Source organism: Cytobacillus eiseniae, from assembly GCF_017874625.1.
GTDB classification, from domain to species: Bacteria; Bacillota; Bacilli; order Bacillales; family Cytobacillaceae; genus Cytobacillus; species Cytobacillus eiseniae.
Window position 1 is genome coordinate 57672 of record NZ_JAGIKZ010000008.1, and the last position, 57671, is coordinate 115342.

At 36.6% G+C, this 57671-nt stretch carries 60 protein-coding genes, 1 other RNA gene and 1 riboswitch (2 of these 62 cut by a window edge); of the genes, 21 read left to right on the top strand and 40 right to left on the bottom strand.

Annotated elements, in window-relative coordinates:
* The 4 genes from J2Z40_RS09010 to J2Z40_RS09025 all read right to left on the bottom strand — a co-directional run.
* Nucleotides 1–10, bottom strand: partial view of an HD domain-containing protein gene (locus J2Z40_RS09010; RefSeq protein WP_066395230.1) — the 5' end (the start) only. It extends 638 nt beyond the left edge of the window; the window shows 10 of its 648 coding nt (coding positions 1–10); it begins with the start codon at nt 8–10; its stop codon lies beyond the left edge, outside the window.
* A 437-nt stretch (nt 11–447) separates the two neighbouring features.
* Nucleotides 448–1296 carry a DegV family protein gene (locus J2Z40_RS09015; protein WP_066395231.1) on the bottom strand — a complete coding sequence of 283 codons (849 nt, stop codon included), beginning with the start codon at nt 1294–1296 and terminating at the stop codon, nt 448–450.
* Nucleotides 1297–1562: 266 nt separating this feature from the next.
* On the bottom strand, nt 1563–2084 hold the full coding sequence (locus tag J2Z40_RS09020; RefSeq protein WP_066395232.1) for a hypothetical protein: 522 nt from the start codon (nt 2082–2084) through the stop codon (nt 1563–1565).
* 14 nt (nt 2085–2098) lie between these two features.
* Nucleotides 2099–3787, bottom strand: coding sequence for a formate--tetrahydrofolate ligase (locus J2Z40_RS09025; protein ID WP_066395234.1), 1689 nt, complete (start codon nt 3785–3787; stop codon nt 2099–2101).
* A gap of 184 nt (nt 3788–3971) precedes the next feature.
* Here J2Z40_RS09025 and metA point away from each other — a divergent pair, with 184 nt between their 5' ends.
* Entirely contained in the window at nt 3972–4877 is a 906-nt protein-coding gene (metA, locus tag J2Z40_RS09030; protein ID WP_066395237.1) for a homoserine O-acetyltransferase MetA, read from the top strand.
* Between the two features lie 49 nt (nt 4878–4926).
* On the opposite strand, the gene J2Z40_RS09035 is transcribed toward metA, so the two are convergent.
* Nucleotides 4927–5619, bottom strand: a complete 693-nt coding sequence (locus tag J2Z40_RS09035) for an AIM24 family protein (protein ID WP_066399363.1) — start codon at nt 5617–5619, stop codon at nt 4927–4929.
* 151 nt (nt 5620–5770) lie between these two features.
* Complete coding sequence (locus J2Z40_RS09040; protein WP_066395244.1) at nt 5771–6463, bottom strand: class I SAM-dependent methyltransferase; 693 nt, start codon at nt 6461–6463, stop codon at nt 5771–5773.
* Nucleotides 6464–6629: 166 nt separating this feature from the next.
* On the opposite strand from J2Z40_RS09040, the gene J2Z40_RS09045 reads away from it, so the two are divergent.
* Nucleotides 6630–6848: a DUF3892 domain-containing protein gene (locus J2Z40_RS09045; protein WP_066395246.1), complete on the top strand. Its 219-nt coding sequence runs from the start codon at nt 6630–6632 to the stop codon at nt 6846–6848.
* 28 nt (nt 6849–6876) lie between these two features.
* Here the strand turns inward: J2Z40_RS09045 and mntR are convergent, their stop codons facing one another.
* The 7 genes from mntR to J2Z40_RS09080 all read right to left on the bottom strand — a co-directional run bounded on the left by mntR (nt 6877) and on the right by J2Z40_RS09080 (nt 13986).
* Nucleotides 6877–7293 carry a transcriptional regulator MntR gene (gene mntR / locus J2Z40_RS09050; protein WP_066395248.1) on the bottom strand — a complete coding sequence of 139 codons (417 nt, stop codon included), beginning with the start codon at nt 7291–7293 and terminating at the stop codon, nt 6877–6879.
* A 221-nt stretch (nt 7294–7514) separates the two neighbouring features.
* Nucleotides 7515–9668, bottom strand: a complete 2154-nt coding sequence (locus J2Z40_RS09055; protein ID WP_066399364.1) for a DNA topoisomerase III — start codon at nt 9666–9668, stop codon at nt 7515–7517.
* Between the two features lie 343 nt (nt 9669–10011).
* Entirely contained in the window at nt 10012–10890 is an 879-nt protein-coding gene (locus tag J2Z40_RS09060) for a metal ABC transporter permease (protein WP_066395250.1), read from the bottom strand.
* Complete coding sequence (locus J2Z40_RS09065; protein WP_066395252.1) at nt 10880–11821, bottom strand: metal ABC transporter permease; 942 nt, start codon at nt 11819–11821, stop codon at nt 10880–10882. The genes J2Z40_RS09060 and J2Z40_RS09065 overlap by 11 nt, the downstream gene beginning before the upstream one ends.
* A gap of 10 nt (nt 11822–11831) precedes the next feature.
* The gene (locus J2Z40_RS09070; RefSeq protein WP_066395253.1) at nt 11832–12581 is read right to left on the bottom strand and encodes a metal ABC transporter ATP-binding protein; all 750 of its coding nucleotides are present in this window, start codon (nt 12579–12581) and stop codon (nt 11832–11834) included.
* 11 nt (nt 12582–12592) lie between these two features.
* Entirely contained in the window at nt 12593–13519 is a 927-nt protein-coding gene (locus J2Z40_RS09075) for a metal ABC transporter solute-binding protein, Zn/Mn family (protein WP_066395255.1), read from the bottom strand.
* A 179-nt stretch (nt 13520–13698) separates the two neighbouring features.
* Nucleotides 13699–13986 carry a hypothetical protein gene (locus J2Z40_RS09080; protein WP_066395256.1) on the bottom strand — a complete coding sequence of 96 codons (288 nt, stop codon included), beginning with the start codon at nt 13984–13986 and terminating at the stop codon, nt 13699–13701.
* A 307-nt stretch (nt 13987–14293) separates the two neighbouring features.
* On the opposite strand from J2Z40_RS09080, the gene cspD reads away from it, so the two are divergent.
* Nucleotides 14294–14494 carry a cold-shock protein CspD gene (gene cspD / locus J2Z40_RS09085; RefSeq protein ID WP_053476725.1) on the top strand — a complete coding sequence of 67 codons (201 nt, stop codon included), beginning with the start codon at nt 14294–14296 and terminating at the stop codon, nt 14492–14494.
* Between the two features lie 52 nt (nt 14495–14546).
* Here the strand turns inward: cspD and J2Z40_RS09090 are convergent, their stop codons facing one another.
* Together J2Z40_RS09090 and J2Z40_RS09095 are read right to left on the bottom strand one after the other, a co-directional pair.
* A complete protein-coding gene (locus tag J2Z40_RS09090) occupies nt 14547–14723 on the bottom strand; it encodes a zinc-finger domain-containing protein (protein ID WP_083953916.1) in 177 nt (58 codons plus the stop codon).
* A gap of 32 nt (nt 14724–14755) precedes the next feature.
* Complete coding sequence (locus tag J2Z40_RS09095) at nt 14756–15412, bottom strand: reverse transcriptase-like protein (protein ID WP_066399366.1); 657 nt, start codon at nt 15410–15412, stop codon at nt 14756–14758.
* A gap of 100 nt (nt 15413–15512) precedes the next feature.
* On the opposite strand from J2Z40_RS09095, the gene J2Z40_RS09100 reads away from it, so the two are divergent.
* Complete coding sequence (locus J2Z40_RS09100; protein ID WP_066395259.1) at nt 15513–15902, top strand: reverse transcriptase-like protein; 390 nt, start codon at nt 15513–15515, stop codon at nt 15900–15902.
* Between the two features lie 18 nt (nt 15903–15920).
* Entirely contained in the window at nt 15921–16829 is a 909-nt protein-coding gene (locus tag J2Z40_RS09105) for a DMT family transporter (RefSeq protein WP_066395262.1), read from the top strand.
* Between the two features lie 42 nt (nt 16830–16871).
* Here the strand turns inward: J2Z40_RS09105 and J2Z40_RS09110 are convergent, their stop codons facing one another.
* On the bottom strand, nt 16872–17147 hold the full coding sequence (locus J2Z40_RS09110) for a DUF6123 family protein (protein ID WP_066395263.1): 276 nt from the start codon (nt 17145–17147) through the stop codon (nt 16872–16874).
* 56 nt (nt 17148–17203) lie between these two features.
* Nucleotides 17204–17668: a divergent PAP2 family protein gene (locus J2Z40_RS09115; RefSeq protein WP_066395266.1), complete on the bottom strand. Its 465-nt coding sequence runs from the start codon at nt 17666–17668 to the stop codon at nt 17204–17206.
* 100 nt (nt 17669–17768) lie between these two features.
* Between J2Z40_RS09115 and sspL the strand changes: the two genes are divergently transcribed.
* On the top strand, nt 17769–17906 hold the full coding sequence (sspL, locus tag J2Z40_RS09120) for a small, acid-soluble spore protein L (protein ID WP_066395269.1): 138 nt from the start codon (nt 17769–17771) through the stop codon (nt 17904–17906).
* A 41-nt stretch (nt 17907–17947) separates the two neighbouring features.
* On the opposite strand, the gene J2Z40_RS09125 is transcribed toward sspL, so the two are convergent.
* From J2Z40_RS09125 to J2Z40_RS09150, 6 genes are all read right to left on the bottom strand, one after another.
* Nucleotides 17948–18811, bottom strand: a complete 864-nt coding sequence (locus J2Z40_RS09125; RefSeq protein ID WP_209795150.1) for a 5'-3' exonuclease — start codon at nt 18809–18811, stop codon at nt 17948–17950.
* Nucleotides 18812–18914: 103 nt separating this feature from the next.
* Nucleotides 18915–19772: a sulfurtransferase gene (locus tag J2Z40_RS09130; RefSeq protein ID WP_066395282.1), complete on the bottom strand. Its 858-nt coding sequence runs from the start codon at nt 19770–19772 to the stop codon at nt 18915–18917.
* A complete protein-coding gene (locus tag J2Z40_RS09135) occupies nt 19756–19959 on the bottom strand; it encodes a hypothetical protein (RefSeq protein WP_066399369.1) in 204 nt (67 codons plus the stop codon). Before J2Z40_RS09135 ends, J2Z40_RS09130 begins: the two co-directional genes overlap by 17 nt.
* 19 nt (nt 19960–19978) lie before the next feature.
* On the bottom strand, nt 19979–23635 hold the full coding sequence (locus J2Z40_RS09140) for a dynamin family protein (RefSeq protein ID WP_066395285.1): 3657 nt from the start codon (nt 23633–23635) through the stop codon (nt 19979–19981).
* A 329-nt stretch (nt 23636–23964) separates the two neighbouring features.
* Nucleotides 23965–24525: an isoprenylcysteine carboxyl methyltransferase family protein gene (locus J2Z40_RS09145; RefSeq protein WP_066395287.1), complete on the bottom strand. Its 561-nt coding sequence runs from the start codon at nt 24523–24525 to the stop codon at nt 23965–23967.
* 3 nt (nt 24526–24528) lie between these two features.
* Nucleotides 24529–25617 (bottom strand): type III polyketide synthase, encoded by a 1089-nt coding sequence (locus tag J2Z40_RS09150; RefSeq protein ID WP_066395289.1) that lies wholly within the window; start codon nt 25615–25617, stop codon nt 24529–24531.
* A gap of 243 nt (nt 25618–25860) precedes the next feature.
* Between J2Z40_RS09150 and J2Z40_RS09155 the strand changes: the two genes are divergently transcribed.
* Nucleotides 25861–26319 (top strand): chemotaxis protein CheX, encoded by a 459-nt coding sequence (locus tag J2Z40_RS09155; RefSeq protein WP_083953917.1) that lies wholly within the window; start codon nt 25861–25863, stop codon nt 26317–26319.
* A 296-nt stretch (nt 26320–26615) separates the two neighbouring features.
* On the opposite strand, the gene J2Z40_RS09160 is transcribed toward J2Z40_RS09155, so the two are convergent.
* Both J2Z40_RS09160 and J2Z40_RS09165 read right to left on the bottom strand, forming a co-directional pair.
* A complete protein-coding gene (locus tag J2Z40_RS09160; protein WP_425351385.1) occupies nt 26616–27923 on the bottom strand; it encodes a nucleobase:cation symporter-2 family protein in 1308 nt (435 codons plus the stop codon).
* The gene (locus J2Z40_RS09165; protein ID WP_066395300.1) at nt 27920–28510 is read right to left on the bottom strand and encodes a xanthine phosphoribosyltransferase; all 591 of its coding nucleotides are present in this window, start codon (nt 28508–28510) and stop codon (nt 27920–27922) included. The genes J2Z40_RS09160 and J2Z40_RS09165 overlap by 4 nt, the downstream gene beginning before the upstream one ends.
* Before the next feature lie 202 nt (nt 28511–28712).
* Nucleotides 28713–28814, bottom strand: a riboswitch (purine riboswitch).
* A 382-nt stretch (nt 28815–29196) separates the two neighbouring features.
* Between J2Z40_RS09165 and J2Z40_RS09170 the strand changes: the two genes are divergently transcribed.
* Genes J2Z40_RS09170 through J2Z40_RS09180 form a run of 3 tightly spaced genes read left to right on the top strand, consistent with a single transcriptional unit; the run spans nt 29197 to nt 31511 of the window.
* Nucleotides 29197–29355: a subunit I/II of b(o/a)3-type cytochrome C oxidase gene (locus tag J2Z40_RS09170; RefSeq protein ID WP_066395303.1), complete on the top strand. Its 159-nt coding sequence runs from the start codon at nt 29197–29199 to the stop codon at nt 29353–29355.
* 24 nt (nt 29356–29379) lie between these two features.
* Entirely contained in the window at nt 29380–29859 is a 480-nt protein-coding gene (locus tag J2Z40_RS09175) for a cytochrome c oxidase subunit II (RefSeq protein WP_066395306.1), read from the top strand.
* Nucleotides 29859–31511 (top strand): b(o/a)3-type cytochrome-c oxidase subunit 1, encoded by a 1653-nt coding sequence (locus J2Z40_RS09180; RefSeq protein WP_066395308.1) that lies wholly within the window; start codon nt 29859–29861, stop codon nt 31509–31511. The genes J2Z40_RS09175 and J2Z40_RS09180 overlap by 1 nt, the downstream gene beginning before the upstream one ends.
* Nucleotides 31512–31732: 221 nt before the next feature.
* Here J2Z40_RS09180 and J2Z40_RS09185 read toward each other — a convergent pair whose 3' ends face one another.
* Together J2Z40_RS09185 and J2Z40_RS09190 are read right to left on the bottom strand one after the other, a co-directional pair.
* Entirely contained in the window at nt 31733–32638 is a 906-nt protein-coding gene (locus tag J2Z40_RS09185; protein ID WP_342590327.1) for a DMT family transporter, read from the bottom strand.
* 68 nt (nt 32639–32706) lie between these two features.
* Nucleotides 32707–34221, bottom strand: coding sequence for a carboxypeptidase M32 (locus tag J2Z40_RS09190; RefSeq protein WP_066395315.1), 1515 nt, complete (start codon nt 34219–34221; stop codon nt 32707–32709).
* Nucleotides 34222–34540: 319 nt separating this feature from the next.
* Here J2Z40_RS09190 and J2Z40_RS09195 point away from each other — a divergent pair, with 319 nt between their 5' ends.
* Entirely contained in the window at nt 34541–34933 is a 393-nt protein-coding gene (locus tag J2Z40_RS09195) for an ASCH domain-containing protein (RefSeq protein ID WP_066399375.1), read from the top strand.
* 174 nt (nt 34934–35107) lie between these two features.
* On the opposite strand, the gene J2Z40_RS09200 is transcribed toward J2Z40_RS09195, so the two are convergent.
* The gene (locus J2Z40_RS09200) at nt 35108–35341 is read right to left on the bottom strand and encodes a DUF2249 domain-containing protein (RefSeq protein ID WP_066395318.1); all 234 of its coding nucleotides are present in this window, start codon (nt 35339–35341) and stop codon (nt 35108–35110) included.
* A gap of 215 nt (nt 35342–35556) precedes the next feature.
* On the opposite strand from J2Z40_RS09200, the gene J2Z40_RS09205 reads away from it, so the two are divergent.
* The 7 genes from J2Z40_RS09205 (at nt 35557) to J2Z40_RS09235 (ending at nt 39779) form a co-directional block, all read left to right on the top strand.
* Entirely contained in the window at nt 35557–36726 is a 1170-nt protein-coding gene (locus J2Z40_RS09205) for an MFS transporter (protein WP_066395319.1), read from the top strand.
* A complete protein-coding gene (locus tag J2Z40_RS09210; RefSeq protein WP_162840488.1) occupies nt 36719–36859 on the top strand; it encodes a hypothetical protein in 141 nt (46 codons plus the stop codon). The genes J2Z40_RS09205 and J2Z40_RS09210 overlap by 8 nt, the downstream gene beginning before the upstream one ends.
* A 180-nt stretch (nt 36860–37039) precedes the next feature.
* The gene (locus J2Z40_RS09215) at nt 37040–37729 is read left to right on the top strand and encodes a Crp/Fnr family transcriptional regulator (protein WP_066395322.1); all 690 of its coding nucleotides are present in this window, start codon (nt 37040–37042) and stop codon (nt 37727–37729) included.
* A gap of 34 nt (nt 37730–37763) precedes the next feature.
* On the top strand, nt 37764–37997 hold the full coding sequence (locus tag J2Z40_RS09220) for a DUF2249 domain-containing protein (RefSeq protein WP_066395324.1): 234 nt from the start codon (nt 37764–37766) through the stop codon (nt 37995–37997).
* A gap of 5 nt (nt 37998–38002) precedes the next feature.
* Entirely contained in the window at nt 38003–38209 is a 207-nt protein-coding gene (locus tag J2Z40_RS09225) for a DUF2249 domain-containing protein (protein WP_066399377.1), read from the top strand.
* A gap of 17 nt (nt 38210–38226) precedes the next feature.
* Nucleotides 38227–39468 carry a hypothetical protein gene (locus tag J2Z40_RS09230; protein WP_066395327.1) on the top strand — a complete coding sequence of 414 codons (1242 nt, stop codon included), beginning with the start codon at nt 38227–38229 and terminating at the stop codon, nt 39466–39468.
* Nucleotides 39469–39479: 11 nt separating this feature from the next.
* Nucleotides 39480–39779: a metal-sulfur cluster assembly factor gene (locus tag J2Z40_RS09235; protein WP_066395329.1), complete on the top strand. Its 300-nt coding sequence runs from the start codon at nt 39480–39482 to the stop codon at nt 39777–39779.
* Between the two features lie 78 nt (nt 39780–39857).
* On the opposite strand, the gene J2Z40_RS09240 is transcribed toward J2Z40_RS09235, so the two are convergent.
* Entirely contained in the window at nt 39858–41783 is a 1926-nt protein-coding gene (locus J2Z40_RS09240) for an ATP-dependent DNA helicase (protein WP_066395330.1), read from the bottom strand.
* Nucleotides 41784–42270: 487 nt separating this feature from the next.
* On the opposite strand from J2Z40_RS09240, the gene J2Z40_RS09245 reads away from it, so the two are divergent.
* Nucleotides 42271–43482, top strand: coding sequence for an MFS transporter (locus tag J2Z40_RS09245; protein WP_066395333.1), 1212 nt, complete (start codon nt 42271–42273; stop codon nt 43480–43482).
* 86 nt (nt 43483–43568) lie between these two features.
* Here J2Z40_RS09245 and J2Z40_RS09250 read toward each other — a convergent pair whose 3' ends face one another.
* From J2Z40_RS09250 to J2Z40_RS09290, 9 genes are all read right to left on the bottom strand, one after another.
* Nucleotides 43569–43739: a hypothetical protein gene (locus J2Z40_RS09250; protein WP_162840489.1), complete on the bottom strand. Its 171-nt coding sequence runs from the start codon at nt 43737–43739 to the stop codon at nt 43569–43571.
* Between the two features lie 144 nt (nt 43740–43883).
* Entirely contained in the window at nt 43884–45017 is a 1134-nt protein-coding gene (locus J2Z40_RS09255) for a THUMP domain-containing class I SAM-dependent RNA methyltransferase (protein WP_066395336.1), read from the bottom strand.
* A gap of 10 nt (nt 45018–45027) precedes the next feature.
* Nucleotides 45028–46743: a putative bifunctional diguanylate cyclase/phosphodiesterase gene (locus J2Z40_RS09260; protein WP_066395338.1), complete on the bottom strand. Its 1716-nt coding sequence runs from the start codon at nt 46741–46743 to the stop codon at nt 45028–45030.
* Between the two features lie 165 nt (nt 46744–46908).
* An RNA gene (gene rnpB, locus J2Z40_RS09265) (RNase P RNA component class B) lies at nt 46909–47309 on the bottom strand.
* An 80-nt stretch (nt 47310–47389) separates the two neighbouring features.
* Nucleotides 47390–47689 carry a cell division regulator GpsB gene (gene gpsB, locus J2Z40_RS09270; RefSeq protein WP_066395339.1) on the bottom strand — a complete coding sequence of 100 codons (300 nt, stop codon included), beginning with the start codon at nt 47687–47689 and terminating at the stop codon, nt 47390–47392.
* Between the two features lie 383 nt (nt 47690–48072).
* Nucleotides 48073–48639, bottom strand: coding sequence for an SLOG family protein (locus J2Z40_RS09275; protein ID WP_066395341.1), 567 nt, complete (start codon nt 48637–48639; stop codon nt 48073–48075).
* Between the two features lie 164 nt (nt 48640–48803).
* Nucleotides 48804–49121, bottom strand: a complete 318-nt coding sequence (locus J2Z40_RS09280; RefSeq protein WP_066395354.1) for a CotD family spore coat protein — start codon at nt 49119–49121, stop codon at nt 48804–48806.
* Between the two features lie 309 nt (nt 49122–49430).
* Nucleotides 49431–50717 (bottom strand): ribonuclease H-like domain-containing protein, encoded by a 1287-nt coding sequence (locus tag J2Z40_RS09285; RefSeq protein ID WP_066395355.1) that lies wholly within the window; start codon nt 50715–50717, stop codon nt 49431–49433.
* Entirely contained in the window at nt 50707–52992 is a 2286-nt protein-coding gene (locus tag J2Z40_RS09290; protein ID WP_066395357.1) for a DEAD/DEAH box helicase, read from the bottom strand. Before J2Z40_RS09290 ends, J2Z40_RS09285 begins: the two co-directional genes overlap by 11 nt.
* A 240-nt stretch (nt 52993–53232) precedes the next feature.
* Between J2Z40_RS09290 and J2Z40_RS09295 the strand changes: the two genes are divergently transcribed.
* The gene (locus J2Z40_RS09295; protein ID WP_066395360.1) at nt 53233–53925 is read left to right on the top strand and encodes a Crp/Fnr family transcriptional regulator; all 693 of its coding nucleotides are present in this window, start codon (nt 53233–53235) and stop codon (nt 53923–53925) included.
* Nucleotides 53926–54110: 185 nt separating this feature from the next.
* Nucleotides 54111–54575 (top strand): Hsp20/alpha crystallin family protein, encoded by a 465-nt coding sequence (locus J2Z40_RS09300; RefSeq protein WP_066395362.1) that lies wholly within the window; start codon nt 54111–54113, stop codon nt 54573–54575.
* Nucleotides 54576–54609: 34 nt separating this feature from the next.
* Here J2Z40_RS09300 and J2Z40_RS09305 read toward each other — a convergent pair whose 3' ends face one another.
* Nucleotides 54610–57003, bottom strand: a complete 2394-nt coding sequence (locus tag J2Z40_RS09305; RefSeq protein ID WP_066395371.1) for an ABC transporter permease subunit — start codon at nt 57001–57003, stop codon at nt 54610–54612.
* A protein-coding gene (locus J2Z40_RS09310; protein WP_066395373.1) for an ABC transporter permease subunit crosses the window boundary here: on the bottom strand, nt 56996–57671 show its 3' portion. Its footprint extends 188 nt past the window's final position; the window shows 676 of its 864 coding nt (coding positions 189–864); the start codon falls outside the window, past its right edge — the gene reads right to left on this strand; its stop codon occupies nt 56996–56998. Before J2Z40_RS09310 ends, J2Z40_RS09305 begins: the two co-directional genes overlap by 8 nt.

A 57671-nucleotide genomic window follows, 5' to 3' on the forward strand; every position in this document is an offset into this window, starting at 1 on the left:
CATCTTTCATTAAAAACACCTTCTTTCATCATTCCTAATTTATTCTACCATGAAGCGCCCGTTAGGAAGAAAAATAAGCAAGAAAAGTGCAAGCGACAAATGAGTCACCGTAATAACTATTCATATTAGAGCATGCTTTATTTTTAATGGCTGTTTTCGACATAATTTGGCAAAGGTTGATTTCCACTCCAGGTTGCTCCCTTTCCGCGGGGTAGGCGCTGAGCCTCCTCGTCGCTACGCTCCTGTGGGGTCTCAGCTGTCCTACACATCCCGCAGGAGTCTCGCACCTTCCGCTCCAATCAACCGACCTAGTTGGTAAACTATATACATTCAAACATTTAATTCAAAAGCAACAATCCTTTGAAAAGAACCTCTTAATTTTTAAAAAGTAAAATAGAAAAAAGTGCTTATTACAGCACTCTTATAAAATCACTCTATTTAATTTTATTAATCTAAGCCATTAAACCAATTAATCCCTAATGTATTTTCACCAGCATGGAGGCCGATTGCTGCACCAAGTGGATAGTGGGAAAATTCAATCGTTGGGAACTCCTGGATCAGTTCTTCTCTCCAATTCAACGCTTCCTCTTCATGAAGACCATATAGAATATATGCTTCCTTTATTGGTTTAATTTCATGAGCATTATGTAGGAGCTGAATGATTTTATCCTTCGCTTTACGCTCACTTCTTGCTTTTTCCTTTACATCTAAGCTCCCGTCAACTATTGCAATAATAGGCTTAATATTAAGCATGCTCCCTAGCAGGAATTGCACACCAGACATTCTGCCACTGCGATGAAGCTGTTCTAAACTACCAATTAAAACATAGGTTTCACTCGTATTGCTTAATTCTTCTAACTTTCCTTTTATTTCTTCTGGAGCAAAACCTTCATCCGCTAATTCGATACCTCTTTTTAATATGCGCGCTAGTGGATAGGTTAATATTTTCGAATCTATCGTTATGACTGGAAGATCAACAAGTTGTGCTGCTTGCTCACTCGACGAGAATGTTCCACTTAGTTTGCTTGAAAGTAAGACGGCAATCACCATATCGTATTTGCCTTTTAAGCTTTCATATAATTTTTGAAAGGCTCCAATTGAAGGCTGAGATGTTTTTGGAGGTGATTTCAACGTTTTTAGACGCTCATAAAGCTCAGCAGCTGTGATATCGACACCTTCAGTATATTCCTTATCATCAAGCAAGATGGTGATTGGGATTGTGTATAGATCCGGGTGGTTGCTTAATTCCTCATCGATAAATGCTGTACTATCTATAACCCATGCAATTTTCGTCAAAGCTTTGACCCCTTTTCACTTTATTATGTACTTTCAATTCATACTCATCGGCATTTACTTTTTCTCTAATTTTAGGGAAATATCACTAAAATGTACACCTTTTTTCAAAAATTATGTTAATAACCCCTTATTTTGCTTTAGTACCAATCGAATGGTCTAGTTGGTAAACGCTTCATTCTACCAATTGTTATAAAAACAACACTCTTTTCGAAATAAGCCTATTAAAAAAATCTGCCTCATTAATATGCAGGCAGATTCTTTCCAACCTAGATGATCCCTCTAAGTTTTTCTATGCTAATCATCATGTAATCAATCATTAGAAGGATATCGTCTATTTGATCTTCATAGACGATTCGGTTAAATGAAATGATTGTCTCATTTTTAATGATATTTGTATCCTTAAATGGAAATAAGGTAGCTGTCTGAGTAATTGTCCGGTCAGAGCCCCATATTTCTTTAAGGATTTGATTAATTTTTTGAAAAGTAAAAACTTCATTCGGATGATCAAAGCTAAATTTCACAAATAGGTGACAGCCTGCTAAGCGATTTGTTTGAGCTATAGGCAAAAGCTCTGCCGCTAAATTCTCCAATCCTGCCTCCATCATAAATGTGCAATGAATCTTTTTCTCTATTGAATCTGTAAAGGTGATTTCATATTTACGGGAAAGCTTCGCTATATTCAATAGATCATTTCTATCAATGATTTGTACTTTCCCGCTTATATCCTCATCGTATATGGCACCATCAAGCACAACTTTCATATTTTCAAAAGCAGTTGGATCAAACATTTCTCTGAACCAATTTAGAATAATCCAATGGCATTTCCTTGATCATCCACATCCATTTTCAATGCGGCAGGTGCCTTTGGCAAGCCAGGCATTGTCATCACATCTCCAGTTAAAGCGACAATGAATCCTGCTCCAATGGATGGTTTAAACTCACGGATCGTAATAGTAAAGCCTGTAGGACGCCCAAGCTTTGTTGGATCATCAGATAATGAATACTGTGTTTTTGCCATACAGATTGGTAAATGACTCCAGCCAAAGCGGTCAAAGTCCATTAGCTGTTTTTTCGCTTTCGATGAGAATTCAACTTTATCTGCTCCATATACCTTTTGAGCAATCGTTAAAATTTTATTTTCAAGTGTATCTGAAAGATCATATAGCGGCTGGAAATTTGATTCTTGCTTTTCAATTACTTCAACTAGCTTATTAGCAAGATCAACTCCACCTTCCCCACCTTTTTCCCACACTTCAGTTAGGGATACAGTTATGCCTTCTTTTGCACATAGATCGATTAATGTGCGAACCTCTTGATCCGTATCTGAGATAAATCGATTAACTGCAACAACGAAAGGCAAACCAAAGCTTTTTATTGTTTCGATATGCTTCTGTAAATTAGCAAAGCCAATTGTAAGTGCTTGTACGTCTTCACCGCTAAGGTCGTTTTTCGGTACACCGCCATGCATTTTCAGGGCTCGAATCGTTGCCACAATGACTACTGCTTCAGGCTTAATTCCTGCACTACGTGCCTTAATATGAAGAAATTTCTCCGCTCCTAGGTCTGCACCAAATCCACCTTCAGTAATGACATAATCCGCTAAGGCTGAAGCTGCCTTTGTTGCAATGACACTATTACATCCATGTGCAATATTGGCAAATGGACCGCCATGAATAAAGGCCGGTGTATGTTCAATTGTTTGGACGAGATTTGGTTTAACTGCTTCTTTTAAGAGCATTGTAAGTGCACCTTGAACGCCTAAGTCGGCTACCGTTACTGGCTCCTTATTATAATTGTAAGCAATCACCATCTCACCTAAGCGCTTCTTCAAATCTTGAAGGCTAGTTGATAAACAAAGGACAGCCATAATTTCTGAAGCAACAGTAATGTCAAATCCGTCCTCACGTGGAATACCTTGCATCGGTCCACCGAGTCCAATGACTACTTTTCTTAAGGCGCGGTCATTCATATCTAAGGCACGCTTCCATACAATTCGACGCTGATCAATTTGAAGCACATTGCCCTGTTGAAGATGATTATCGATAAATGCTGCTAATGCATTATTAGCAGTTGTTATTGCATGTAAATCACCAGTGAAATGTAAATTTATATCTTCCATTGGAAGTACTTGGGAGTACCCTCCACCTGTTGCCCCACCTTTTACACCCATTGTTGGCCCTAGAGAAGGCTCACGCATCGCAATAATTGCCTTCTTGCCAATTTTAGTGAAAGCATCACCTAGCCCAACAGTTACTGTTGATTTTCCTTCTCCTGCTGGAGTTGGGTTAATTGACGTAACGAGAATTACTTTCCCAGAATTCTTTGTTTCAAGTTTTTTTAATGCTGCGGTTGATAATTTCGCCTTATATTTTCCAAATAGTTCAAGGTCATCCTCATGAAGGCCAATTTTTTCAGCAATTTCTACAATTGGTTTCATAAATGATTGTTGAGCAATTTCTATGTCTGATTTTACAACAGGCTTCACATTCATACATATCCCCCTATGCATCCATTTATTGAAAACGTTTTCTTGCCATTCTATTGTACCACTCAATCGCTTATAAGTTGATAGACAATTTAGTGATTTTTTAAAACTAATTGCTGCCGGAAGGAAACGTCTTTATAATAAGGGAAAATGACTATTTGCTTGAATTTTCTAAAAAGGGGATGAGCAATTGCCAATTAAAATTCCAAAGCTCTTGCCAGCAAGAGCAATTCTTGAAGAAGAAAAAATATTTGTGATGGATGAGGATCGGGCTATAACCCAAGATATACGTCCGCTAAATATCTTGATTCTTAATTTAATGCCGAACAAGGAGAAAACAGAAGGCCATTTGCTGCGTTTATTAGGCAACACCGCCTTACAAGTAAATATCTCCTTTTTGAAAATGGCTTCGCATGAATCAAAAAATACGAGTGCCATGCATTTAGATCAATTTTATACGACCTTCCCCGAAATTAAGCATCGAAAATTTGATGGGATGATCATTACTGGTGCCCCTATTGAGCTGCTGCGATTTGAAGAAGTAGATTATTGGGAAGAGTTAACGGCGATTATGGATTGGACAAAGAATAATGTTACATCAACGATTCATATTTGCTGGGGAGCACAGGCGGCATTGTACTACCACTTTGGCATAAAAAAATATGAGCTCCCACATAAATGCACAGGTGTATTTTGGCATCATATCGATGATTATTCTGAGAAATTGCTTCGAGGGTTTGATGATATCTATTTAGCGCCACATTCTAGAAATACAAATATTGTAATAGAGCAACTGAATAATCACCCTGAAGTGAAATTACTGTCCTCTTCTGAAGAGGCTGGACCTTTTATTATGAGTTCTAATCACGGCAAACAAATTATGATAACTGGACATTTAGAATACGATGCTGAAACCTTGGCTGAGGAATATAGACGAGATATGGACAAAGGACAGATCAATCTCCCCTTGCATTATTTTCCAAATGATGATCCGAATCGTCAGCCTATCAATAAATGGCGTTCACATGCACATTTATTATTTTCAAATTGGTTGAATTACTATGTATATCAAGAGACCCCGTATGATTGGGACTAAAGTGGAAAGATTGAAAGCCCAGTTCATGAATGAACTGGGCTTCCTTATCTTATGATTGCTCTGAATAATATACTTCCTCAAATGGCTGGACAACTACAAAACCATTGCCAGAAAACTTCATTTGAACTGATTCTCCACTTCCTCTGCCAATAAACGTTTTGAAGGAAATATCTGTTACAAATTCTGGTTGAAGATTACCTGACCAGGCAACAGTCGCATTTGGATCAGTAAAAACTGGATTATCAGGTGTAACGAGCAGGGTTAATGGTTCATAATGCGATGTAATTGCAACCATCCCCTTACCTTCAAGACGAACATTGAAAAGTCCACCTGAAAGCATCCCTGCAACCTTTCTCATTAATTTAATATCCCAATTAATTGTAGGTTCGAAAGCAAGTAAATCATTGCCATTGACGAAAATAGAATCCCCTTGTAAATGCAAGATGGAGATTTTCTTTCCTTGATCAGCCACATATAGCTTGCCATTCCCTGTTGCTTTCATCAAAGATGTGCCCTCACCAGTTAAAGCTTTTTTGAATAGCTTCCCTAGGCCATGTTCTAGGATTCCTTCTCGTTCAAATTTTATTTTTCCACGATAGGAAATCATTGCTCCCGCTTTTGTCCATATTTGGTTCGTTAAATTAATTTCAAGAATACGCGGAGATTCTAGTTCAAATAATCCTTCTCCCTTATCTTCCTGCTTTGTTTTATTCACAAATTCATCAATTGAATAACGACTCATCATGCATCGTCCCTTTACTTTTTATTATTGGCTGTTTTCGCAAACATTGTTGCTTATTAAGATAAAGTTGGTAAAGGTTGATTTCCGCTCCAATCAACCGACCCATTTGATAAACCATTCATTCTAACATTTAATTTAAAAACAACAATCTTTAGAAATGAGCCTTATTATTTTTCAACATAAATACCCACATAAATGAGAGGGATTGTCTTAATTCAAATGAAAGGGATCCAATAGGGATTTGATTCACTCCTTGCTTATACACGCCGAAGCTATCCACCTTTTCCCAACCATTCTCTATAGCAAGAATTTCTAATTCCCAAGGCATCATCGTATTACAAATTACCTTTTCATTATATAGACGGCGAAAACTGTTTATTCGCGGACCAGCAGTCGGACCTAATATTCCGATACAAGCATTTCCTCCTGGCTTGACAATTCTTTGAATTTCCTTCATCACATGGAGAGGATGTTCTGTCCATTCAAGCGAATTAATAGCTAAGATCGCATCAAAGGAATCGTTCTCAAATGGCAAGGACGAAATATCACCTTTAAGAAATTGTGCTGTATTCCCTGAATTGATTTGTTTTGCTTTATCAATCATTTCCTCTGAAACATCAATTCCTACTACTGAATAGCCCAGTTCAGTCAGTTTGAGGGATCCAACTCCATCCCCACAGCCAAGATCACATACGGTTCTATTGGCTTTCACATATTTCGCGAAGAATGGCGCAATATCCTTTCTGCTTCCAGAATTCCACATCTCCATACTCTTTGAGTTCCATCCAGATGATCGTTCATTCCATTGCTTTTCCGCTTCTTCATTCCATTTATATTGGCTCATGTATTTCCTCTCTCTATCTTTTATTGTCACTTATTTACGTTCACCATTATATTAAAGTTTCGGTTAGTTATAACTTCTACAAAAGAATATAAATTCCTTTGAGTAAAAATCTGAAAACATGAAACAATGATAGTAGGGAAAGAAACCGATAAAGGAGGCGTACTTTATGTATGAAGAACAGCTAGTTGCTGTCCACCGAAACAATCATGGGGAGATCATAAGTTTTCAAACATCATCAAATAGAGTGATTTCTTATAGAAAGGCTATACTGGAGGCCGAAGAAGGAATTATTACAGGTGTGCATATTAAAGAGGACCGGGAAGGAAATTCACTGATTACACCGAATGACGTATCATCCTTTGATCATTTTCCAAGTATATTTTAAAAAGGCCCTAAAGTTGGGCCTATTATTATTATTCGTTATTCTTTTGAATCTCTCTTAAGTCAGCAATTCGTTTTTCATCTTCTTCAAAATATTGTACTAGATCGCCAATTCGATCAATGGCGTCCCAGCTTAAATGATGTTCAATGCCTTCCACATCCACATATATATTTTCTTCCTTTACTCCGATCAAATGAAGAAGTCGTTCAAGTAAATCATGACGATAAACAAGGCGCTCCCCGATTTTCTTCCCTTTAGAAGTCAATATTAACCCTCTATATTTTTCATAGACAAGATATTCATCTTTATCTAGCTTTTGAACCATTTTTGTTACAGAGGAGGGATGTACGGAAAGGTTCTCAGCAATATCTGAAACTCTTGCATACCCTTTCTCATCAATCAATATATAAATTTGTTCAATATAATCCTCCATACTAGGTGTTGGCATCCCAAACCCTCCCTAAAAACTATGCTTACCTATCTTCTCCAACGATAGTTGATTATTACAACATATGCGAGTGGATTTTATCGTGTCAACTTGTAATTGACATATCGTTCATTTGATAAAAGACTAAATGTAACCTTTAAAAAGTTTACTATATTAAACAATAAGAGACAAGAAAAGCTACAAAGCGATCCATAAGCGATGAAATCTTATGGAATCGCCAATTACGAATGGGGAAAAACGAACTTAATCTTGCGCTCTTGTTCATCCCAGGATAATTTAGCAGAAAAGGTTTTATCTTTATTTGAAAAACCTTCGATTATGTCCGTTATATTATCCTTTAATAGCTGCTTCACGACTTTTTGGGTGATTGCATGCCCTAGGATTTTTTTTGAAATATTGAAATTACATTTATTTTTGCTGTAATTAGAACAGCCGTAGAAGTTCCCCTTATCAACTACTTGTCCATCACAATACTTGCATTGTCCTAATTGTGTTGGGCGCCGAAACTTAGACTTTGCTGGTATAAAGTTGTTTTTATCCTCTTCTTCAAAAATCCATTCACCTGCATTTTTCACAGAAACATCGATCAAGTGAAAAACCATTTTATTCGTTTGCTCCATAAATTGTTTTGGTGAAGCCGTTCCTTCAGAAATATCTTTTAATCGTTGCTCCCATTTTGCTGTCATTTCTGGAGAGGCGAGGATTTCTGAACCAATTGCACAAATTAATATTTTCGCTTTCGGTGTGGCATAAACAAGGTTTTTCTTAATATCAATATATTTTCTGTCACTTAACATCGTTATAATACCAGCTCTCGTTGCTTCCGTACCCAATCCTTCTGTACTCATCAATACCTTTTCTAATTCTTTATCTTCAATATGCTTTCCTGCCGTTTTCATTAGCGTAATTAGTTGACCTTCTGTATACCTTTTTGGCGGTTGTGTTTTGCTTTCTTTCACTTCCGACTTTTGGACCGTTCCTTTTTCTCCCACTTGTAACGAAGGGAGGGTAGGCTCTTTATCCTTATCAAAAGGAGGAATCACTTTACGCCACCCTTCTTCAAGTTGAACCTTCCCTTTCGATTGGAATGATGCTCTCCCATCTACAAGCGTTATTACTGAAGTATATTCAGTTACCGCCTTCTCGTAATGGGCGGCAATTAAACTTTTGACAATTAGGTCATAAAGGATGTACTCATCTGGAGATAGCTTATTTGGATTAGGCACTTGTTCTGTTGGAATAATTGCATAATGATCCGATACTTTCTTATCATCTACATATCGTTTATTATTCAAAAGCGAGCTGTTTGGCAGTGGAAAAAATGCCTTATATTCATCAAGCCCTGCAATTTTATTTAATATAACAGGAAACATTTCTCCTTCCCCTTTGGTCACATGCCTTGAATCAGAACGAGGATAAGAAACGATCCCTTTTTGATATAATTTTTGCAATACGTCTAACGTTTTCTTCGGTGGAAACTTGAACCGTCGATTCGTCTCTGCTTGAAGGGCCGATAAATTATAAAACATGGGCGGATGGAATTCCTTTTTCTCCGCCTGTACATCTACAACCTCCGCAGCTTTTTTCTCGCAAAAAGCTGCAATCTTTTCAGCTAGCTCCTTCGTCTTAATTCTTGATTCCCCATCCTTTTCCCATTTTCCTACATATTTTTTTCCATCGATCGAAAATTTTGCTTGCACCTCCCAAAAGGGTTCAGAAACAAAGCCTTGTATTTCCAATTCTCGTTTGACAATTAGTGCCAGTGTCGGCGTCTGCACTCTCCCTACTGAAAAAACATCAGAAAAACCTTGCTGCTGAAGAAGGAGCGTATATAAGCGCGAGGCATTCATTCCGACAACCCAATCTGCACAAGCCCTCGTGTATGCTTCGTAATAGAGGTTTCTCGTATCTGATTCATTTAATAGCGAGAGGAAGCCTTCCTTAATTGCTTTCGGTGTCAAGGATGAGATCCATAGCCTTTTCATTGGCAGTCCTGATTTTGTTAAACGGAGGATATTGCGGATAATTAGCTCCCCTTCTCTCCCGGCATCCCCTGCATGTATGACTTCAGTAAGAGAAGGATTGGCTAGAAGCTTTTTAATGACATTAAACTGCTTTGCTTTATCTCTTGTCACTTCATATTCAAATTGGGAAGGAATAATTGGCAATGTAGACAATGACCATTTTTTCCACTGGCTATCATATTTTTCTGGTGCAGAAAGCTGACAAAGATGTCCAACTGCCCATGTCACATATGCCCCTTTAGGAAAAACCTCATTTGGGAAGATTTCAATATACCCTTGATGCTTCTTCATTTTAAAAATAGAGGCAAGGGTCACTCCTTGATCAGGCTTTTCTGCAATAATAAGTTTCATCGTTTTGCTCACTTCCAGTTTCCTTTATTAAATACTTATATTTATTCTACCGAATACTTTCAAAACGGACTAGTAAGAAATACAGATGCCCTTGTAGAACAAATGTGCAGACACATTGATCATCGCCGTATAAACTGGATAACTGCCCCTTTCGATAAAGGAAACACGGTGAGCAATAGGTAACCACTTTTGACGCAATCGTTGCGGAGCAGTACTGAAGTTTGATAGACGATAGACGCCGGAACTGGACGTAGACAAAACTACTCATAAAGTTATCCACAACATCCGAATTTATAATATCGACAATAAAAAAACTCCTCGAGCAATTATCGAGGAGTTTCTATCATTCTATTTTTATTTTTTTCATTGAGAAGTTTTTCGATATCAGTCCTTTTGTCGGCGAGAACAAAAATACGAGAGCAAAGATTACTCCATTTACTGAAGCCATGCAGCCTGATATCGATACATCAAAATAGGAGGCAACATAATAGCCAACAACAGCTGCAAGTACACCAAATCCAGCACTTAATAGCAGCATCACACTCAATTTTTCTGTTAATAAATAGGCAGCTGCCCCTGGAGCGATGAGCATAGCTACAACTAATATGGCTCCAACACTATCAAAGGAGGCAACAGTTGTCATTGATACCATCCCCATTAATAGATAATGTATCAATAGAACAGGTATACCAATAGCAGCTGCCATTTGCGGATCAAATGAAGTAATCTTCAATTCTTTATAAAATAGGCCTATAATGATTAAATTTATTACGAGAACCATTGAAAGCATCAAGAATGCTTTTGGCATTTCTGGGAGTATACCCAATTGTACAAGATCCCAAGGCACGAAGGTAATTTCACCCATTAATGCATGGTCCACATCTAAATGAACATCCTTTGCAAATAAGGAAATCAATATGACACCGACCGCAAACAGAAATGTAAACACAACTCCGATCGAGGCATCTTCCTGTATACCTGAACTATGAAGTAGTTGTACGAAGAAGGCAGTCAATAGGCCAGCAATCGTTGCACCAATAAGCATATAAAAACCATTCATGCTTTGGCTTATTAAAAATGCAAGGACAATTCCAAGGAGTACAGTATGACTGATCGCATCAGCAAGCATTGATAGCTTACGCAAAATAAGAAAGCAGCCGGTTATTCCGCATGAAATACCTGCAAGAGAGCCTATTACTAATATCCACATCTCATAGCTCATGATAACCGCCCTTTCTATTCTTTTGTAATACAAGCTCCTCTTTAATCTTCTTATTAAACTGGATTCTTTTCACCCTTTTCATCACTAATCCTCTTTCAGGAGCAAAAAGCATTGAGATAACGAAGAAAAAAGTGGCAGTAACAACGATAAACGGTCCTGTTGCTAAACCTACACTAAGAGTACTTATTAGTGTCCCTATCATTCCTGATAGAGCACCAAATACGCCAGAAATGAGAATCATTTTACTAAGCGAATTCGTCCAGTATCGAGCAGCAATGGCCGGGGTTATTAGCATGGCAGCCATGAGAATGACACCAACTGCTTGAATGCCAATGACAACAGCTGCCACTAATAAGGAAAGAAAAAGAAAGTTAAGAAAACTAGCTGGAAGACCAAGACCTTTCGCAAATTCCGGATCAAAGGTTAAAACCTTTAATTCCTTATATAATAGGAATGTAATAAGAATCAAGCAAGCGGCAGCACCTGCCATTAATTTCACGTCATTTCCAACAATCGAAGCAGCTTGCCCGAAGATAAAATCATCTAACCCACTTTTATTCCCTGCAGAAGATTGGGAAACTTTCGTAAGCAAAACAATCCCAAAACCGAAAAAAACAGATAAGATGAGGCAAATGGCTGTATCCTCTTTTATGATCGAATTGGAAACGATGAATTGGATACAATAGGCTGCTAGGAGACCGGTAATCGTTGCACCAATTAATAATACAATTAATGATTTTTCACCTAAGAATAAAAAGGCAATACAGATTCCTGGCAAAGCTGCATGGGCAACAGCATCACCAATCAAGCTCTGTTTTCTGAGCAAGGCTATACTGCCAAGAACGCCACTTGCAACTCCCAAAAGCATCGTTCCTAGTAATACCCACTGTGTATTCGCATCGTGAAAAATCATTGTTAGTAGATCCTTCATTTAAACCACCTCATTTTTGTTCGACCATCACCTGACTCTTATTCAAAAATGCAAGTTTTCCTCCATACGTATGATGGAGATTTTCCATTGTGAAGGCTTCCTCCGTTGGACCCGCAGCAATCATATTCACGTTCAATAAGATGACATGGTCAAAATACTCTCGAACGGTTTGAAGATCATGATGTACAACGAGTACGGTCTTCCCTTGCTCCTTTAATTCATTTAACAACACAATAATTGCTCGCTCTGTTGCTGCATCTACACCCACAAATGGTTCATCCATAAAGTAAACCAAGGCATCCTGAGCAAGTGCCCTAGCAAGAAAAACCCTCTGCTGCTGGCCGCCTGATAATTGACTGATTTGACGGTTCGCATATTCCTCCATTCCGACTTTTCTTAAAGATTCTAGCGCAATTTCCGTATCCCTTTTTCCTGGTCTCTTAAACCATCCTACATGCCCATATCTTCCCATTAGTACGACATCAAGCGCATTCGTTGGGAAATCCCAATCAACAGATCCACGTTGTGGTACATAACCAACGATTTTGTCTTTTGCACGATATGTCTTTCCGTATATTTTTATCTCGCCGCAGGCCTTAGGAATTAGCCCTAATATCGCTTTGATTAAAGTTGATTTACCTGCTCCGTTCGGACCGATAATTCCAATTAATTTGCCTTCAGGAACTGTAAAATTGACATTTGTTAAGACAGGCTTTTTCTGATAGGCAACCGTTAGATTTTCAACTTCTACCGTATGCATTCTTATCACTCCTATTTCAAAGCTTCTGTAATTGTTTGGACATTATGTTTGTACATCCCAATGTATGTTCCTTCATTCGTGCCCTCTTCTCCCATCGCATCGGAATAGAGTTCGCCACCAATTATTACTTCATGCCCTTTTTTCTTTGCTCCCTCAATCACTGCATTGATGGATCGTTCTGAAATACTTGACTCAACAAATACAGCCTTAATATTTCTATCAACCAATGTATCTATTAATTTCTGGACATCCCCAAGTCCATATTCAGATTCTGTGCTTAATCCTTGTAGTCCCATTACTTCCATGCCATAGGCTGCACCAAAATAACCAAATGCATCATGTGCGGTGACAAGCACCTTTTGTTCTGCAGGAATCTTTGCCAATTCTTCCTCTGCATATATTTTTAATTCATCAAGTTCCTTAAAATATGCCAAAGTATTTTCCTTATAATAATTTGCATTAGCTGGATCAATTTCAATTAATCCCTGTTTAACCTTTTCAAGAGCTTGCTTCCATATATCTATGTCAAACCATACATGCGGATCAATAGCATTAGAATCTGTTGCATCGGCTAATAGCTCATCTGATTGAATGAACTCAGAAATAGCATATGTTGGCTTTTTATCATTTATCTTCTTAAGAACCTCCAGTATTTTTCCTTCTAAGTAAAGTCCATTATAGAAGATGACATCTGCCTTTTCTAATTTAGCCATATCTCCCTGTGTTGCTTTATAAAGATGTGGATCAGTTCCTGGCCCCATTAGACTGAGCACCTCCACCTTTTCGCCACCAATATGGGAGACAGCATCAGCAATTTGTCCAATAGTAGTTGTAACGATAATTCTCTCATTCTCATTATTTTCGTTAGACGTTTGATTTGTACATGCACTAATAAAAAGTAGGGACATGATTACAAATAACGCAACCATTTTTCTCATTCGATTCACAACCTCCTATAATCATTAATTTCTCTTTTACTGAGTATATGCACGAATTTGAACCTAGTGCATATATTTTTAACCTAATCATATATTTTATATTAAACCACAAAAGTTTACCAAGGGCAACTTTTTCTTATAAAAAAAAACAACCAGCAGATGCCGGCTATCTTTTTTAGTTATTTCTTATACTTTACTATTGTTAACTTATTCTGAATGTACCAATTCTGTTCGTCAACGATTGCCGTTACAGTTAAAATTAATGAAGGAACCTTTTCAACGTGAAATACAATCATACCTAAAAATTCATTCATAATAATAAAGGATTCTCCGTGTGAATAGAATGGAAGTTCTGAATCTAGTTGAAGAATTGTACTAACAATAGCTTGTTTGATTTCAGCTTCAACTTCGATGTGAGGAGAGAATCTCAAGATCCACTCCTCACTTCCAATTACGAATCGGTACATTTTTTCACCTCTTATAATAAGAGCTTAATTAATAATAGATATGATAAAATAGCAAAATTATGAATTCAAAAACAATCAACCTAACAATATCGCATTTCTCATTTGAATTTTTCGAATATTTAATAGTTTTTTATGAAAATCCTGTGAAACTCCTTGACTGATGTTTCGGAATCATGTATATTAAAATCATCATTTAACAGAATATATTTCCGCTATTTCTAAAAAATATCTGCTTTATACACTGTTGATTGATAATATTTATCTAAGACATTTATGATGTCTTGAAAGGCTTAGGAGGAATATTTACATGCAAAACGGCAAAGTAAAATGGTTCAATAACGAAAAAGGTTTTGGATTTATCGAAGTTGAAGGCGGAGACGATGTATTCGTACACTTCACAGCTATCACTGGCGAAGGCTTTAAATCATTAGAAGAAGGTCAAGAAGTTTCTTTCGAAATCGTCGAAGGCAACCGTGGACCACAAGCAGCAAACGTTGTTAAACTATAATTTATAAATAATCAGGCTGGCACCTTGCCAGCCTTTATTTAATTTATAGGACTTATGATAACTTACTCCCGATCGCCTTTATTTTCTCTCCAACTGTACATTTCGAAATACAAAATTTATGTGCATACAGACGTCCCTTTTCCGCCTTATGATGTTTATATAGAAAACATTCCTCGCAATAATGATTCAATAATTCCTCTACTTCATTAAAAATTTGTTTTCTTTCCATTTAAAGTGACATTCCTTTCGTACAACCAGAGCCTAAATGATTTGCATCTTGCTATTAATTATCTTCCCTTCAAGTGCTTGAGTTGCAAGTTTATCCGCTTCTTTATTCGCTGTTCTTGGAATAGGTGTAAACCTTGAATGGACATGAAGCTTTTTAAGCTTTTCTTCAATTCTGTCAAGCCAACGGTTCAGATTCTCTTCATAGCATGGCCATTCACCTTTCAGTTGCATGAGTACGCCTTGTGCATCCCCCTTAAATTCACAACTCATATTCTGAACATTCATTTCCTCAAGTAATAGGACGGTAAAATACATTGCTGCATATTCCGCTTCGCTATTATTTTCAATTTCATCAAATCGTTCATTTGCACGTATACGAAATTTCTTTTTTCCTTGCTTATAATAAATGACCGCCCCTAGACCAGCTTGCGAACTCTCTTTATCGAAACCTCCATCGAAAAATATCGTTAAATCATGCGGTTCCTCTTCAATTTCCTCAAGAAGCTTTTTCATTTCTTTCAAGTTCCAAGTTGTTCCGCGTTCATCATGAAAAGATAAATCCAGCATCCTGCCGCTTTTCTCAATATCTTCTCCAATAACTAACGCTTGCTCTCCTTCTAACCAATCCGAAGTAAAAACAACACCAGCTGTTCCTTTATATTTATATTTCCATTCAAGTTTATATTTCATTTTTTCACCTTTCCAAATTTGAGCATTATGATACACTTAATTTTATCTTACCCTGTTCGTCCGTATGTCAAAAATCTTTTTTTCTTTGGAGGAGTCGCTGATGATTGAAGTATATATTGATGGTGCAAGTGCCGGCAACCCTGGACCAAGCGGAATCGGTATTTTCATAAAAAAAGACGGAGAAGCAGAGCGTTATTCCATCCCCTTAGGTACTATGGAAAATCATGAGGCGGAATATTATGCGCTAATCAAAGGGCTAGAAATTTGTATTGAAAAGAATTACCAAGTTGTATCTTTTCGGACAGACTCCCAAGCAGTCAATCGCGCAATTGAAAAAGAATATGCAAAAAATAAAAAATATGCCCTATTGCTTGAACAAGCTTTACATTTAAGCAAGCAACTTGATCTGTTTTTTCTAAAATGGATTCCAAGTGACGAAAATAAAACAGCTGACTCATTGGCTAGATCTGCCATACGGTTGAATAAATAAGGAGTTCCTTTAATAAATATGAACAAATTTGCGAATATAAGCCTTCTTTTCATTGCATTTATTTGGGGAGCAACATTCGTGCTCGTTCAAAATGCGATTGCTTTTTTAGAGCCTCATTCTTTTAACAGCATTCGCTTCTTTATTGCAGGATTGATTCTTTTCAGCTGGCTCCTTCTTTTTAATAAGCCACAGCTCAAACTAATCAATTGGAAAATGCTCACTGCTGGTATAATTATTGGTGTGTGGCTCTTTATTGGCTATGCATTTCAAACAATCGGACTTCTTTATACATCATCTTCGAAAGCTGGATTTATAACAGGTCTCAGTGTTGTATTAGTACCTGTATTATCATTCTTTTTCCTAAAGAACAAACCAACTAAAAATGCGATTGCAGGTGTTTCCATCGCTACACTTGGATTATATTTATTAACAATGACTGATACCGTTTCTTTGAATATAGGAGATGGGCTTGTATTTATTTGTGCAATAGGCTTTGCCATGCAGATTCTATTCACTGGAAAATACAGCAATCAATTTCCAGCACTCACATTAACCGTTATCCAAATTATGACTGTTTCTCTCTTGTCGAGTCTATTTGCCTTTTTTACCGAGGATTGGAAACAAGCAGTCAATTTAGATGTACTCTTACAAGGCAAAGTACTCCTTGCATTACTGATTACATCTATTTTCGCAACAGCTCTCGCATTTTTTGCCCAAACAAAGTTCCAGCAATTTATCTCACCAACAAGAGTGGCTCTTATCTTTGCAATGGAACCAGTATTTGCAGCAGGTACCGCTTATCTTTGGGCAAACGAAAGACTTTCATACAGTGCACTTTTTGGCTGCATTCTTATTTTTTCAGGAATGATTTTTGCTGATCTGCCTACAAAAAGAAAACAAAAGAAACTTAATAAGAAAATAGCCTAAAATTCAAAAAAGAAGAAATCGGTGCTTGGCCGATTTCTTCAACTAAATATACAAAAGTTCTTTTTCTTTAATAAATTGAATGGCTCCCATTCGTGTTGTTATTTTGTTGGCGATGAGCATTTCAAGCAATGATACATAGAAACTGCCATCAAAGTTTTTTTGAGCCTTTAAGGTCAATTCAATTGCCGTGTTTGTTAACTCATCTGAAGCATTCGTATAATTCTTCCCAAAGTAAATAAATCCGATTGCATCTTCCTGAAGCTGAAATCCTTTACTTTGTAAAAAGTGTAAATATTCCTCCACTGTCTTTTTAGCCATATCATCCATCCCCCTACTGCATAACCCATTTTAAATCTTACAGCAAAATCTGACAATTATCTATCTTTTTTTGTCAAAAAATGACCGATTGTCCCAGTAACAACGCCTAGCAATGCTCCCCCAATAACCTCCTGAGGCTGATGTCCAAGCATTTCTTTCAATTTTTTTGGCTTCTCTTCTTCAAACTCAAGTGATTCGTCTTTTTTCACCTTTTCAATTAAATCTCCCATGCTATTCACTTTCAACGTAAGCTCTCCTGTCTGTCTTCTAATCCCCTGTGCATCATACATAACGATAAGTCCATAAACAAGGGAAAGAGCAAAATCAATCGTTGGCAACCCTCTTTTTAAAGCAATAAATGTCGTTAAAGAGGCGACCCCAGCAGAATGAGAACTTGGCATACCGCCTGTTTGAACAAATAACTCTGGGCGAAATTCCTTTTCCTTAAAGAAATGGATTGGAATCTTTAACCCTTGAGCCAATCCAATACTTAATAAAGCAACATAAACACCTTTATTCATATCTCACTTCACCTCACCTTTAGTGTGAAGAAAATAGAGTGTAATTATTCTTTTCGGTAATACTACAATTGTAGGAAGTAAATATAGGAGGGATCGCATTGTGAGTAAACGTAAAAATAGAAATCGGGGTACTAAAGCACCAGGTGTAACTCCACAAGGATATGGCCAGGATGCCGAATTCGCAGAAGAACCAAAGAGCAAATTGGAAAATGCCGCAAAGAAAAAGAATACGAAATAAAGAAATAGGGCTGTCTCCATTAGAAACAGCCCTACATTCGATTACGCTAATTCTTTCAAATCAAGAAAGCGCTGAAGTCCGCGAAATTCTACCTCAGCAAACTTGTCCATTACCTTTTCATGATTGAAATTAAGTATCGCATCATTTAAATTATATTCGATTGGCACATCACATTTGATTTCTGCAAGTTGACGACTAAGGTGGAGCATCTCTAAATCTTGTTCAATTTTTGTTCTTTGTCCCTTTGTTAACTGATGCAGATTGTCTAGAACCCCTTCAATATGTTCATATTGCTGGAGAAGCTTTAATGCCGTTTTCTCACCAATTCCCTTAACACCGGGATAGTTATCACTCGTGTCACCCATAAAAGCTTTTAAATCAATCATTTGTCTTGGAAGAATTCCATTTGCTTCAAAGAACGTCTCTTTCGTATGCACAAGATAATTTCCATATCCTTTTTGCAGCAATGCAACTGAAATTTCATCCTCTATTAGCTGTAAAATATCCTTATCACCAGTTAGTATTTTCACATTCGCTTCTTCTTTTGCGCTTTTAGCGATCGTACCAATACAATCATCCGCCTCATAGCCTGCAAGCCCAATATTTGGTACATCAAATGCTTCAACAACTTCCTTCACAAGATCGAATTGTGGAATGAGTTCAACGGGTGCATCCGGACGATTCGCCTTATACCCATCATACATTTCTGTCCGAAAGGTTTTACTGCCCATATCCCAGCAAACAGCTACATGTGTTGGCTTAAAGGAAGATACAGCTGTTAAGAAGTGCTTCACAAAGCCATATACTCCATTTGTAGGAATTCCTTTTGAATTAATCATAAACTGGCCTGTAACAGCCGTTGCAAAATACGCTCTAAATAATAATGCCATTCCATCTACAAGCATGAATGAAGGTTTGTTTTCATTACTCAATTTCTTCTCTCCCATTCAGTTCTATAATATAGCCACTATTATAACATGGGAATCTACTATTTCTTTATGTAATCTTTTACAGATTCCGATCCAAATGATTTTCACCTGTTTCCACTTCGTTCTCATCATATGAGACCCAATCACTGAAGCTTCCTGCATACAGCCTCACATTTTTGAAGCCGGCCTCCTTAAGTGCAAGATAATTAGGTGTAGCAGTCACACCTGATCCGCAATAAACAATAATTTCATTCTCTTTATCAATGTCAGAGAACCGCTCATATTGCTCTTCTTTTGATTTAAAGCGTCCATTCCCGAGCCCTTCTGTCCAAATTTTATTAATAGCTCCAGGAATATGTCCTGCTTTTTTATCAATTGGCTCTTCAATCCCTAAATAGCGCTTACTCTCTCTAGAATCAATAATCACTGTATTTGGGCTTTTTTCCCGAACTTTCTTTTTCACTTCCTCATAAGAAGCGAGTATAGCTGTATTTATTTCTATATCATATATTGTTTCATTAAATACCTGAATCGTCTCTTCAACGGGATAATCCTGTGCTCTCCACTCTTTGTAGCCACCATTTAGAACAAACACGTTTTCGTGACCTACATAATTCAAGATCCACCATAAACGAGCAGCAAAGGCACCTTCTCCTCCATCATAAGCAATAACTGTTGTTTCTGGTGAGATTCCGGCCTTTTGCAAAATAAGCTTAAGTTTATTTACATCTGGCAAAGGATGTCTGCCGCCATGAAGTGTCACAGGTGCGGATAAATCCTTTTCTAAATCAAAATACACCGCTCCAGGAATATGATCAGCTAAATATAATTGATACCCTTCATCCGCATTCCCAAGATTATAACGACAATCTGCCAATCGGATATTGTCATCACCAATATGCGCTAACAACCATTCTTTTTCAACTACATGATTCATCTTTTCTCTCCTCTATTCGTTTTGTCATAAGTTTCTTCACATGATCCTTTGGTGTCCAGCAATTGAACTGATAATTAGGTCTCGTATCAAACCCTAATCGTTGACAACGATACTGCATCCCCTTTTTTGCTTTTTTTGCTTGAAAGTGGATGCAGGTTGCACATGCATGAAATGAATTAGCTTTCATTCGCTCACCTTTTATCTTTTCATTGGAAGGCAACGATTTCCTTTTCCATCACTTGAAGTTCTTCAATTGGAAAATCATCGCTCAGAACTGCTAATAAACCATTATAATATTCGATGATTTGTTCCATATGAACGGCTATTAAACGAGTAAACTCTTCATTCAATCGATCAATATAATATTCCTTCAAACGAATACTTTCTTTTTCTAAATAGATTGCGGAGGGATCCTGCATATTTCTCTCGAGTTCATCAACTAAATATTTACGTTCATTCTTTTCAAAAAATGATTTTGGGTTCTTAAAATGGGCCAGTGCTTTTTTAAATTGTGCTTGCTCCTCATTCAAAAAAGCTGTTTCAAATTCAATCCCTGCCATTTTTTCTACTTCAAATGGACTAAATATAAGTTCAGAATTAATTTCTGAAGTGGCAGCCATTACACTTTCTTGTGCTTGCTTCATTAGCTTTCCAATAAACGCTTCCATTCTTACCGTAGTTGCCCTTAATTCCTGCGCAAAGTCAAAACCAAAGCTTTGAATGAAATCATTTAAAGCCATTTGCAAAGCTTTCTTTAAGTTTCGGCCATCATCCTTTAACAATGCTGGATTAAATGCCTCTTTAGCAAAATCATTGAAACGCAGAAAGACTCGCTGCTTAATATAGTAGGTGAGTTCATCTGCTTCTTGCGTTAATTTTTGTGCGTATATGGATACCTCTTGCTTCTGAATACATGTTTTGATCATTTCTTGCTCTTGTTCTAATTGACTATGTTTTTGATGCTTTAATTCTTTATCTTCCTCAGATGAATGGATAAAGCTTCGCAGCTGATTGAGCGCTCGTTGCCATTCTTGCTCAGCCGTAGTAATTGAAATATCCATCAGTTCATTTGTGATAAATGAATAAAAACTTTTTTCGAATACATCAATATTGGAACGAGGATCGATTGTTTTCTCTTGTTTTTCTGTTAATGCTTGAAGGCTTGATAGTCCAAAAAGAGACGGTCTTCTAATCCCATATGCAGTCAACTGCTCTCCAACATAATTTAAGACAGATTCTTTTTCCTCTTCATCATTTGCAAGATCAACCGCATTCACGATGAAAAACATTTTATCAAGCTCAAATGAATCCTTCACACGGCCAAGCTGAATAAGAAATTCTCGATCAGCTTTCGAGAATGCATGATTATAATACGTAACAAAAAGGATCGCATCCGCGTTTTTTATATAATCAAAGGCTACGCCAGTATGACGAGCATTGATTGAATCTGCTCCAGGTGTATCAACAAGGGTGATTCCTTGCTGAGTGAGCGCACAATCATAATACACTTCAATGATTTCGACAAAGCATGATTTCTCTTCCAATGCGACATAGTCTTTTAATTCATCTAAATTCGTGTGAATCATTGTTCCTAAATTATTACGAAAATCCGTAAATCCATTCAAAAATGCCTGTAAGAATGCAAAATGTGTTTTCTCACTTGCATCAAACTGATTTTTTCCAGTCATTACTTTTTGAATTTTAACAATGGCATCATCAAAATCTGTTGCTTTGAAATCAAAAATTTGAAGCGAACGATTCACATCATCAAATAAAACATCCGACTCCTTCACCTTCACTAAAACGGTTCCATGTGAATATTGTTGATTCACTGGCATAATTTTATTAATTGCTGCAGTTGTTGGATTCGGTGATACCGGGAGCACCTTCTCACCTATTAAAGCATTGGCAAAGGAAGACTTGCCGGCACTGAATGCACCAAATAGGGCAACAGTAAATTGCCGATTTTGCAGGCGTTCTGCTTTTTGCACTAACTCTACAGCTCTCCGTTTAAATCCTGGTACATTTTCAATCTTTTTAGCTGTAAAAATAAGTTTCTCGATGAAAGGAGCAATAGAAGCAGAATCCATGCTTTTCTTATTTATCACTAAATCAGAATGGGTCACTTCATTCGGCTGCTCCAATTGTTGTTGGCTACACTCTTCAGTTGTCTCTTTCACAATCTCGACTTCTTCCATTTCCTCAGCAAGCAACCGCTTTGTTTGCTCTGCAAATGTTTCAAAAGAAAACTGCTCTGATAAAAAGGCTTCCATCTGCTTTTTCGCTTGTAAAAGCTGTTCCTTCATTTGATTTAACCCATGCCAAGCTTTAGCCAATTGATTCACTTGTTCGTATTCGCTCATCATTTTCTTTAACTCTTGCTCATTTTTTACCATTACTGCTTGAAGATATTGCTCTTTGATTTCATTCAGACGGTTCTTTGCTAACCTTTTGACTAATTCAGCTACTTCATTTGTATACTGGAGGACATAATCACCTGAAAGAAGGGCCCCCTCCTTTACTGCATCAATAAGCAGTGATTGTGGTAATTCAAGTTGGAAGCTCTGAATTTTAGTTAAAAGAGTTGGATCATGGATGTCATTTTCCTTGCATGCAGCTACATATTGTTCCTTTAGATGCCAATCTAGCTGAGATTTCACTATTTCAGATAGGTCCTGATGGAATTTTGCTAACCGTTCTGCCCTTTCTTGTTCTGTTTTCTGTCGGGAAAAGAAAAGACCGATTTTAAAATTCTTTTGACACGCTTCGATATAGCTTTCAGCAAGTTCACGTGTTTGAAACGGCATTAAATAGGCATTTTTCAATACTTCATCTACATTTGTATTGATGCTTTGCTCGGCGATCCTACCTGTTGCCTGCAATTTTTGAATCTTTTTTTCAAGGCTTGCCACTTGCTCTTGTAAATCAGCTCTTTCATCCATTGAAAGGAGAGATAGAACGGTCTCAAAACGCTCTCTCTCTTCCCCGTTCTTTTCCTCAAGAAATAGCGCATGTTCAGTTGTCAATTTCATTAATGATTGAAAAACGGATTCAGGAAGGAGACTTGCTCCATTTTCCAGTTTTTCTCCGATAAAATTTTGCAAGGCTACATACTCATTCTCCACATTCAATGGATCTCTTAATGATGTATAAAAAATCCTTGCAGGCTTTACTCCCCATGAGGCAAATGAATCCTCCACACTTGTCTTAAACTCAGCAAAACTCAATTCCTCATCCCGATGCTTATCAATCTGATTAATAATTAAATACACTTGCTTTCCAGCAGCCGTTAATTCTTTTGTGAATAAAAAGTTCAGTTCAGACTGAACATGATTATAATCCATTACATAAAAAACGAGATCAGCAAGATGCAAGGCAGATTCTGTTGCAATTCTGTGTGCATCATCTGTTGAATCAATTCCTGGTGTATCCATTATGACTGCGTTCTTTGGTAGCTTTGTATGATCATAGCTCATTTCAATTGAATGAATTTGGTCACCATCTCTACAATATGATTTCACATGCTCATAATCATATGGTGCAGGGTAGACTCTTGGTTTCCCTTCCTTAAATATGACTTTTGCATATGCCTCACCTGTTTTGATTTTCACTAGATTAGCACTTGTCGGAATCGGACTTGTAGGGAGCAGATTTTCGCCAACAAGCTGATTGATCATGCTCGACTTTCCAGCAGAAAAATGTCCACAAAAGGCAATTGAATATTCTTGTTTATTCAATTTCCAGATTAAATCCCTCGCTCTTTCAGACGTTCTATAATCTTGATTTAATTGAAAAAATTCATATAAAGCCGTTATTTTTCCTAAAACCTCTGTTTTCCCTTGTTGCAAAATGGTTCGTGCCATGAATACGTATCCCCTTGTTTAGCTCATTTACTTTCTATTTTAAATGATTTTTCTCACAATTCCTATGTAAAATTATTTGGCAAAATAAAAAAACCAGGGGGGGCTCCTGGTTTTTTCCAATTTATATTTAATTATCTAGTATGTGATTTTGCAACATTATTTAAGACATGCTTCATAACGAATGCATAGGCTGTTACTGTACATGTAATGAATACCGCTACCATATGTAACAACACCCTTCTACTGGACTTGTATTTGAGAACAATTTTCATCTTCAATTAGAATAATATCACGAACGATAATCATTATCAATGGGTAAAATGCAATTGTCACACTTTATTAAATTTTTTTACAAGAGATGGATTTTCTACAAATTGGTCCTTATAGTCGGTTAGATGTTTAAGCGCTTTTTCTTCTGCTGAAATCCGAATGGCCAAAATCACTGCATTTAGTATCGTAAAAACAATCGCTGTAAAATAAGCTTGGAACAGTAATGGAATAATAATTAATTCAAGCGTGACGATGAGATAATTCGGGTGTTTTATATAGCGATATGGCCCTCGCTTTACTATTTCTGCATTTGGCATCACAATGATCTTCGTATTCCAATACTTTCCTAATGACGAAAGCGCCCATACTCGACCGACCTGTAAAGCTAGAAAAATAGGCAAAAGCACTGGCCAGGTTGGAGAAATCGCTTTCTTAAGGACAATCACTTCAATCATGAATGCGAGAAAAAACAATGAATGAACAGCAACAATAAATGGATAATGTGATTGGCCAAATTCAACGGCGCCAAGTTGTTTCATCTGCTGCTCATTTCTCTTCGCAATGACTAGCTCTGCTAAACGCTGGCAAATCAACAGACTAATAAAGAGTAAAAAAAGCATAAACTATTTCTCCCATCTCAATAATAGTAATTCAGAGCTAAAGCCTGGCCCTAATGCCGTTGCTAGTCCATATTCTCCTTCTTTCCCTTTTTCCATAAATTGTTTTAATACATATAAAATGGTTGATGACGACATATTGCCGAATTGTTTCAATACGTTGAGTGGAATCGTAGTCATCTCCGAATTGATTTCAAGTGACTGCACGTACGCATCAATCACTTTCTTCCCACCTGGATGTGCAATGAAATGATGGAGATCTTTTATTGCAATTTGATGCTCATTTAAAAATGAATTCACATTTGGCTTTAGGGAGCTTTCTATTATTGCCGGAATATCCTTTGAAAAAACAACATACAGCCCGTCATTTTTTACTTCCCACCCCATTACATCTAGTGTGGATGGAAACAGGGTTGATTGTGTAGCAATAATTGCTGGAATGGGTCGCGCTACTTGAAGGGATTCTTTATCCACTTCCTCTCCAATAATAAGCGCACAAGCCACTCCATCCGCAAATAGGGAAGTCCCAATTAAATTACTTTTCGAATGATCATTTCGTTGAAAAGTTAAACTGCATAATTCAATTGTTAGCACCAATACTTTTGCTTTTGGAAAGGCAAGGCAATATTCATATGCCCGTGATAATCCTGCAGCCCCGCCAGCACAGCCTAAACCCCAAATAGGAATTCTTTTTGTATGGGAGGAAAATGGGAGATGATTCATGATTCTCGCTTCAATACTTGGTGTAGCAATGCCCGAACTTGATATACAAAATATGGCATCTATTTCAAGAGTGGCAAGATCACTCTCAAGAAACATTCGATTATGTAAACAATTCTCTATCGCCCTCACACCTAATTCAACTGCTGATTCGATATAGGCATCGTTTCTTTCTTTAAATGTTTTATCCGTTTTAAACCAATCGATTCCTTTAACGAAATGCCGCTTTTCAATATGACCATTTTTAAACACCCTTAATAAACGATCAATGTTTTGAAATGATTCTGAGAATAAATCTCTAGCAAAATCGATCACATCATCCTGAACAATTTTATGAACTGGTATCGCCTCACCGACAGAAACAATTGATGGCATACTCATTCTCCCCTGCTATTTATTACCATTACTTTCCCCCATTTACAGGGAAAAATACAAAAAAGCTTCCCCCGAAAGGAGGAAGCAAACAGTTTTGAAGGAGTTGCTGTGCACCATTATTATAAAATTATTTTACTCAATAAGCATTACCAAATATATTCCATTATTTTTTTTTATTTTCCACATCTTATATTTCGACAATTATGTTAAAATTATTTTAGTTCTTAAGTGGAGGAATGCCGTGTGACAACAATTACAAAAAGTGTAACAGACATTTTGAACGGGACGATTACTGCAGTCAAATCTGTTATTCCGTTAGAAATTGCTGTAGACAAACCATCTTTATTTACACAACCTTTCACGCAGCATTCCATTGGTGTATTAATTGGAATGACCGGTGATGTCAGAGGAAGAATCATTATTGATGGAGACTTTAGTGTTTTTGGCAAAATTGGTGAATCAATGTTCGGTATGGCACTAGAAGGTGAAATGTTAGAATCCTTCTCTGGTGAACTAGGCAATATGATTGCCGGAAGCCTTTCTACATTCATTTCTGAAAAAGGCTTAGAAATGGATATTACACCACCGACAGTTCTTGTTGGAGGAGCGAAGGTTTATGGTTTTTCTAAAGCATTTCGCTTGCCAATCACTATTACTAATGTCGGAAATCTTGTCATTGTATTAATGATCGAAGGAAATTAAAACGGTACTTATCGTGCCGTTTTTTATTTTGCTCTATTGTAATATGTGAAATAAAAAAAACCGGATTACTCCGGCATAGAAGGATTACTTGAATTTTTTTGGACTTCAATCACGATTTTCTTTTCTACCATTGATCCACAAACGGTACAATAATCTTCACAGTTATATAAAATCCTGCAATTGTCACAATAGTATTTCTCCATCATTGTCAAACCACATCCAGTCTAAGGAATTTAAAAGCATTATATTTCTTAACAAAGGTATGTGTGAAACGAAAAATGGATAAAACTTTTTACTTATGAAGCTTTCGATTCCTTCAATATCTGTGTTCCTTTTTGTTTTGGTTTAAACTCATTAAATAAAATATTTAAGAAAATCGCTGTAATACTTCCTGCAACAATTCCGTTTTCAGTTAAAATACGGAGATTTTCTGGCAGCTCTGAGAATAAACCAGGCACAACGGACACACCAAGCCCCATTCCTACAGAACATGCAATAATTAATAAATTTTCCTGTGAGGCAAATTCAACCTTACTTAACATCTTTATACCCGAAGCAACGACCATTCCAAACATCGCCACCATTGCACCACCAAGAACGGAATTTGGGATGACTGTCGTCAATGCACCAATTTTAGGGATAAATCCTAGTAAAATAAGCATGACTGCAGCTGTATAAATCACATTATTCGATCTTACACCTGAAATTTGGATTAATCCGACGTTTTGTGAATAGGTCGTATATGGAAAGGAGTTAAATATCCCCCCGATAATACTAGCTAAGCCTTCCGCACGATATCCTTTGACAAGATCCTTTTCTTCTACTTTCTTTTCACAAATATCCCCTAATGCAAAGTACACACCAGTTGATTCTACTAAACTTACCATTGCAACGAGTATCATTGTGATAATAGGAGTAATTTCAAATGTTGGCATACCAAAGTAAAAAGGCTTTGCCATATGGAACCATGACGCTTCTCCTACCGCACTAAAATCAACTTTGCCCATCATGAAGCCAGCTATTGTCCCGGCAATTAAACCAATTAAAATGGAGATTGAGCGGACAAAGCCCTTTGAAAATTTAAAAAGGAGAATAATGAATACTAATGTACCGAATGCAAGTGCAATATTTGATAAAGAACCAAAATCAGCACTGCCTTCACCACCTGCCATGTTATTCATCGCAACTGGAATAAGGGTGATCCCGATAATAGTAACAACTGACCCAGTAACAACTGGTGGAAAAAAACGTACGAGCTTTCCAAAATATTTTCCAATAACTACAACAAAAACTCCTGAAACAATAATCGCGCCATAAATAGCTGAGATCCCATAAGAATTCCCTATTGCAATAATTGGAGCGACAGCAGTAAATGTACATCCTAATACAATCGGCAGGCCAATGCCAAAATATTTATTTCTCCAAACCTGCAAAATAGTTGCAATCCCGCTCGTCAAAATATCAATTGAAACTAAATAGGTCAGTTGTTCACCTGTTAATCCAAGTGCACCACCGATAATTAATGGGACAATAACGGCTCCAGCATACATTGCTAATACATGTTGAATTCCTAAGGATGTCATTTTAAAAGGATTGTTCATTATATTGCCCCCCTTGCTTCTTCTTTGAATATTATTTCACCATTTTTTAATGAATGAATCGTTGCAAGTGATTCCACTCGATATCCTAGCTCACGCAACTTTGCGCCGCCATTTTGAAACCCTTTTTCTATCACAATTCCAATTCCTGCTATCGAAGCATTTGCTTGCTTGACAATTTCAGCTAATCCAAGTGCTGCCTGACCATTCGCCAGAAAATCGTCAATAATAAGAATATGATCATTTTCATTTAAGAACTTCTTCGCAACAGAAATATCATTTGATTCCTGTTTCGTAAAAGAATACACTTTCGCTGTGAGTAACTCATTTACTAATGTGAGAGATTTCTTCTTTCTAGCAAATATCACCGGAATATCTAATTGCAACCCAGTCATAATAGATGGAGCAATTCCTGATGATTCGAGTGTCACAATCTTTGTTATCCCCTCTTCTTTAAATCGCTTCGCAAATTCTTTCCCCATCTCTAGCATTAGTTGAGGATCAATTTGATGATTTAAAAAGGAATCTACCTTTAATACAGAGTCAGATAGAATGATTCCTTCCTGCTTGATTGTTTCGATAAGTAAGTCCATGCTGCTGTTCCTCCTTAAACTTTCATTAAGAGTGGATTCCTCTTAGAATAGTCTTGCCCTATTACTTGTTGTGTAGATTTCCTCAATAAGAATACAAAAAAGCCTAAAGATCAATGCATTCACACCATAAAAAAATGAGTGAAGCAATGACCTTCAGGCTTTAAATTAAAAGATGACGGTATGAAAGAAACACAAAAAGGGTCTCTTCTCATTGCTCACCCATAGTCAAGTCATTTACGGTAACTCGGTAGAAACTTGCAGGCCATATCCCTGCGATTATATGAGTGAAAGATTATTAAATTGATATAAAGATTATAACATCCTCACTTAATAAATCAATCAATTAATAAAAATAAACACGAATTATTTTTATTAATTCTTAATTAATATTCGTGTTTTTCTTTAATTCACTCTTTTCCCCCTTATTATAAAATTCAAAATAAAATATTCAATTCCTCCGCATTTTGTCAAGGTATCAAATTAATCTTCACAATTCCTTCACATTTATCACACTTTCAATGTGATATTTATCACTGAAATATCAACTTTACACTATTATCATAGTAATTATGTTAGGTATGAACATTTTGTGAACTGCAAATTACTGTCTAGATTCCTAGCGATAGTCTTGTATTATGAAATTGTAATCATTTACTTTTTCCAAATTTCCGAAGGGAGTGAATGTAATGGCGAAAGCGGAACTCAACAGGGAACCCGTAAAAAAAACAGAAGTAGAGGACGATCGTTCTTCCTTAAGGGGAACGGCAGTCTCAGTCGCCATATTGGGAGCGTTCCTAGTTATTACTTGGGTAGCAGCTTACTTTTTATATTTAAACCGTTTTTAAAGAATTTGAAAGGGGAAAAAAGCCATGCATGTTCATAAGTTTGAAAAAATCTGGCTCACCTTTGGTGTAGCAATGCTGCTTGTATTTTTAACCGTAATCGGTGTAAGTGCATTTTATCTTGGCAATAAGCCACCTAGTTGCTTAGCAACAATCGATCCAGAAAAAGTGGATACACAAGCACCATTTAATGAACCTGGATTGAAAAAGGTTGAGGGAAAAGAATGGGATTATGAATTAGTCTATGTCGCTTCAGCATTCGCCTATCAACCTGGTGAAGTTGAAGTACCATTTGGTGCAAAAGTGAAAGTCATTGCGACAACAAAAGATGTGATTCACGGCTTCCAAGTAGCTGGAACAAACATTAATATGATGTTAGAGCCTGGTTACATAAGCGAACATATTGCCACTTTTGATAAAACTGGCGAATATTTAGTCCTATGTAACGAGTATTGCGGTGTTGGACACCATATGATGATGTCAAAAATTAAGGTGGTTGAACAATAATGCTTAAAGACGCACTAAAAATAAAAGTTGACCGCCGTGATGGGAAGTTAGCAATGGCCCACTTTTATGTGGCCTTCATCGCCCTAGCAGTTGGTGGACTTGCAGGATTATTACAAACTTTAGTTCGTTCTGGAAAGTTCGAACTTCCTGCTGGAATTGGCTATTATCAAATCTTAACCGTACACGGTGTTGTTTTAGGACTTGTACTTACTACTTTCTTTATTATGGGTTTTCAAATTTCAGTTGTCAGTAAAACAGCTGGAACACTAACGAATCGTCAGCGTTTAATTGGCTGGATCGGTTTCTGGGTAATGACAACTGGTACCGTATTAGCTGCTATTATGATTCTATTAAATGAAGCTTCTGTACTTTATACTTTCTATGCACCATTACAGGCACATGCTCTCTATTATATCGGGTTAACCCTTGTAATTGTTGGTAGCTGGCTAGATGGTACCGTAATCATCATGAAATACATCGAATGGAGAAAACAAAACCCCGGACAAGCGAGTCCACTCATTACATTTATGGCACTTGTTAATACACTAATGTGGATCGTTGCGACAATCGGGGTTGCTGCTACCGTTCTATTACAATTATTGCCTTGGTCTTTAGGTTTAGTAGACACGGTTAACGTAGCAGTAAGCCGAACATTATTCTGGTATTTTGGTCATCCGCTCGTATATTTCTGGTTATTACCTGCATATATGGCTTGGTATGTAATTATTCCAAAAATAATCGGTGGAAAAATTTTCTCAGATTCATTGGCACGATTATCATTTATTTTGTTCTTATTATTCTCAATTCCAGTTGGGATTCACCATCAATTATTAGAACCAGGTATTGACCCTGCTTGGAAGTTCATACAAGTTATTTTAACTTTCTTAGTTGTTATTCCATCTTTAATGACTGCATTCTCATTATTTGCTACATTTGAAAACTATGGACGTTCTAAAGGAGCAAAAGGTTTATTTGGCTGGTTGAAGAAACTTCCATGGGGTGACGCAAGATTTATCGTACCATTCATTGGAATGCTATCATTTATTCCAGCTGGTGCAGGCGGGATCATTAATGCTTCATTCCAAATGAACCAAGTTGTTCATAACACAATTTGGGTAACTGGACACTTCCATTTAACAGCTGCAACTGCAGTAGTATTAACATTCTTCGGTATTGCTTATTGGTTAATTCCGCACTTAACAGGTCGTGTATTAACTAAGAAAATGAATAAATTAGCTATCATACAAGGGGTTACATGGACAATTGGGATGACATTTATGTCTGGTGCCATGCATGCTGCTGGTTTACTAGGTGCACCTCGTCGTTCTTCATACTCTGAATATGGCGGATCTGCTCAAGCGGCAGAATGGATTCCATATCAAATTGCACAAGCAGTTGGTGGATCAATTCTGTTCATCGCGATTATTCTTATGCTTTATATCTTTGTTAATCTAGCTTTCTTTGCACCAAAAGGAGATCAAGAATTCCCAATTGGTGAGCCGTTATCAAATGAAAAACCACCAATGGTATTTGAAAATTGGAAGCTATGGATCGGAATTACAATCCTACTCATTCTATTTGCTTATACCGTTCCGTTTATTGATCTAATTCAAAATGCACCGCCAGGATCAAAGGGATATAAACTTTGGTAAAACAAACACTCCGATCAAATGATCGGAGTGTTTTCTAATGACTGTTTACGTAGATTTTTTGCTAATTACAATATAAATAGTATTGAGTAGTTTCTGCTCTAATCAACACCCCTATTTATTAAGCCATTGTTACATTTGTTTAGAAAATAGTAAGCTATTTGAAAAAAGTGGCTTATCAATTACCTGATTGTAAGATTCTTCCCTTTCAAAACTCCAACTAATCATTCAATCTTTAATCCATCATGTTGACTCAAACTTCTTTTTCGAAATGTCATATTGACGATAATGACAGATCCTAGAATAAATAAGGCACCAATAATCTGAATAAACGTTAACCTTTCTCCGTATAACAAAACACCAAGCATAGTTGCAACAACCGGTTCAACAGTTGCAATAATGGCTGCTTTGCTCCCCTCAATTTTCTCAAGACCCCATGTATATATAAAATAAGCAAGAACAGTCGGAATTAATCCTAAGCCAATACTATAAAGCAATACATTAACATCTAATAAATTCTCATATTTATTCCAAAGCTGAGTAACAGGTATAAGTGCAATAGCCGCCACTACGAATGTATATAAAGTAATCGTATATGGTTCGTATTTCATAAGTGCAAATTTACTAAAAATTGTATATAATGCATAGCCAAGTCCTGCCCCTAGCCCTGTGATAATGCCAATAAAAGTAATCGTTCCATCACCCATTGTTAACCCTGCAATTAATACACAACCAATAATCGTACCAAATACCGCAATAATTTTATTTAATGTCAGTTTTTCTTTCAGAAAAAGATAAGAAAGAATGGTGACAAATGCAGGTGATGTATATAAGAGAATCACTGCAATTGAAATATTCATCTGACCAATAGTTGTAAAATAGCAGTAATTAAAAAAGACAACACTGAAAATTCCTGTTCCAATAAAAAATCGGATGTCGGTCCATTTTTTCAGCTTCATTTTCTTGCGAAGACGGACTGCCCCGATTATTAATAAAACAAGTGCAGCAACGATTACCCTAATTGCAACAATCTCCATTGGAGTGAATCCATATTCCCCTAGCCCTTTCACAAAAAGGGCAATAATGCCCCAAAGACTAGCTCCAGCTGCTATCATGAGATATGGCATCATATTTTTCAATAATGGTTTCCCCCAGATATGCTGGAAGAGGATGACAACTGTCATCCCCTTCATTCAGCTTATTTTAATTGATACACTTTCGAATATTTATCATATAAATAGTCGATTAAATAATTGGCATTTAACCCCTCACCTGTTACGTCTTTTAAAATTTCAAGGGGCTGTTTCATCTTCCCATATTGGTGAATGTTTTCTGTAAACCATTCTTTAATAGGAATTAAATTTCCTTCTTCAAGCAGTTGATCATAGTTTGGGACATCCTTGATCAACGAATTTTTCAGCTGTGCCGCGTACATATAGCCTAATGCATAGGAAGGAAAATACCCAAAACTTCCACCTGACCAATGGACATCTTGCAACACACCTTGTGCATCATTTTCTGGCTTCACACCTAAATATTGCTCATACATTTCATTCCAAATAATTGGCAAATCACTCACTTTAATTTCATCATTAAATAAACCCTTTTCAATTTCATAGCGAATCATAATATGCAATGGATAGGTTAATTCATCTGCTTCAATTCGGATAAGTGATGGTTTTGATTCATTAATGGCTCGGTAGAAATCCTCTAAGCTAACATCGTTAAACTGACCGGAAGCATACTCTTTTAATAAATCATAGTTCTTTTTCCAAAAAGAAGGATGACGGCCAACAAAATTCTCATAAAATAATGATTGAGATTCATGTATTCCCATCGAAGTTCCATCACATAGCGGGGTACCTACTAACTCTAGAGCAATATTTTGCTCGTATAATGCATGGCCCCCTTCATGAATCGTTCCAAAGACAGCCGTGCGGAAATCAGTTTCATCATATTTTGTTGTGACTCTGACATCCCCAGGATTTAATCCAGTCGCAAATGGGTGAACCGTTTCATCTAAACGTCCTGCATTAAAATCATAGCCCATCTGTTTTAAAATTTCCAAGCTAAATTCACGCTGTTTCTCCTTAGAAAAGTGAGTAAATAAGAAGTTCGTTTCTGGTTTATACTCTGATTTCGAAATGCTTTGAACGAGTGGAACGATTTTTTCGCGCAGATCACCAAATACTTGATCGAGCACCTCTACCGTTACACCAGGTTCATACATATCTAGTAATGTATTATATTTATTTCCTTCATATCCCCAATATTGAATAAATTGCTTTGTTTTTTCTACTAGTTTCTCGAGATAAGGACGGAACATTTCAAAATCAGCTGCTTCTTTAGCTTCTTCCCAAACACTTTCTGATTTTGACTGGAGAATCACATATTCCTTATATTCTTCTGCAGGAATTTTTTTATTGCGATCATATCCTTTTTTGCACTCATGAAGTGTTTTTCTTGTGACTTCAGATAATTCAGCATGATCCTTCGATAATTTCTCTATGTATTGGGCCATTTCTTCTGATGTAGACATTTGAAAAACATCTGAAGATAGCATGCCAATGACTTCAGAACGCTGTTCAATCCCTTTTTTGGGCGCACCCGTGCGTAAGTCCCAAAAAATTAAAGCTAACGCTTCATTATAAGCCTCCATCTTCTTTACATAATCTAAAAAGTCTTTCTCCACATCACTAATTGTCACACTCATCCTGTTCCCCCCTATTATTCTAGCTCCTGATTATTTTATCATATTTTTCTGATAATGAACAAATACAGTATCCTCTCCTCTATTTTTAGGTATTTGTCTAACCGTTCATAAAGGTTTAATGCTCTAATTTTGTTAATATATCACGAGTTATTCTGAGTAAAACAAACAAAATAGGAAATTCATGTTAAACTATACGTTTGTAGTGCCTATTCCATTAGTTAAACAGCTTAATTGAAGAATGGAAAATTTTCATGATAAAGGATGATTATGTTTGATTACGGTACAGCAATTTTGGAATGAATTTTGCCTAGCAAATCATATGGTTGGAAACGAATATAAAGATGCTTTTCAATTCGGAGCTTCTGCTGATTGGTTAGCTGATTTAGTTATTGACGGAAAGAAGACAGCAACTACTTCAGGTTATGTGTTTTATGAGCTAGAAAAAGAAGCGATCCCTCAAGCTAGCGAATATTATATCGTTTTAAATGGTCATGATAAGCCAGTCGCAGTCATTGAAATTCAATCGGTTGAAGTTGTTCCGATGAATGAGGTAACAGAGGAATTTGCTTTAGCAGAAGGTGAAGGAGATTATCAATTTTGGTGGGACGCTCATGAAAAGTTCTTTACCGAGCTATTACAAGAATATCATCTGGAATTTTCTCCAAGTATGTTAGTTGTATGTGAACGATTTAAAAAAGTCTATCCAAAATAAGCAGGAAAAAACCTTTAAAGTCGTCTAGCAGTTTAGGACAGCCCTTCAGCTAACAGAAGGTGTAATTGAGAACCCCAGTTATAAATAAAGCTCAGAGCATATTTCATAGAAACTCTGAGCTTTTGTGCATGAAATGCAGCAAAAAAGTGATTGCCATTTTACTCTATATTTAAATTATTTCTTACCGATTGCTACTTTCCAAGTTTCTGGTCCTTGTTCAAGGTATTCCCAAGTAAACTGATCTTCTCTTTCCATCTTAAATTGATATTGTAATGGTCTTGGATCATGATCATTTACTAATTGCATGAATTCACCAGATTGTAATGAATCGAATGCTTTGAAAATCGTTGGATGTTTTTCTCTTGGCGGATAATCGGGTGCGATAACTGTTTGTGCAAATTCTTTCATTTTTATTTCCCCCTATTCATTTGTTAACATCCTCATTGTATATAATTCACGTGATCTGAATAGTGAGTGGGGTCACATTTGAACTATGATATTTTGCTCTATAAAATGTAAGAACGAGGTCTCCGTTTTTCCATGTATAAGAGAGATTAATCGTTTTATTGTTTAGAAACCGTTATAATACATTTTAGAGAAACTATATAATAGGAAGAGAGTATATGAAACCATTTATTTTAATCATCGTTTTAATTTCTTTTATCGACATGTTTTCACAGCTGCCAATCATGAGTCCATTTGCCAAAAGCTTAGGTGCCTCACCTGCTTTTATTGGATTAATCGTCGGGATGTATTCATTCTCAAATATGTTTGGAAATATAATAGCTGGTTATTGGATTGATAAATATGGAGGAAAAAAGGTATTACTAGCTGGATTTTTCTTAACAGCATCCATGTTAAGTCTTTATATTTTCGTATCCACAGCTGAACAATTAATGGCGATACGATTTCTCCATGGATTATTTAGCGGTTTTCTTGTTCCAGCAGCCTTTACAGTGCTTGCAAATAGAGGTAAAGAGGGGAAGCAAGGGAAATCCATGGCTGTTTCAGGGGTAGCTGTTGGCATTTCTGCAATCATTGGTCCTGCATTTGGCGGTATTGTTGCTTCAAAGTATGATATTAATTGGGTGTTTATTACGATTGCCGTGATGATGATCTTAATTGCAATCTGTTCATTCTTTATTTTGCCGAACAATAATAAAGCAATTACAAGAAAAATGGAGCCACCCATTTTTACACTTGTTTCGATTCTAAAAACACCTATGCTTGCGATTAGCTTTATTGGTGCGTTTTCACTAATGTTTGCTCAAGGCGTGCTCGCATATATGCTTCCTCTACAGGTTGAATCCCTAAATTATGGGACCCAGTATAGCGGAATGCTTCTAAGTACATTTGGAATTACAGCAATATTAATATTTGGTTTGCCAACGAACCGAATATTTGATAAGTATAAGCATCAATCGATCATGATGCTTGGGATGGCAATCATCGGGCTTGCACTTATCCTATTAAGTAATGCTTCCACCCTTCCCTATTTATTTATATGTATGGTGCTTTATGGCTTTGGATTTGCTTTGCTATTTCCTTCCATTACCGCCATGCTTGTTGAACATACAGATGAAATAACGAGAGGCAAGGCATTTGGTTTATTTTATGCATTCTTCTCATTAGGTGTTGTTGTCGGCTCATCATTAACAGGGTTACTCGCTGTTTCATTTAGCACTGGTTTTATTATGGCTGCATGCATATTATTTGTTTATACATTTTTGCTGCTCCTTTATTTTAGAAGAAAAAAAGATCGACAAAACAAATGGAGTGATTCAAATGAATGAATTCGTCGGGCAGTGTCAGCAATGCAAAAAGGATCTGTATTGTATTGATGGATTTTTCAATGGAATTCATACAGATGAGCAACAAATACTATGCTTTGAATGTGATAAGAAGGAAGAAAAACCCGCAAACTAACATGCGGGTTTTTTTCTGTTTAATTTTAGTTCCATAACTTATCCTACTTCCCCCCACTTAAAAAAACATTGAGAATGAGAATCAAAAATGAAGTTATATGATTCACGTCACTTATTCTCATAAATTATAGTGCTAAACTTGAATCAAATAATGAAAGTATGAAAGTAGAAGGTGAACTAATTGAGAATTGAGGATATTGAAAAACGGCTTAAAGCTGTTCCGCTTTTTAAAGATTTAGAAAAAGGCGAGCTATCCCAGATCGTTGATATCGCTCAAGCACGACTTTATAAAAATAAGTTATATGTGTTTATGCAAGGCGATCCACTTGACCGTGTTTTCTTCATTCACTCAGGGAAAATTAAAATTTTTAAAACTGATTCATCAGGAAGAGAGCAAATCGTTTCTGTTCTAGAAGCAGGTGAAATGTTCCCACATGCAGGTTTCTTTAGACAAGGAAATTATCCTGCCCATGCAGAGGTAATGGAAGAAGCACAATTAATTGCTGTACCAATTGATGATTTTGAAAGAATTTTGCTAGCCAACCCTATTCTATGTATTAAGCTTTTCAAAGTATTAGGGGAAAAAATCGTTGATTTACAAAATCGACTAGAGGAACAAATTCTTCATAATACGTATGAGCAAATTATTATGCTGCTGCTAAGACTAACTAGAACAAATGGCATCCAACAAGATAGCTGTTATAAAATTACGACACATTTCACAAACCGTGAATTGGCGAATATGATTGGGACTTCTAGGGAAACCGTTAGCCGAACACTTAATCAATTAAAGAAAAAAGAATTCCTATTCACAGATGAAGAAGGATTCTTCTTAATTAATCGGAACCAGCTTAAGCAGGAAATCCTTTAAAAAATAAATGTTCATACAAAGGGAGAGGATAAGAATGGAAAATAAAATCATTGAACTTGACGTTAGAGAAGATATTAAAAACAAATTAGAGCCCTTTCAAAAAATTATGGGTGCCATAAAGGATCTCGAAGCTGGGGATGTTTTCATCCTTCATGCCCCATTTAAACCTTCACCATTATTTACTGTATTGAAGGCAAAAGGATTCGAACATGAAGCAGAAGAAATAGAGAAAAAACATTGGAAAGTAACATTCACGAAGAGAGGTTAATGACAATGATCTTAGATAATCGTGGACTTGAACCCCCTCAGCCAATGATGAGAACACTGGATGCACTAGAATCTTTAGCTGACGGTGAAACATTATCAATAATTAATGACAGAAGGCCAATGTTCTTGTATGAACAGTTAGATGAAAAAGGCTACAAACATATGACTTCTGAACGAGAAGACGGCAGTTTTTTAATAGAGATTACTAAATAACAAAGAAGGTGTTGAAGTTGAATCCTTCAGCTGGCAATGAAACAAATATTAAGCTTCCATTTTCTTTCATCTTTTTAAGCATGCTTTCATTAATCGCATCACAAGTTTTGCTTTTAATGCATGGAGATTTTTTAATCGATGGGCAATTTCGCATACCAGGCATTTGGTCGGCAGCCCATTTATTTATTCTAGGATGGGCATTAATGATTGCGATGGGGGCCATGTATCAGCTTGTTCCAGTTGCATTTTTGACTCCAATCTGGAATGAGAAGTTTGGTTTTGCACAGTTTGGTGTTACTGCAATTGGTACGCTCTCCTTTGCACATTTTTTATACCATGATCCACAAAACGCATTAATTCCAGGGATCATTACATTAATTGGGATTCTGATGTTTCTATTTCAAATGCTCATGACCTTAAGAAAGCAAGCTAAGCCGAATATCCTTACCTTATTTGTTGGAACTGCACTCGTATGCCTGTTCTTAACCATTGGTCTTGGGATTTTTATGTTATATAGCATGCAGTCAGGTGCAGGAGCTTCCTACTATTTATCCATTTTCAAAAGCCATCTTTTACTTGGAATGGCTGGTTGGTTCACACTATTAATCTTTGGTTTTTCGTATAAAATGGTACCAATGTTTTCCCTATCTCATGGGTATAGCATGAAACCAGCACAATTCGTCTATCCATTTTATGCTGGTGGATTACTTGTGACAATCATCTCTTTCTTTATTGATTCACCAATCATGCTCACATTGGGATTATTGCTTCAATTAATCGGCTTTAGTATTTTTATCTACCATATTTCTCTTATTTTGAAAAAAAGGGTCAAAAAAAAGCTAGATCGCTCCTTTACCTTTGCCTTGATTGCTATTTTAAGTGGGGGAATTATTCATTTAGCCGCATTTATTTCTGCATTAATTGGAAGTTTCTCTAAGATTGTTGGACCATTATTATTCATGTATTTGTTCCTATGGATTGCTTTTAGCATTATTGGCTATTTGTATAAAATCGTTCCCTTTCTATGGTGGACAGCTAAATATAGCAAAGTAATTGGCAAGAAGGATGTTCCTGCTCTTAAAGATATGGTGAATGACCGTGCCTCTACACCGGTATTCATTGGTCTTGTTATTGGAATTGTTGGCGTTGCTATTTCCCTTTTCATCGGCAGTAAAATGTTGTTTATTATTAGTCAGCTACTATTTATACTCGCATGCGTTATGTTTTGCTTTGCGATCATTAAAGTAATTACAAAATAGGAGGGCTTAACATGTCATTAAAAGAAACCGTTCTTTCAAATTTAAAAAGAGTAATGGATCCAGAATTGAATATTAATGTGGTCGATTTAGGATTAATTTATGATGTTACATTTCCAGAGGAGGGAGCTGTTTCTGTCATAATGACTTTAACGACACCTGGCTGCCCTTTACATGATAGCATTACTAGCGGTGTAAGATATTGTCTAGAGGAACTAGAGGAATTCTCTAAAGTGGATGTTGAACTCGTATGGGAGCCTGCATGGACGCCTGAGAAGATGACTCCTGATGGGCTAAGGCAGATCGGCAGATAACAAGAGAAGCTGGTTCATATAAATGATACTTATTGAAAAAATCCCCTTCTTAATTCAGAGGGGATTTTTCAATATCTTTTATTTTACTGATATATCGCATGGAAGCACATTTTTCACAGAACCAATGACTTCTTCGTTTTCATTCTCTTTCATTAAAATATGCACAACGCCTTTATCTTCATGCGTTCTAATTAATCTTCCTACTCCTTGACGCAAGCGTAGTAGCATATATGGCAGATCTACTTCTCTAAATGGATCGTTCACACCCTCACGCTTTGCTGTAAATACGGGGTCATATGGAGGGAATGGCAAAGAGAAAATAATAACATTTTCTAAAGATGAGCCTGGAATATCTAACCCCTCCCATAAATGAACAGAGCATAGAACGGAATGCTCGTCATTTTGAAAGCTTGATACTAATGTACTTATTTCAGCGTCGCCTTCAAAATAGATCTGGAGTGCTGTTTTTCCAGCCACATATTCCTTAAATGCAGCAAGTTCCTTATGATTCGTAAATAATACTAATGCGCTTCCCTTTGATTTTTCTAGTTGCTCATGTGCATATTGCATTTTAGCAATAAGATCTGATTCTGGGAATGTCGGCATCTTAATGACCATATTTTCTTCATAGTCAAACGGAGAAGAAACAGAAAATGATAAGTAATTATCAATCCCAAGACTCTTTGCCATATAATCAAATGACTTATTCTCAGATAATGTGGCGGAAGAAAAAATGAATGGCAGCTTTTGTGAAAAGACTTCTTCTCGCATAATATCTTCAACCATGCGAGGCATGATCACTAAAGTTCTTTCCTCTTCACTTTCTTCAAGCCATGTAATGCCCTTTAATTCTTTTAAGAATAAAGATAAGGAATATGAAATTTGCTCTAAATATTCTTCAACAATTTTCAAATCATACTCATTAATAACATACATTTCACTTTCAAACACTAATTCTTCTTCTAATGAACTGATGAAATCTAACAGCATTCTTCCTTCTTTGATGACAGCAGCTGTTTTTTGAATCGTCTTCTTATCTGAGCCTGCAGAGGAAGTAGAGGCATCTGTTAAAGTAGAGAAAAATGATTCATTTTGAACGATGGCATCATCGATAATATTTAGCGTCTTCTCTCTTACATCATTTTCCATTAATCTTGTAAGGAGTGATTCCAGTGTTTGCTCTGTAAGTCGATAAGTTAAGGCTTTTTGTGAAGCATATTCGAGCAAATGCCCTTCATCAAATACGACACATGCATGATCAGGCAATAACGGTAGCTGCCCTTCTCTTTTTCTAGATTCCTTCGTCCAAATATGTTCCATATAAAAATCTTGGGAGCAAATAATAATGTCTTTCGCATTTCGATAGTAATCTCGATTTAATGTTTGTCCGCATCGGTGCCTTTTCTCACATGTAAAGCAATCCTGCAGAGGATCCCAACCAATATTCTTCCATAAATCATCAGTAAGCTCCGGAAATTCCTTGCGATCTCCATATTTTTCAAATGATTGCATCGATGAGCCTGTATGAATAAATTCTGGTAACCTGTCATAGATTGCATTGTAAGCGTCACTATCCTCTGTAGCAATTCGGCGATCAAGCTTATTTAAGCACAGGTACTGATCTCTTGATTTAGCGAGTCTTACATCCATAGACAAGTTAAGGGCCTGTTCAAGCTTGGCAATATCCCCTTCTTTTTTTACAAGCTGCTCAATTAATGTCTCGTCTGCACATGCGATAACAGCTGGCTTATTCACATATCTTGCATAGGCAATACAGTATAATAAATACACAAGTGTTTTACCTGTCCCGACTCCTGCTTCTGCAAAGATAACCTTCTTTTCTTTAAATGCCTTTTCAACCTGAAAGGCCATAAAGATTTGTTCATCTCTTAATTCAAAGCCTGCTTCAGGCAAAATATCGTAGAAAACATCTCCAATCCACTCGCTTAACTTCTCATAAAAGGATTCATTTTTGGATAATGCAAATGGCAATCGATTTTGCATCGTACCCCTCCGATCTAGAGCTTAGAATTAGGAGGTCAGAGAGGAATTAAGTACGGCCAATTATCCGAATTCTTCTTCCATTACTCAAAATCTCAACTTCTATTTTCTCTAGGAATTTATTTAATCTAAATCATCATATTCTCATTATTACTCTTTAAATATCTGAAGACCAACAATAATTGTATCGTATATTAGGACAGTGTCAAGCATGAACGATCATAATATGTACAACACATTTATGCAATAAAGAAATTAAAAAACTTACTCAAATTGAGTCAATTTTATAGAAAAAAGCCTTTATTTATTATGGTCAGCTTCCCATTGTACTAAACAGATTATCATTCAATTTTTCACAATTCTCCTCTCAATCATTCCTCTATATTTATTGTCTTCTTAACTAGCAATATATGAAATAATTTGATTTATTTTTCTATACATATGTAGTATCTTTAGAGAAACGAAATAAATGAAAATGAGAGGCATGTATATGTGGAAAAATAAAAATGTCTGGATATTATTAACTGGAGAATTTATTGCTGGTTTAGGGCTATGGCTTGGAATAATTGGAAACCTTGAATTTATGCAAGAAAAGGTACCTTCTGATTTTGTTAAATCACTCATCCTTGCCGCTGGATTATTAGCGGGCATCGCAGTTGGTCCATTAGCAGGAAGATTGACAGATCAAATAAATAAGAAAAAAGTAATGCTTGTCTCTGGAGCTGTTCGAACATTCAGTGTGATTTTCATGCTAATCGCCATTTCAACTGGCTCTGTATGGTGGATGGTCGTATTTCTAGTTTTCCTCCAAGTATCTGCTGCCTTTTATTTTCCGGCATTACAAGCGGCCATTCCGCTTGTTGTAGAAGAAAAAAACTTATTGCAGATGAATGGGGTCCATATGAATGTTTCGACATTATCCCGTGTATTAGGAACAGCTGTTGCAGGAATATTAATCGCGATCATGCCGCTTCAAGGGCTATATGAATTATCTTTAGCCGCATATGCAATCCTATTTCTATTAACATGCTTCTTGAAAATCGATGAACAAAATAGCAAGCCTGTTCAAGCTCATTCTCTTTCTAAATCTAAATCTGGATTTAAAGATGTCTTTCCTATTATTAAGGGACTGCCCATTGTATTAATGACGCTCATCTTAACACTTGTACCGATTCTTTTTCTTGGTGGCTTTAATTTAATGGTCATTAATATTAGTGAACTCCAGGATAGCACAGCTATTAAAAGCTGGATTTATGCAACTGAAGGCATCGGTTTTATGATTGGAGCTTTCCTAGTAAAACAGATCAGTCTGAGAAGCTCTCCATACACCATTTTATTTTTATTTTCATTTGTTATTGGTTTTTCTCAAATGCTCCTATACTTTGCTACGATTCCTTTGTTAACAGTGCTTTCGTTTTTAGTGTTTGGCTTTGCGGTTGGTTGTTTTTTCCCTACAGCTGCAACCATTTTTCAAACGAGAGTTCCAAAGGAATTTCATGGCCGCTTCTTTTCATTCCGAAACATGCTTGATCGTGTCTCATTCCAGGTCGTTTTACTTATGACTGGCTTCCTGCTTGATACGATGGGACTGCAGTTAATGGCGGTTATATTTGGCGCATTTTCTCTGTTTTTAAGTACTCTCTTCTATTTTAAATTTAAACAAGTGCGTGCAGATATGAAAGTAACAAATAATGCTTCTTAATAGCGATAGAATCAGCGGAATTTCATCTTTCTAGTCAAGAAAAATCCCCATTAGCCTTGTTGTTAATGGGGATTTTTCTGTCATCATTATTTATGTAAGGATGAAAGTGAATAGCTCAGTGCTTGCTGGAGTTCATTTTGTGCCTTTTGGAGCTGCTCAAGCGCAGATGCTGAAAAATCCTGCTCACTCATAAGCGCTTCTACTTTATCACTTAAGGATTGCGAAATTTGATTAAAATCAATCTTTGAACGATACATGATAATCCCCCTGACCATTTTTGATATAAAGATATGATATTCATACTCAAGGGAAATTATGCTTTCGTAAAAAGTCCAAGAACATTAATTTAATAAATCATCCATTCATTCCTTTTAAACAGCAAAAAACCCTGTTTCCAGGGTTTATTTCATTTTAGGCGGGCGCTTTCCCCAATATTGATAATAATCTGTTCGAATGAAGCCATTGAATAGTTTTCGCTTTTTAGTAGCGGGCTTGCCATAATATTGTTCAAATTGTTCATTTGAAGTTAGGATGTAGATGGACCATGTGTCGAGCGGGGCAAATGCTGCACCCATTTCTGCATACATCTTTTGCACAGCCTCTTTATCACCCAGTCTTTCACCATATGGCGGATTGCCAACAATAACACCGTTTTCCTTCATTGTTGTAAAATCTCTCACTTGCATTTGCTTGAATTGGATTAAGTCTCCTAGTCCTGCTTCAAAGGCATTTTCTTCAGCAATTTTCACCATGCGGTGATCGATATCAGTGCCTGTAATATCAAGAGGCTGGTCATAATTTGCAAGGTCCTCTGTTTCCATTCTTGCTTCTTCCCATACTTTCTCTGGAACCCAATGCCAGCTTTCAGAAACAAACTCACGATTGAAGCCAGGAGCAATATTTTGCCCAATTAATGAAGCTTCAATTGGAATGGTTCCTGAACCACAGAATGGGTCAACAAATGGCTTGTCCGCTGTCCAATTCGTTAGCATAACAAGTGCTGCAGCAAGAGTTTCCTTTAGTGGTGCCTCTCCTTGTCCAGCACGATAGCCACGTTTATGTAAACCGCTCCCACTTGCATCGATTGTTAATAATGCCATATCTTTATGAAGTGCCACTTCAATTTTGAACAGGGGCCCGTTTTCATCAAACCAGCCTGTTTTTTTATAATGCATTCTCATTCTTTCAACAATTGCCTTTTTAACAATTGCCTGGCAGTCAGAAACACTGAATAGCTTTGATTTAACTGATTTGCCTGCAACAGGAAACTCTGCATTCTCAGGCAAAAAGTGTTCCCAAGGCAATGCTTTTGTCTTTTCAAAAAGTTCATCAAAAGTAGTTGCTTTAAACTCGCCCACCTTTATTTTAATCCGATCCGCCGTCCGCAGCCAAAGATTTGAGCGAGCAATGGCTAGCGCATCTCCTTTGTAAGAAATTCTTCCATTCTCAACTTCACATTCATACCCTAGATCTCTTACTTCCTTTGCAACAAGTGCTTCTAGACCCATTGCTGATGTAGCAATTAATTCAAACATAGTTTCACCCTTAATTTAATTGTTCTCCATCCCAGCATTGTAAAAATTCAAGCAGCTTATTAGCAGGGAGTGGCTTCGTTATATAATACCCTTGGATCAAATCACATGATTCCTTTTTTAGGAGATCATATTGTTTCTTACTTTCTACCCCTTCAGCAACAACCTTTAAATGCAAGCGCTGTGCCATCATTATGATCGCTTCAACAATCGAACTATCATCCTTATATGCTGACACACCTTTGATAAAACTTTGATCAATTTTTAGTGTATCAAGTGGGAACCGATTTAAATAACTAAGAGATGAGTAGCCGGTACCAAAATCATCAATCGATAACTTAATCCCGAGCTGCTTAAGCTTTACTAATTTATTTACAGTTTCTACTGCATTCGGCATAATCATACTTTCAGTAAGCTCTAATTCAATTTGATGGGTGCTTACATTCATTTTTTGAAATAGGTCATTCATCGACTTTACGAATCCTACTTGATTGAAGTGAACAGCAGAAACATTAATTGCCATCCTTATTTTTGGAAAGCCATTTAATTGAAAGTAGATTAAATCTTCACATGCTTTTTGAATAATCCACTCGCTGATTGGAATGATTAATCCTGTTTCCTCTGCAATTTGTATAAATTCAGATGGAGAAATTTCTCCAAGTTCCTTGTGCTTCCATCTTGCGAGGGCTTCAACACTAACAATCTCATTTGACTTCGTATCAACAATTGGCTGATAGACAAGATATAATTCATTGTGATCAATTGCTTTACGTAATTTCATTTCTAGAAGCATCCGTCTTGATTCATTCTGATGCATTTCTTCCTGGTATAGCTCATATTGATTTTTCCCGCTTGCTTTTGCCTCATACATGGCCTTATCTGCATTTCTCAGTAATGCACTCATATCCTTGCCATCTAACGGATACAGGCTAATCCCGATGCTCGATGTCACATACACTTCATTCTTTTCGATTAAAAAGGATGTGGAGAGGGCATCAATAATTTTTTCAGCAACGCGAACCGCTTCTTTTGGATGTTTAAGGTTTGGGAGAATAATGACGAATTCATCTCCTCCAAGCCTAGCAATCATATCTTTATTTTTCAATAGTGTTTTTAACCTTGCTGATACTTGCTTTAAGATCATATCCCCATAATTATGTCCAAGTGTGTCATTAATTTGTTTAAATCGATCTAAATCAAGAAAAAGGAGAGCTAATTGCTGATTATATTTCTCAGCTGTTTGGATTAGCCCTTCTAATCGCTTATTTAAACTATATCGATTAGCCACACCAGTTAATGAATCAAAATGAGCTAAATATCTTAACTGCTTCTCAGAATGTTTCTGGTCTGAAATATCACTAAACACACCAACAAAATTGATTACATTCCCTAATTCATCAACAATCTTGCTAATTGTTAGCCATTCTGGATAGACTTCTTCATTTTTGCGTTTATTCCAAATCTCGCCTTTCCAGCTACCTGTTTCCTTAATTTGTTTCCACATTAAATGATAAAACTCTTTATCATGTATGCCAGATTGAAGAATACTTGGATTATTTCCAATTGCTTCTTCTGCACTGTAGCCTGTAACGATTTCAAATGCGGGATTTACAGCTAAAATTCTTCCATGGGCATCTGTAATCATAACCCCTTCACTCGAATTCTCCAATACTTTTAATGCAATTTTTATAACATTTGTTGCATCTAATTGTTTTAATAACCCTATCATGCTGTATTCATCCTTATATAATTAAAATTGCTAATGAGTTTCCTCTATCATCGTGTTATAAATGTCATCTAATTTATAATAAATCTAATTTGGAGTAAATACAAGAAAGCTCTCCTTAAAAAAGGAGAGCTACGCACATATTTCATAATTTATTCACTAATAACGTTCTGTAAGCCATGTTTTGTTCCTTTGTACTGCAATCGACCAATGGCCTCGTACAAAAGCGGTAATCATCTATCTACAGATTAGATTAATCTGTCCTTCTCCTTGTTCATTTCCGCAGAGAAAGTGCCCCTACCATTATTTGGGTTTCTCGCTCGTGGGGTTTACCTCGTTCCACCCTTTTCATTTCTGAAAAGGCTCCGTCACTGTGGCACTTTCAAGGTATTCATGCCATATCCTCTAAAGGACTTAGGCATTTTCCCTGCCGTCAATCAGAGCTATGCTCCAACTGCCCTAGCTTATGAATTCACTAGGCACGATCACTACACGCATCTCAGCCTGTGCGAGCATGGACTTTCCTCTACAATGCAGCAATATGCTCATTACAGCGATTACCCGAACGTCATTAATGAGTACAAAGGTTATTATATGCAACTTTGCATCAGATAGCAATGGTTTTCAATTGAAAACATAGTAATTTCTGTTATTCGTATAATTTACTTCCAAAAACATGTTTCTCTAGATTTGATAAACGTTTTAAAATGTCGAAGTTTGTCGTGCCTGCTGTTTGTGCTGTTGGCCGTCTTGAAGCATCGTCTAGCTGTTTTTTTAATTTCAGATTTTCGTGTTGTAAATCTTCAATTTCCTGACTAAATGCTTCATAGTCCTTAATAATTAAATCCAAAAATTTGTCTACATCCTCTGGCTTATAGCCTCTCATTGCTGATTTAAATTCTTTTTCTAAAATATCTTTTGCCGTTAAATTTCTTTTATCTGTCTGCATTATACTCACCCCAATATACACCAATCAATATTCATATTTTTTCAGAGATATGCATTTTTGTCAATTTTCTTCTACAAGTAATGAGGAAGTTTCTTGACCATTTTCATCTATTTTCAAAGAATATTCCCAATTTGCTAATTAAGATTAAGTTTGTAAAGGTTGATTTCCGCGTACGTGTGCTCCCTTCCGCCGGGGGGGGGCTGCTTTAGCCTCCTCGGAGCAATCACTCCTGCTTAGGTCTCAGCTGTCCCACGCATCCCGCTGGACATTGAATTGGCTCCTTAGAATTCACACCGCACGAAGGAAATGCGACAGCATTTTCGAGGATCTCGCACCTTCCGCTCCAATCAACCAACCTTGTTATTCAAACAGTCATTCAAACATTAATAAAAATCCTGCTCATTCATTTGTTCGTCTTCAACAAGAACTTGTAAATCATAAAAGGTAATTACGTGAATATTATAATTCGTTTTTTCCTGTTTTTTCTTTGCTGCCTCTAATAAAAACTTAGGACTTCCCTCATTCTCTGGATCATAAAATAGTAAGAGAACATCACTTTTTTCTACAAGAAATTGGTTTTTCAATCGAAGCTGCCAAGGATTTTCGTATGGTTTTCGGGAAACGGAATCCACAAAATCCGCTTGAGATAGAATGAATTCATACCATTCTTTATTAGCTTCTTTCCACGACTCTTCTTGATTTAAAAAAGGAGTAATGACCCCAAGCTGTAGTGCTGGATAGTCCTCTACTTGCAAATCAAACACAACCTCTGCAGCCCATAATTCTGTACCTAATTGACCACTAATTATGACCCATTCGAGTCCTTCCTCCAACAATGTCAGAAGCTGATTCTTAATGGCCTTTTTTATATAAGCAACTGCTGGATCATCCATTTTAAAAATTCCGATTTCATGTGGCTTATAACCAGAAATAATTGCAATCTTTGTCAATATGTAGATCCTCTCTATAGTATACTGATTTTGTTACGAAATTACCTATCAATTCATTCAATAATGATTCCCCATATGCATGTACGAAATAATCGAACAAATCATCTGCTACAGCTTAAATTGAAGACAAGGGCATTACGCCCTTGCCGTGATCATAAATCGTATTATCTACCAAAGAAACCTGGTCTTGGTACACCAAAGCCTCCACCGACTGGTCCGCCAAAACCACCACCAACAGGTCCACCGAAACCACCAGGAGCTTGCCCCCCACCAGCAACAAACTGCTGATTAGTTACTTGAGTAACATTCGAGTTTGTGTGTGGGAAATAGTGCTGGTGCTGAAAGTTAACATGGTTAACCGTAGTCGTATGAGTTGGATGAATATGTGGAACAATATTATTTTGGAACGTGTTGTTTACACAGCATTTTGTTGGATGAACAATTGCTGGCAATACATTTGTTGTTTTTGGTCCGCAATGCATTTGAAGATCCCCTTTCATCATAGTTTATTTACATTAATAGCCTATGATGGGAGGATGAATCTTGTACTAATGAATCTGTCTAATTTAAACCTATTTTTTTGTTTATTAAAATATACTGTAAAAACTATCTTTAAAGCTTGAAAAAAGAATGGCTGTAAAAATAACCACAATAAAAAATATGAACAATACTGCCTTATACATATTACCAGCCCCACTATTTTATTCCGGTTGAAATGTATCACACATTTATACATTTTACCTCTTTCGCATAGGACAGACAACTAGGAAATAGTGGATTTTCATGATAATTCATAGGCATTTTTCATCTCTTTTTTGTTTTTGAATTTTACGGGATAGACGGTCTGATCTTTTGGTCAAATCATCTAAAGAAATAGATATTTTTATTTGGTCTTCTTGGATGATTTGCTGTAGACTTTTCTCTGCTTTTTTTGTAAAAGCGATAGCATCCGTAAAGTTTTTTTCCCGATGCTCATAGATTTTTGCTAATTCAATACATGCTTCAATAATGAGCATCCCCTCCCCTTCATTGACTACTTCCTTCCAAAGGTCAATTGCTGCTTGCCAATTTCTTTGCTTCTTATTTTCAAAAGCAAGTGCGTGTTTTGCCTTCATCGCTTCTACACCATTTCCTTTAGACACATGCATAAAAGCCTGTTTGGCTTCCGATGCCTCACCAATTTGTGAGAACCAGCGACCCACTTCATATTTTTCATGTGCAGATTGCTTTTTATCAAGTCCAAGAATCTGGAAGGATAGATGCGTATAAAGAGTAATTAACGATAATATATCTATTTCATTATGTTTTAAAATACTTAACATTCCTTGTGGGTCCTTGTTTTCAACAAAGTCAAAATAGATCATCGGTGCAAGAAAACCAGGAAGATCATCCTTTCTTGCGATACCTAATACTTCCTTTTCAACAATTGCTAACTTTAATCGCTCTAATTTATGCTTCCACATTCTTCTTGACGCATGATATAAATCAAAATGACCAAACTCAGGAAGCTTTGGCAAATGGTTCCGAATAAGGGTATGCTGAGTCTTCACCTGTGGCCAATCAAAAGATTTCCCATTGTAGGTAGCCATTGTTGTGTAGTCCGCACTTTCTAAAAAACTCTTATATAGCGGCACTTCTGCCCCAGGTTGAGGGAGAATATGCTGCTTTAAATGAATGCTATTATTCGACAGGCTTGCATGTCCAAGAATAAAAATGGAATTGCCTACCCCGCCGCCTAATCCTGTTGTTTCTGTATCGAAGAAAAAGAAGTTCTCTGCTTGAAAGCCCGCTGCTGATAATGGATGATTCACGCCCCCATGATGATTCCAAGCTTCGACTGCGTCAATAAATTGTGAAAAAGAATAGTTGCCATGCATTTGTTGAATAGGATAAACAACTTCACGAATTAAACAATAGTTCCCTTCAAAATAATATGGGGTTACTCCTGCCTTTTCCCAAACATCCCGATAAGGAATGTCATCCATCACTACATGAGATCGATTCCTATCTGTATGATCTACGCCTCCTTCATGAGACATATGTGATTTTAATCGATTCAGCTTCTTTTTAATTGACATGTATTTCTCCTTTATTAAAGTGGGCTAATAATTGCAATACATCCTTTTTGGCCGTATCTATATTTGAGTCCATTCCAATGCACGACGGGCAGCCTCGTTCACATCGACAGTTAGCGACCATTTCCTTTGCCTCACTAAGAACGTGCATCATCCCTTCATATAGCTTATCACTTAACCCCACTCCACCTGGATAACGGTCATAAAAGAAAATAGATGGCATTTCATTATGGGCTGCTTTCACTTGTGGAATCACATGGATATCTTCTGGATCACACATTACAAACAATGGCGCAATATGTCGTAATGCATGAGCTGCTCCAATTAGACCATGCTCCAGACGATCTTGTTTCCCCTCAGAAAATGGCTTATTAATTGATATCCATGCCGCACTCGTATGCAGTTCTTCTTCTGGAAGTGATATTGGCCCTGAGCCAATATTTTCATGTGTTTCAAACTTAATTTTCTTGAAAATCGTCGCCATTGCAGTCACACTCACATCTCCATAGCCTATTTCACCTAAGGCAGTTGTGTAACGCCTATCCTCTTCAAGTACCTTTAATTGAACAGCTAAATTCGCATCCGTAAAATAATCAACAGCTACTTCTCTGACAAAGGCCTTTTTTTCCTCCCAGTCTAGCAGCTCGACTTGGTATTGTGTACCTTGGTGCAAATAGATTGCTTCCTCGTGCAATAATGTCATTGCAGAGAAACGGTCCATTTCACCAATCACTCTTATATTAGCGATATCTGATTGATCGATAATCACAACATTTTCTTGAGAAGCTGAACGAAGGCTAATATTATGAGCCGGGAAGGAATCATTCATCCAGTAATACTTCTCTCCATTTTGATGAAGGACCCTTTCCTCTGCTAAATATTCAAGTACTTCCTCTGTTTCAAATGAACCAAATTGCTCACCAATCCGAAATGGCAATTCATAGGCTGCACATTTCATATGATCAATTAAAATAATTAAATTATCTGGATTAATTCTTGCCGTTTCAGGGCTGCGGCTGAAGAAATAAGCTGGATTTTGAATCACATATTGATCGAGCGGACTGCTTGAGGCAACCATAATGACTAACGACTCACTATGCCTTCTTCCTGCCCGTCCAGCCTGCTGCCAAGAGCTAGCAATTGTTCCAGGATACCCTGTCATAATACATACTTGGAGCTGACCAATATCCACACCTAATTCAAGCGCATTTGTGCTTACGACTCCATAAATATCTCCAGAACGAAGCCCTTTTTCAATGTCCCGTCTTTCCGTAGGCAAGTAGCCCCCTCTATAGCCACGAATTGCTTTTGGTCCTAACTTATGCTTAATAATCTCCTGCAAATAAGTGAGTAAAATTTCTACCCGAACACGACTTCTAGCAAAAATAATCGTTTGCACTTTATTTTTTAAAAACTCATATGCAAGTTTTCTCGCTTCAAGTGTGGCACTTCTGCGTATATTCAACGGCTTATTCACGATTGGAGGATTATAGAAAACAAAATGCTTTCTTCCACTCGGCGCTCCATTATTATTAATAAGTACTAGCTCTTTTTCGATTAATGTTTCTGCAAGCTCTAACGGATTGGCAATAGTTGCAGATGTACAGATAAAAATAGGATCACTGCCATAAAAATGACATATCCTTCTTAGTCGTCGAATCACATTTGCTACATGGCTGCCAAATACGCCTCTATAAATATGAAGCTCATCGATAATGACATACTTCAAGTTCTCAAAAAGAGAGACCCATTTTGTATGATGTGGTAAAATGGCTGAATGCAGCATATCCGGATTCGTTATCACAATATGGCCAGCTTGACGGACTTTCTGACGAATATTTGAAGAAGTGTCTCCATCATATGTATAGCTATTAATTGGTAATCCAGATTCCTCAATTAATTCATTGATTTCACTTTTTTGATCCTGGGCTAATGCTTTTGTCGGAAACATATAAAGTGCTCGAGCATTGGGGTCCTGACTGATTGTCTGCAGAACAGGCAGATTGTAGCAAAGTGTTTTCCCCGAGGCTGTCGGTGTAACTGCTACGATACTTTTTCCTGTTGCTACAGTCTCATATGCAATCTTTTGATGGGTATATAAACTCGTAATGCCTCTTTTTTGCAAAGCTTCCATAAGGGCGGGATGGATATTTAAAGGGATATCAGCAGTTTTCGCTTCCTTCGCTTCGATTGTTTGCCAATGAACAATATTTTCTTTATAAGCGTCATTATTCTTCAACTCATTAATTAATTCATTCAAGTCTTTTCTAACTTTCATCCTACTCACCTCATATCTCTTATTCTAGCGAATAAACGTTCGTTTAAAAAGAGCAATAACTATTTTTTCAAAATAAATCCACCACCAACTTTTTCTATTTATCTTAATAATCTTCAATTAAATGGGAATTCCCTGCTTACATTCATACAACGTTCAAAAAATTGTCATGAATAAGCTTTTTTCAAAGGTTTTTTTTGTTACAATATTGGTAATAATGGCATTACCAATAGAGGTGAAAAAATGAATACAATTGAAATAAAAAAAATGCTTTCTTCTTTTACACTTTTTCGTGGGCTAAGTGACGATGAAATGGATAAAGTCGTAGAAATTTCCATCTCACGTGAATGGAAAAAAGGCAGTCATGTATTTATGCAAGATGATCCACTTGAAAATGTCTATTTTATTCAAAGTGGACGCATAAAAATTTATAAAAGTGATGTGAACGGAAAAGAACAAATTGTCACAATTGCTAAAAGTGGAGATATGTTCCCTCATGTCGGTTTTTTCCGTAAAGGTGGATACCCAGCATTTTCAGAGGTCATCGAAAATGCTAAATTAGTTGTTGTTCCAATTGACCAATTTGAAAATGTATTAATTGAGAATCCTGAGCTCTGTGTGAAAGTATTTAATGTTCTTGGAGAAAAAATAGTAGACTTACAAGAACGACTTGAAGCACAAGTATTAAATAACACATACGAGCAAATTATTAAATTACTTGTTCGCCTAGCAAAAATACATGGAGATACCCTTGAAGACGGCTCCTATTTACTAAAGGCTGAATTCACGAATAAAGACCTTGCCAATATGATTGGTACGACACGGGAAACAGTCAGCCGAACATTAACGAAATTAAAAAAGGAAAAGCTAATTGAAACGGATGAACACGGAGATATAATAATAGATACAGAACGACTATTAGATGAAATTATTTAAAAAACCACTTTATGTGGTTTTTTTTAGTCTAAGGACGGAATCCATGTAATTATAAGATGTATGCATTGCAGATCTCGTTTCCTCTGTTTTATCGATTTATTCATTCGGAACAAATACCCATTTTCAATCATACAATATCGTGGTGTAATTCCTGCGAATTTTTTTGTATGAAGGGGGCTATAAATATGAGTGAAAGCAAAAAAGGGAAAAATGAACCATTTGGAGATGTAATGAAATCAATGAATCATTTTTTTCAAGAGAAACCTGTTCGTGGATTTCTACAATCGATGGATGAATTCTTCAAAAATCCATTTCCATCTACGTCAACATTTCAAGTAAATGTGAATGAAACTAGTGATGAGCATGTTATTTCTGCAGAGCTTCCAGGCATAAATAGAGAGCAAATTCAAATAGACATTTTAGATAATTATGTAACTATTACCGTACTTTCAACAGAATCAATCACTGAAGAAGATGAAAAACAAAAAACAATCAAAAAACAGCAATCAATGAGAAAATCCATCCGTTCGATTCCGCTTCCACAGCCAATTGATGAGAATAAGGTAAAGGCTTCCTATAAAAATGGACTCTTACAAATCCGCATCCCTAAACAAAAAGGCAAACAGATCACGATCGAAAATTTAGATTAAAAAAACAAGCAGCTATCTGCTTGTTTTTTTATTTCTATCGATTTAACCAACTATTAAAATAGCCTGATGGTACTAAGAAATAATCTTTTGCAAATCGAATAAACTCATCTGTATTCACTTCTTTATATTGAAAATGATGATAATAATCGGAAAGGAACTGCATGCTGACAATTTTCACATCTTCACCTTTTAGTTGATATTTATCTTTCATCATCTTTAATAATTCCATTGCTGGCTGTCCATAAATAAAAGCTGAACTCTTCAGCTCATGTAATGGCACATTTGAATATTGTCTGCCCAAACCTAATTCATTCACCATTTCCATTCTTCGATTCGGGATACTGAAGGCTTGTCCTTCCGACTGATTTCTTCCAGCGTAAAAATACATAGATGTAGCAAATTCCGTTATTCCCTCATCTATCCAAGCCTGATGATATGGATCATTACTAACAACTCCATAAAAATACTGATGAGCAATTTCATGAACAATGGCATTCCTATAAAAATACGTATCTTGGATATATGGATTTATCGTGACAATTCCTGGGTATTCCATAAAAGCACCATGATCAAGGATCATGTCTAATTGTTTATGCGGATATTCACCAATCTTTTCCTGATAAAAGCGGAGTGCGTCTTGAGCTAATTCTAGTGTATCCTCAATCCCCTTATTATGATCCTTTTTAGTAAATAAGCGAATGTTCACACCATTATTCGCTTTCATCTCATGGACTTCCATATCCTTAATTATTGCAATAAAGAAATCTCTTACCTTGTTTATTTTTACAGTTCCTTCACTTTTCAAAAGTGCTGGGTCTTTTTCTGCTGTTGAGACAAAGGAATAACCTTCTGGAAGCTTATATTGAACTCGATAGTCCGAAAAATCTGTATGATAGGTTTCTCCTCCATCAGAATAGTCTTCTTTATTCCATTTTCCATCCTGATAGGTTGCTGCCATTGGGTACCATTGGGCTAGATAGTAATTCTCATTTTCCTTTGAAAAACGAACACCTTCTTCAGGAGGTGTAAAGGTATAGGAGACTTCTACACGATGCTTATGTTTATCCTTCATGTTCGGAGGTAAGATAATCCTCAATGTATCCTCCTCTAAGCTGTATTCCGCCTTTTCTCCATTAATCTCAATTGCTTTCATCTCGACTTCCGAATGGCCTTTTACTGAGGCGAAGGGGTGCCCTTCCTTGAAAACATTCGGAATAAAATAAAAGACGAGTTCCTCCCAATCATCCTTCGATTGATTCTTAACCTCAATTGCCGCAACTGTATCAAATACACCTTTCTCATCCATAACAAACTGTAAATCATACGTTGCTTGTGCATCACTCTTCACACCAACATCCGCATCTTTCGTTACATACACATAGGTACCTGCTCCGATAAAGGCAATGATTAGCGATAATAATGCTAGCTTTTCACCGCTTAGCGGCCACCATGCCTGCTTTTCACCGAATTTCTTACGAATCGGCTTCATATTTGGCATTTGGCCAATTTTGATCCAAGGCGTACGCGCATAGTTTGATTGATATCGATTTTTCAACCCATTCGCGAGCAAGCTAAATGAAATCGTTGTAAATAATAATACAATGAGTGGAATAATGAGAATATGCGTATTGCCATAAATATTTAATCTTGCTTGTCCAACTATACCTGACAATTCCTTCGTTACGGACAAATAGATTAATGGATCGAACCGAACCGTCGTTCCACCAATAAAAATATTTACTAAAGCTAGCTGTCCCATAATCGTAATTACATATACAATTTCCAATAGAAACATAACGAGCAAGGTCTCTTTCATCTGCGGAAAAATATGCTTCCAAATGAGCCTGCTCCTCCCTGCTCCTAGAGCCATTGCCGCTTCAATGTACACAGATTTATGAAGTTCAGCTGTTTTTAATCTGACAGATGAAATAATACTAGGAATGCTAATTATCGCTGCGATCACTATAAAATAACCTAGTAGTGTACTAGTTTCTAATGGACTATTAAAGCTAATCGGCCGCAAGAAAAAGTATAAGACTAAAAACAAGGGAACATAGCTCCAAGCATTTTCAAACGCAATAATCCAGCTTGGTGTTTTCCTCCAAGTCCCAATATATAAACCACAAAGAGTACCAATTCCCATTTTTATTACCGTTATTGCAAGGGCAATGAATACAGTATAGCGGAGTCCATGTAGAATCATTGTTGAGAGGTCATATCCCCACTTATCTGTACCTAATGGATATTCATCTGATTCGAATGGTTCCATTGGCGGGGAAAGAACTTTTCCATCTCGATACTGTGTTTCAAGCATTTCTGTTAATGTATGCGGTGCCATTAATGGGCCAAAGAAACAAAGAAAGAGCAAAACACTTACACAAAAGACACCTAGATAGAGTGAGAAATTCATTTTAAATAGTTTACTCATATATAAATCCTCGTTTGAATAAATAGAATACGATTCGCACAACAAGATAGACAATACCTGAAATCAATAGCATTGCAAATAGCCCAATCGCTATAGGCTGTACTTGATTGCTTTGAAAAATAAATTTCGTGATTCCTGATACATTCATAATGTATTCAATGATAAACAAATTCCCAATCGCTAATGAAATAACTTTTATCAGTTCAGCTTTAATGAATGGTTCGATGTTTTTGTACACATGCTGAAAATTAATATAATTTAAGCTCATGCCTTTCGCAACAGCTGTTTTAATATAATCCTCACCGCTCGTCTCATAATACTTCACTGAAATTAATTTGAACAAATAGAGAGTTGGTGCAATCGCAACAAGAAAAGTAGGGAACCATAGATTTAAGGCACCAGCATCTGGACGTAATGAAATCACTCGAATTCCTGTCCAACGATAGATCTTCACTGCGAGAATCATAGACATGATAATTATAATGAAGTCAGGAATCGTCGATAGGATATTCATAAAAGCATTAAATACTTTCGTTAAGCGGAAGCGACTGAGAAAAATACCAAAAATTAAGCTTATAATGATTGCTGAAATCACACCGATAAGCATTACCTTTAAACTAGTAAAGAAGTTATCTCCTATATCTTCTTCAATGGCTCGCACTTGTGTT

What these genes read in the sequence shown, in the direction of transcription:
- J2Z40_RS09100 (WP_066395259.1), top strand. Translation starts at nt 15,513, where the DNA reads ATGATTGAAGTATATATTGATGGTGCAAGTGCCGGCAACCCTGGACCA.
- J2Z40_RS09225 (WP_066399377.1), top strand. Translation starts at nt 38,003, where the DNA reads ATGATCTTAGATAATCGTGGACTTGAACCCCCTCAGCCAATGATGAGA.
- J2Z40_RS09280 (WP_066395354.1), bottom strand. Translation starts at nt 49,121, where the DNA reads ATGCATTGCGGACCAAAAACAACAAATGTATTGCCAGCAATTGTTCAT.
- J2Z40_RS09060 (WP_066395250.1), bottom strand. Translation starts at nt 10,890, where the DNA reads ATGAGCTATGAGATGTGGATATTAGTAATAGGCTCTCTTGCAGGTATT.
- gpsB (WP_066395339.1), bottom strand. Translation starts at nt 47,689, where the DNA reads ATGCAGACAGATAAAAGAAATTTAACGGCAAAAGATATTTTAGAAAAA.
- J2Z40_RS09130 (WP_066395282.1), bottom strand. Translation starts at nt 19,772, where the DNA reads ATGAATCATGTAGTTGAAAAAGAATGGTTGTTAGCGCATATTGGTGAT.
- J2Z40_RS09255 (WP_066395336.1), bottom strand. Translation starts at nt 45,017, where the DNA reads ATGTTTGAATTAATTGCTACATCAGCAATGGGTCTAGAAGCACTTGTT.
- J2Z40_RS09210 (WP_162840488.1), top strand. Translation starts at nt 36,719, where the DNA reads ATGAATGAATTCGTCGGGCAGTGTCAGCAATGCAAAAAGGATCTGTAT.
- J2Z40_RS09025 (WP_066395234.1), bottom strand. Translation starts at nt 3,787, where the DNA reads ATGAATGTGAAGCCTGTTGTAAAATCAGACATAGAAATTGCTCAACAA.
- J2Z40_RS09065 (WP_066395252.1), bottom strand. Translation starts at nt 11,821, where the DNA reads ATGAAGGATCTACTAACAATGATTTTTCACGATGCGAATACACAGTGG.
- J2Z40_RS09285 (WP_066395355.1), bottom strand. Translation starts at nt 50,717, where the DNA reads ATGTCAATTAAAAAGAAGCTGAATCGATTAAAATCACATATGTCTCAT.
- J2Z40_RS09220 (WP_066395324.1), top strand. Translation starts at nt 37,764, where the DNA reads ATGGAAAATAAAATCATTGAACTTGACGTTAGAGAAGATATTAAAAAC.
- J2Z40_RS09115 (WP_066395266.1), bottom strand. Translation starts at nt 17,668, where the DNA reads ATGAATAAAGGTGTTTATGTTGCTTTATTAAGTATTGGATTGGCTCAA.
- J2Z40_RS09240 (WP_066395330.1), bottom strand. Translation starts at nt 41,783, where the DNA reads ATGCAAAATCGATTGCCATTTGCATTATCCAAAAATGAATCCTTTTAT.
- J2Z40_RS09045 (WP_066395246.1), top strand. Translation starts at nt 6,630, where the DNA reads ATGTATGAAGAACAGCTAGTTGCTGTCCACCGAAACAATCATGGGGAG.
- J2Z40_RS09190 (WP_066395315.1), bottom strand. Translation starts at nt 34,221, where the DNA reads ATGAGTGTGACAATTAGTGATGTGGAGAAAGACTTTTTAGATTATGTA.
- J2Z40_RS09235 (WP_066395329.1), top strand. Translation starts at nt 39,480, where the DNA reads ATGTCATTAAAAGAAACCGTTCTTTCAAATTTAAAAAGAGTAATGGAT.
- J2Z40_RS09070 (WP_066395253.1), bottom strand. Translation starts at nt 12,581, where the DNA reads ATGCATACGGTAGAAGTTGAAAATCTAACGGTTGCCTATCAGAAAAAG.
- cspD (WP_053476725.1), top strand. Translation starts at nt 14,294, where the DNA reads ATGCAAAACGGCAAAGTAAAATGGTTCAATAACGAAAAAGGTTTTGGA.
- J2Z40_RS09205 (WP_066395319.1), top strand. Translation starts at nt 35,557, where the DNA reads ATGAAACCATTTATTTTAATCATCGTTTTAATTTCTTTTATCGACATG.
- J2Z40_RS09200 (WP_066395318.1), bottom strand. Translation starts at nt 35,341, where the DNA reads ATGAAAGAATTTGCACAAACAGTTATCGCACCCGATTATCCGCCAAGA.
- J2Z40_RS09175 (WP_066395306.1), top strand. Translation starts at nt 29,380, where the DNA reads ATGCATGTTCATAAGTTTGAAAAAATCTGGCTCACCTTTGGTGTAGCA.
- J2Z40_RS09140 (WP_066395285.1), bottom strand. Translation starts at nt 23,635, where the DNA reads ATGGCACGAACCATTTTGCAACAAGGGAAAACAGAGGTTTTAGGAAAA.
- J2Z40_RS09075 (WP_066395255.1), bottom strand. Translation starts at nt 13,519, where the DNA reads ATGAGAAAAATGGTTGCGTTATTTGTAATCATGTCCCTACTTTTTATT.
- J2Z40_RS09135 (WP_066399369.1), bottom strand. Translation starts at nt 19,959, where the DNA reads ATGAAAGCTAATTCATTTCATGCATGTGCAACCTGCATCCACTTTCAA.
- J2Z40_RS09250 (WP_162840489.1), bottom strand. Translation starts at nt 43,739, where the DNA reads ATGTATCGTTCAAAGATTGATTTTAATCAAATTTCGCAATCCTTAAGT.
- J2Z40_RS09260 (WP_066395338.1), bottom strand. Translation starts at nt 46,743, where the DNA reads ATGATAGGGTTATTAAAACAATTAGATGCAACAAATGTTATAAAAATT.
- J2Z40_RS09105 (WP_066395262.1), top strand. Translation starts at nt 15,921, where the DNA reads ATGAACAAATTTGCGAATATAAGCCTTCTTTTCATTGCATTTATTTGG.
- J2Z40_RS09110 (WP_066395263.1), bottom strand. Translation starts at nt 17,147, where the DNA reads ATGGCTAAAAAGACAGTGGAGGAATATTTACACTTTTTACAAAGTAAA.
- J2Z40_RS09185 (WP_342590327.1), bottom strand. Translation starts at nt 32,638, where the DNA reads ATGATGCCATATCTCATGATAGCAGCTGGAGCTAGTCTTTGGGGCATT.
- J2Z40_RS09295 (WP_066395360.1), top strand. Translation starts at nt 53,233, where the DNA reads ATGAATACAATTGAAATAAAAAAAATGCTTTCTTCTTTTACACTTTTT.
- J2Z40_RS09150 (WP_066395289.1), bottom strand. Translation starts at nt 25,617, where the DNA reads ATGCCATCAATTGTTTCTGTCGGTGAGGCGATACCAGTTCATAAAATT.
- J2Z40_RS09290 (WP_066395357.1), bottom strand. Translation starts at nt 52,992, where the DNA reads ATGAAAGTTAGAAAAGACTTGAATGAATTAATTAATGAGTTGAAGAAT.
- J2Z40_RS09195 (WP_066399375.1), top strand. Translation starts at nt 34,541, where the DNA reads ATGGTTGGAAACGAATATAAAGATGCTTTTCAATTCGGAGCTTCTGCT.
- J2Z40_RS09090 (WP_083953916.1), bottom strand. Translation starts at nt 14,723, where the DNA reads ATGGAAAGAAAACAAATTTTTAATGAAGTAGAGGAATTATTGAATCAT.
- J2Z40_RS09035 (WP_066399363.1), bottom strand. Translation starts at nt 5,619, where the DNA reads ATGAGTCGTTATTCAATTGATGAATTTGTGAATAAAACAAAGCAGGAA.
- J2Z40_RS09145 (WP_066395287.1), bottom strand. Translation starts at nt 24,525, where the DNA reads ATGCTTTTTTTACTCTTTATTAGTCTGTTGATTTGCCAGCGTTTAGCA.
- J2Z40_RS09170 (WP_066395303.1), top strand. Translation starts at nt 29,197, where the DNA reads ATGGCGAAAGCGGAACTCAACAGGGAACCCGTAAAAAAAACAGAAGTA.
- J2Z40_RS09020 (WP_066395232.1), bottom strand. Translation starts at nt 2,084, where the DNA reads ATGTTTGATCCAACTGCTTTTGAAAATATGAAAGTTGTGCTTGATGGT.
- J2Z40_RS09055 (WP_066399364.1), bottom strand. Translation starts at nt 9,668, where the DNA reads ATGAAACTTATTATTGCAGAAAAGCCTGATCAAGGAGTGACCCTTGCC.
- J2Z40_RS09125 (WP_209795150.1), bottom strand. Translation starts at nt 18,811, where the DNA reads ATGCTTGTAGATGGAATGGCATTATTATTTAGAGCGTATTTTGCAACG.
- J2Z40_RS09165 (WP_066395300.1), bottom strand. Translation starts at nt 28,510, where the DNA reads ATGGACTTACTTATCGAAACAATCAAGCAGGAAGGAATCATTCTATCT.
- J2Z40_RS09180 (WP_066395308.1), top strand. Translation starts at nt 29,859, where the DNA reads ATGCTTAAAGACGCACTAAAAATAAAAGTTGACCGCCGTGATGGGAAG.
- mntR (WP_066395248.1), bottom strand. Translation starts at nt 7,293, where the DNA reads ATGCCAACACCTAGTATGGAGGATTATATTGAACAAATTTATATATTG.
- J2Z40_RS09300 (WP_066395362.1), top strand. Translation starts at nt 54,111, where the DNA reads ATGAGTGAAAGCAAAAAAGGGAAAAATGAACCATTTGGAGATGTAATG.
- J2Z40_RS09245 (WP_066395333.1), top strand. Translation starts at nt 42,271, where the DNA reads ATGTGGAAAAATAAAAATGTCTGGATATTATTAACTGGAGAATTTATT.
- J2Z40_RS09095 (WP_066399366.1), bottom strand. Translation starts at nt 15,412, where the DNA reads ATGAAATATAAACTTGAATGGAAATATAAATATAAAGGAACAGCTGGT.
- J2Z40_RS09080 (WP_066395256.1), bottom strand. Translation starts at nt 13,986, where the DNA reads ATGTACCGATTCGTAATTGGAAGTGAGGAGTGGATCTTGAGATTCTCT.
- J2Z40_RS09305 (WP_066395371.1), bottom strand. Translation starts at nt 57,003, where the DNA reads ATGAGTAAACTATTTAAAATGAATTTCTCACTCTATCTAGGTGTCTTT.
- J2Z40_RS09040 (WP_066395244.1), bottom strand. Translation starts at nt 6,463, where the DNA reads ATGAGCCAATATAAATGGAATGAAGAAGCGGAAAAGCAATGGAATGAA.